The organism is Nocardia sp. NPDC004260, assembly GCF_053603155.1.
Genome location: NZ_JBSGEZ010000041.1, coordinates 1 through 57,671, shown reverse-complemented (window position 1 = coordinate 57,671; position 57,671 = coordinate 1). Strand labels below are relative to the sequence as shown.

Here is a 57,671-nt window from a genome sequence, read left to right as displayed (position 1 = left end):
AATGACTAACAGCCCTGGTCGACACCCCTTGATCATCGGCTGATGGCCTGCCGCTCCGGCTGATAGTGTGAGACCTGACTTGATCAATTGTTCATATCGGATCCGACAGGAGTAACGCATGGCTCGCATCCCCTCCGCCGAACGTCGCGCCGACCTGGTGGCCGCTGCCGTGCGCATGATCGCCGCTCATGGGGTGGACGGCGCGACCACCCGCCGCATCGCGCAGGAGGCGAACGCCCCGCTGGCCACGCTGCACTACTGCTTCGCCACGAAGGAGGCGCTGTTCGCGGCCGTCTTCGAGTACGTCGCCGGGCAGTATCGGGAAGTGTTGATGCGCAACGACGTCCGCGGCGACGTACAGACCAGCGCGCGCGCTCTGTTACGCGGTGTGCTGCAGTGGTACCTGGCGAACCCTGACCTGGGCGCGGCGATCATCGAGCTGATCAGCTGGGCCCGGCGCCAAGAGGACAAGCAGGGCGAGATGGTCTACAACGAGGCGTTCGCGACCGTGCGGATGATCCTCGAGGCCGCCTCGACCAAGGCCGGCCAGGCGATCCGCCCGGACACTGTCGACGCGCTGACCTACATGGTGTCCACCTTGTCCGACGGATTCGCACTCAACTGGTTGGTGTTCACCGACCGCACCGCGGCCCAGCGGCAGGCCGAACTCACCCTGGGTGCGCTCGACGCCTGGATGGCCGTCAACCTCGGCTCCGGACCCATGGACCAGGCCCCAGAAGCCGCGCCCGAGGAAAACCTTCGTTCCCTTATGTCCTGGGTGAGCGGGAATTGATCTCGCACCGACCGGAACAACTGTGGGTCGCCACCTTCGATGGCGGCCCACAGTCTTTTCCCGGATCAGATCCGCCTGCTCCCCTCGGCGACGATCCAGCTCAATGCCGGATCCTCGCGCTCCATCCACTCCGGATGCCACTGGACACCGAGCACCGGCATTCCTGGCAGCTCGACCGCTTCCACCACGCCGTCGGCCGTGCGCCCCGTGACGATCAGGCCGGTGCCGCAGCGATCGACCGCCTGGTGGTGCCACGAGTTGGTCACCGCGCTCGTGCCGAAGATCCGTTCCGCGATCGAACCGGGCTCGAACGTCACCTTGTGGTCGTCGGCGCCGTCTGTGAGCGGGGGCGACGACGACAAATGCTCGACGGAATCGGGCGGCAGATGCGGGATCAGGGTGCCGCCCAGCGCGACGTTGAGGACCTGCAGACCGCGGCACACCCCGAGCACGGGGATCTTCCGGTCGAGCGCGGTGCGCACGAGCGCGATCTCGAACCGGTCGCGTTCGGCGTCGTGGACCATCGGATCATCTCGCGGATCCGCGTCACGGACCACCGACAGATCGCCGCCCCAGCACGCGGGATGAACGTCCTGCCCGCCGGTGACGACCACACCGGACAGCCAGTGGCACAGCGCATCCGGATCGGCATCGTAAGGCAGGTTCACCGGAACTCCGCCTGCCCTGGCGATTCGTTCCGAGAAGTCGGACATGAAGGTGTCGGTGAACAGATGACCGTAACGGTGGTCCATTCCCTCGACCAGTCGCAACCGAACCCGGCGGCCGGTGGTGCCGATCATCGGCCGGACGGTACCCGGCGTCGCGGCCCCCACCGTCACGGAAACTCGAAGTATCGGGCCGACTCCCATTCGGAGAGCTCGGCTGACGGATCACCACCCGTGGTGTGGAACTGCATCCACTCCCACCGCCGCGTGCCGACCCAGTAGTCGACGAACTCGTCACCGAGCTGCTCGCGCAGGATCGGATCGGTCTCGAGCGCGGCGGCCGCCTTGGTGATCGTGTCCGGCAGTCGCTCCAGATCAGGCACACACCAGGCCAGGTCGCTGACCGGTTCGGGGGGCTCCAGCGCGCCGTCGAGGCCGGCGATCACCCCGGCGAGAATGGCCGCGACCGCGAGGTACAGGTTCGCGTCGGCGCCGGGAAGGCGGTACTCGAGCCGGGAGTAGGCCGAGTGTCCGCACACCGCGCGCACCGCGGTGCTCTTGTTGGCGATGCCCCACGTGACCGTCGTCGGCGGGCCGCTCAGGTCTACCAGGCGACGGTAGGAGGTGATCTGCGGGAGCATGACCGATGTCGCGCCCCGCATCGTCGCGAGGAGGCCGCCGACCGCGTGGCGCATCGTCAGCGACGGCCCGTCCGGGGCGTGGAACGCGTTGATCCCGTCGCGTTGCAGGGACAGGTTGACGTGCGAGGCCTGGCCGTAACCTGCGGTCGGCTTGGCCATGAAGGTCACGGTGTGACCGAGCTCGAAGGCCACTTCGCGCATCACCTGCCGGGCGCGAGCCCAGTTGTCGCAAACCGAGATCGGGTCGCCGGGAACCAGATTGAGTTCGACCTGACCTGCCGCGTCTTCGTCGCTCCACGCTTCCCACTCGATGCCGATCTCGTCGAGACGCCGAGCGACCGCGGACATGTAGTCGACCCAGTCCTTCGACTTCGCAAGGTGGTACGCGGTTCCGGCGGAACCGCCGAGCGGAGTCAGATCGCGATATCCCTTGGCGCGGGCCTCGTGGATGGACTCCTGGAACAGGGTCGCCTCGATCTCGACCGCGATGGTGGCAGTGAATCCGCGCGTTGTGAGTCGGTCGACCAACTTCCGGGCCAGATTGCGCGGACAAATCCCGATCGGAGTGCCGTCGGCCTGCCAGTAGTCACCGATCACGGACTGCAGACCTGGCCGCCACTGCACGAGCGTCGACATGTCGGGCCGGAACTGCACATCGGACACATGTCCACGCCAGTCGGGGAAGGGGAAGCCAAAGGTCGGCGCGTTGCCCAGGTCGAGGCCGAACAGTAGATCGGCCATCGCGAAGCCCGAGGCCGCGCTCGCGGCGAACTTCTTGGGCGCGACGTTCTTGCCGAGGAAGCAACCCTCGTGATTGGTGGCCTCGAGCCGGACCGTGTGCACGGCGGCCGTGGTATCCCCAGGGGCGGCGGTGATCTCAGACATCGTAACGAACCTTCCAGGATGCGGCGACCAGCACCGACAGCTGAGAAAGCGTGCCGCGCACGCCGATCTGACCGCTGGACATGGCGGCGATCAGGTCGTCGGCGCCCGCGAAGATGCCCGCCAGCAATTCCGATGGGCCTGCGATCACGTAGTGGGTTTCGCCGTCGCCGACGACATGCTCCGCCAACCCGTCGGGGCCCGCCGCGATCGCGACGAGCACGTCAGGGATGCCCGGCACCGACCGGGCCGCGGCCCAGAACCGCTCCGCGGCGACCCGCCATTCCGGCAGTGGTGGCGACAGCAGAGCAAGCGCCGCCGCGGCGAGATCTCCGGCGCCGACGGGCTCGCCGACCAGGGCGAACCGCGCGTTCAGGTCGACGGTCAGGGTGAGATCTGGCTCTACGAACACACCGCTCGACACCGCGAGGGCACCGTCGGAGATGGTGATCGTCGCGGCCTGCGGGGTGTCGTGGGAGCGGACGGCAACCGTGCCTTCCCTCGCCCCGGAGATGAAGTCCGCACCGTTGGCGCGGACGGAATCGGCGATGGTGCGACCGATCAACCGGACGATCGGACTCGCGTCGTCCTCGATCCGAATGTCGACCCCGCCGACCGCGTCAGCCCCGCGCGCAGCGGGGCCGATCGTCGTTTCGGTCATCCTTGTTGTCCTTTCTATTTCGACGAGATCCTGTGCGCGGTGCACCGCCGACAGCGGATCCCCGAATAGAACGTGAATTGATAGTCAAATGTCTGAGTCAGATGACTATGATGGTGAGGTACAGATCACTTCTTGTCAACGAGTTGCGAGGTCTTCCCATGAACAACGACGCGTCCGCCTGGTGGAATCTGCTCGACGACCAGGCCGCAGCCGTGGCCCGGATGATCAGGCAGGCCCTGCCGAAACCCATCCGCGAGCTCGGGCCGGTGCACGCTCGGGCGCTGATGAACACGGCCCCGCCCGCCGAGCCGATCACGCCGCTGGACCACGTCGAACAATTGACCGTGCCGACGCGTGCGGGTGCGATCGGGGCTCGCCTATACCGCGCCGACAGCGCCACGTCGAGCCGCGCCGCACCCGCCCTGGTCTACCTGCACGGCGGCGGTTTCGTCCTGGGAACCTTGGACGGGGCCGATGAGCTGTGCCGCGCGATCGCCGCCGGCTCCGGCTGGACGGTCGTATCCCTCGACTACCGCCTGGCTCCGGAGAACCCGTACCCGGCAGCGCTGGAAGACTGCGTCGACGCCTTTGCGTGGCTGACCCTGGCAGCGCCGGAGCTCGGCATCGACCCGGACCGGATCGCGGTCGGCGGCGACTCCGCGGGTGGCAATCTCGCCGCCGCCCTGTGCCTGCACCGACGCGGCAGCGCCCTTCCTGTGGCGCAAGTGCTCGCCTACCCCGCCGTCGACGACACATTCACCGCGCCGTCGTGGTCGGAATTCGCCGACGCGCCGCTGCTCAGCGCCGCGGACGCGCGCTGGTGCTGGGAGCAGTACGTCGGCGCGGAGCACCCGGGGGGCGATCACCTCGCGGCACCCATGCGCGCCGAGTCGCTGCGCGGCTTGCCGCCCACGCTGTTCGTGACCGCGGAGGTCGACCCGATCCGTGACGACGCCGAGGCGTACGCGGCACGGCTCCGGGGCGAAGGCGTCCCTGTCTCGCTGACCAGGTTCACCGGCGTCTTCCACGGCTTCGTCACCGAAGTCGGCGTGTTCGCGCAAGCGAAACAGGCGATCGATGAGGTGTGCCTGTATCTGCGCGAGATCGCGCGGGCATAGCTCCGCACGCGGGGGTTTCCAAGGCGCCCTGTTGACGTCTGCGAAGGTCCCGCGACACCTCGCGGGTCAATTGACATAGTGATCGAAAATGAACCGCGAAGAGACCGAGTACGGCGATGACCAACCAGCCACACCGGCGCTCCGAAGCCTGCGGTGACGACAGTTCCCCACAGCACGAAGACCGTCGTCACCGCGAAGTGCCGGGGCGGCATCAATGCCACAACTTCGAAAACAACCGTGCTGTCACGGTCTACACAGTCCTCATCGGCCGCTCTGCCCTCGACGTCGACGAAATCTGCTCCTAGACAACGCATTCAGTCGCGACGCAGTAGTGTCACGCTATAGACTTCCTGTCATGCTGAAGTATCTGATCAGTGGGGCGATGATCGCGGCCTTCTCCTTTGGCGAGGCTGGTACGGCGGCGGCTGATGAAACCGTTGACTACTACTCCACTCAAGGAGCTTGTGTCGCGAATGGGGTGGCTAAATTCGGTCAAGAAGGGCTGGGTAAGACCTGGTTCTGCCGTCAAAGTGGTAACCAGTTCGCACTGTTTCGCCGCTAAGGGGATACAGGATCGGGTGGTTCCGCGCCCGCGACGAGATCGATGCCGCCGCACCGCCCGGAGGCCGATGGATCTCTCGGTGACCGACTGCCAGCTGGTAGCTGTTTCAGACGCTGCAAAGTGCTGACGGGGTTCGCTATTTCGCCGAATCGACAACCCATACGCGTGGTGTCGTGGAACGAGTGTCGGCGCAGTTCCGACTCAGCCCGTGCCAGCGCTGCCGCACCCTCCCTCAACGGGAAGGCGGCACCGCTCAAGTGCCCAGCCGCCCCTGATCCGTCCGAATCCACTCCGAGGTTCCGTCCGGGTGTCGATGGAACTCCCAGGCGGTATAGTCGCCGTCCTTCTCCACCACCTTGACGTGATCGGCGAAGCCGTCGTGATCGACGTCGGTCCACACCTGCATGGCATCGTCGCCGGTGATGGTCACGCTGTCGAGCAGACCGTCTTGGTCGATGTCCTGGGTGGGATGGTGCAGCTCGACGGCGCCGAGGCCGCCCAATTCGGCGTGCGCGTCGATATGCGGTAGATCCAGTCCCGGAAGATCACCCGACGTGACCATGACCCCCGCTTTCTGGCACCACGCCTTCGAAGAACTCGGCCAGCATGGGCCCAGAGTATCGAGGTCTTGGCCGCCATTCAATACCTTGTACCACTGGTCGCCGAATTCGAAGCCAACCTGGGGCACCTGCGCACCCGCGAAGGACCGCGCCAAGGGCCGCCTCGAGGCAAACAACCGAAACTGCCACTCGCAGTACGCAAAACGATCCATCGCCGCACCACGACCCCGACGACGCGAGCCTGGCCGGCCTCGCCGCAGAGTCCAGCGTCGGCCGCTCCAGCATCCACCGCATCATCGGCAGCACCACCCCGCCCCGGACCTGACGCTCGCGCCCGTTGCGACCGGACTGTTCTCGCGAGAACTATCGTGTGGGCTGTGGTGTCGTCTGTGGATGTCGAGCAGTGCCATTTCAGTTCCGGTACCTGGGTGGCGCCCCTGCCGAGGTCAATTGGTCGCGGTGGCTGTGCACCCAGTAATGGCGGCGCGGATTTCCTCGAGGTTCCAGTGTCGCGTAGTGCGGTCACGGCGGCGCGGGACTCGATTCCGCGCCAGCAGCGCTCCTGCCACCAGAGAATGGTGTCGACGACGGCGTGATGGTCTGGGCGACGTCGGCCATGTTCGGTCCGAGGTTCAGATGCTGCATGAGGACGCGCCGAAGCATCGCTTCACGTATCAGCCCCTCTCTGAGGCGGCTCACCTCCTGGATCATGAGTCGGCCCACCGATCTACCCGCCGGTCGATAAGGCGGAGATGCTGTGAGGCTCAGTCGGAGAAGGCTGACCAGCAGATGCTGTTGCGCCGGGCCTGGTCTTCGAGGACCAGGGCGCGGATGGGGTCGGTGAGCTGGTCTCGCTGCCAGTCACGCTCGATCCGGCCGGCCTGGGGATTGCCGGGGTGCGCGCTTCGAGCGGCTTTGATCGCGTAGGCGGCGGCACCGAGGTCGTGTTCGGCGACGTGTCCAACGCATGCGGCTTGCCCGGCGGCGTAGGCGGCGAATCGAGCCGCGCCGGTCAGCGGGCGGGCGGCGCCCATCGCGTGTCCGCCTGCTGCCCGGGCCCGCATCATCGGCATGTCGCCTCGCGCCCACGCTCTGGCGGCGGCGATGGCGTCTCGTGGGCGCGGATCGTGGGGCCGTTCGTGCTCGAAATGGCTGAGAACGTGCTCGGCGCATGCCGCCGCCCACAGCGCGAGCAACTGATGGTCGGCATCGGTCAGGCGGCCACCCCGACGGATCGTCACCATCCGGGGGTCTCGGACCTTGGGCAGGATCATCGCCGCTCCGACCCTCGCTCGTGCCGCGGTGACGGGGTGCGCCCATCTCGCAGGCGGTTGTCGAGCTGGTGCACGAGCTGGCTGACCCGGTTCGTGCCGGCGCCGATCCTCGGATAACGACGGAGGACGTCGATCAACAGTGGCGTGGCGAGGTCGGCGATGCGCTCGACCGAGTCGCCGTATTCCTCGCTGGGGCACAGCTCGAACACTCGGATGGTGTGCGCAGACGCGCGCAGGATGTGGTTGACCTGAACGGCATCCGCCAACGGATGCAAGTACGCCGACGCGGCGGCATCGCCTGCGGCCATCGCGGCGTGAAACGCCACGGGCGCCGCCGCTTCTCGCCCAGCACGGTGGGCGGCAGGTGCCGTCACACGCTGGGCGTGAGAGCGGTGGTCTCCGTGGACGAATGCGGCTGCGGCGGCGAGTGCGTCGCGGGGTCTGCTGTCATCGGGGTGACATGCCTCGAACAGCGGGAGTACCTGCTCTGCCGACGTCATGGCAAAAGCCGTCACCGCCCTGATCTCGTCCATGGTCAACACGAAGTCTGCGGTGCGTTGGTTGCGCTGGAGGGGAGGCTCTGACCGTAGGTTCACACTCTACGATCGTAGCTTTGAACGTTCGATTGAATGTTGTGGTGACGTAACCAGGGAATGTGACCGAAAACCCTCAAAGCGATGCCGCGCGGCGCACAGTCCGGCAATCCGCTGCCCGGTGACGCCGCCGCAGCTCAGACGGCGGCATCAAGGCCGCACACCGAGGCCACCCGCAGATGACACACTCCTATGCCGCATACCGCGCGAGCTGGCTCGGTGCCCGCCGCGTCGACCACGATCTGATCGGCGGCGGGTGGAAGCGGCTGGTCTATCGCGACCCTCGCCCACCGGAGACGGTCGACCGGGCCGCGTACACGCTGTGCCTGCTCGAGCAGTTCCATCGGCACCTCGAGCACCGCAACATCTTCGCCCCGCACTCGACGCGACGGCGTGACCCGCGCGCCCGGTGACGATCACCTTCGCCCCCAACTCGTCCGCTATCGGATCGCAACTTCCACCTTGCGCGCGCCGGAACGGTGGCAGATGCAGATCCGCGTATTCGTGCGAGAGCTCCAATGGACGGCTACCAGCGTCCCTCGTGACCGCGCGGACCGGCCTCCCGTCGGCGGGCGAGCGTCAAATCCTGGGCAGGCAGGTTATTCGCCCGCATGTGTGGTGGATCGTCTAGACTCCTATACACAGCTACCGGTCCGGGATGTTCTGTCCCCGATGCGGACGCGGCGTGTGAATTCGCGTCACCGCTTTCTCCTCTCTGTTTCGGATGAAACCCATACGGTAAGGAGCGGTACATGACTGCACAATCCACGACGATCAATGAGCCGTCTCTGCAAGACAAGATCACATATCAGCTGTGCGAGTACGCGAATCTGGTCAACAGCATCAGCAAAGAAGACGGCGACCTGGAGGACACCCTCTCTCAGAAGATCCAGCAGTATCTCGACACCAACCGGGACGTCATCGGAGGGTGGGAGATCGTCTGGGGTCCGGGAGTCGCGCTGTTCGACACCGACTTGTACGCGGTCAACGCCTTGTACATGGTGCGAAGCACCGAGGATCGCTCCCGGTACGTGATCGCGATGGCCGGCAGCACCGACGCACTGGTGTTCGACTGGCTCGTCGAGGACTCCTTCATTCTCCAGACGCCGTGGTTCGCGAATAATGCCGCGTGGCATACGATCGGCACCGCCATCGGGGTGAAAACCCTCCTCGGTATCAAACCCTCAGGCCAGCGTCCCGGCGCCGGTCACACGTTGCCCGAGTTCCTGAGCTCGCTCGGCGACAAGGCGATCGACCTGACCGTCACCGGCCACAGCCTCGGCGGTGCCCTGTCACTCACGTTCGCGCTGTTCCTGCGCGACACCCAGTGGCTTTGGGACAATTCCGAAAAAGCCAGGATCAGTGTGCTCTCGACCGCCGGACCGAGTTTCTGCAATCAGGAATTCGTCAACTACACCACCCAACGCCTGCAACGAGTACGGCGCTACGCCAACGACCTCGACGTCGTCCCGCACATGTGGAACCCGCCCGATATCGATGGCGCCAAGGCTCTCTACTCCAAGAACAACCAGCCTGCTCCCGGTGGTATGCAGGTTCTGTTCGAAGTGCTCAAGATACAGGCATCCGTATCAGGCCAATACGCACACTTCGACCCCACCAGCGGCGTCTTCCACGGCACGTTCAACAATGAGATCAATCAAACGCAAGGCTCGACGCCGGATGATTTGTACTTTGCACAGGTCGGGTACCAGCACATAGGCGGCTACCACGAGTTCTTCGAACTCGGAGGCGTGCAATGGCCGCAGGGCGTCGTAGCCCTCCCGCCGGTCGGCACCGACGCCGTGATGAACCGCGTCTCCGCCTTGGCCGGTCTACCGCTCGGCGACGGTGCCGGAAAGGTACTGGCGAACCATCGGCCGGCGACCGTCCCGCTCAACGGACAGCCCGTGGAGTTGCCCACCGACCACGACAGCCCCGAAGCCAAGAACTTCGTGGACCGCGTCACCGCCGAGTTCAACCCCACCCCCGCATGAACTGATGCCCCGTGCCTCGCACTCGGTGGCACGCGAGCTTCGATCCGGTACAGCGCGAAAGCGCTGCAACGGGGCAGGGCGTGGCGGTCGATTCCGGGCAGGCAGTCTCGGCGACTACAGGATGCTGTCAGTCGCCGAGGTCCAGCGTCTGCCTCGGCAGTCGGCCGCCACGACTAGCTTGGGTCTCCCAATGATTCGAGCCATTCGACGATCAGGGCCAGGACGAATCCGTTTGCGATCGGCGACCTGGTCGCATTGGGGAATCACAGTTCGACTATGTCTGCGGTACAGGAGAGTTCGATCCGACACTGCGGCACGAGCGCGGTCGGCGTCCACCACTTCGGGATTGCGTCGGGGTGGCCACCGTCGAATTGTGTTGTACGTCAGCGATACGGAACGACCGAACTAGACGTACAGCGGTTCGGCGGAACCGCACGCACCAGGCACGGCGCCGACGTGGCGGCCGTGGTGACCACCAAACATGCCTTCACCGAGCAACCACACGCATATGCGGCCAAGGTCGGTATCCCGTCCGTCCCAGCAAGAACACTCGCAGCCTGGGATCACGGACCGGGTCGACTCCCTGGGACTGAGCCCGAGGAATCGGCGTCGAAAAGCTGTGAACTTTTTGAACCCGCAAACTCCTGCAAACTCTCGGCGTCTGAGAACGAATGTTCTCCAGACTGGAGGTGTTGGGTCTGGCGGATGGCTGGCCGACACCACCCGCCAGGCCCAACCCCGCGACACACCACGACACGTGTGAACGCCGTTTCAGGAACATACGAGTAGGTCGGATCTACCATGCCTGCCGTCTCCAGACCTGCTGCGAGGCTCGCGATAGCGCAGAGGACAGCTACGCACGCTGGGGTCGCCACCTCCCTCCTGGGCGGGCCCAGCGTAAGGTTCGCTTGCACAACAACATATTCCAGCTCACCGACACCTTCTTGCCCCCGGCTGGGCGCGCGGAGGTCGGATGCTCGGCAAGTGGACCGTGGGTGTCGGCGTGGGTGCGATCTTCGATCGCCGTCCGGTCACTGCTCCTCGCGTGGACTACTGAGCCGTCGTGAGGCATGCGGCCGCCCACTCCCGGAGTGCCGCCGCCCTGTTCGTGAAATCGTTGTGCACCTCGTTCGCACGCCCTGGTCGAGCTCTCGCCGACATCTCAGTCCTTCGGCGCGGAGTTGATCGTGTCGCCGTACCAGCTCAGATCCGACTGCTCGGCGACCTCGAAGGCCTCGAAACGGTCGTCGGCCACAACCGCGTCGATCAGAGCCCGTGAGCCGGCGACGATCGTGGAGTCGAAGTCGATCTCGCTGGCCACGACCCATGCGTGGTCGGCGGGCCAGAGCAGCTGTGGCGTCACTCCGGGGAAGTCGGTCGTCCACCCCAGGCCCGCCGCATGCACCCAGCTGGGGTCGGCGAGTTCGGAGAGACTGGTGTCGAACAGCATGAAGTCGCGTCCCGGCCACTGTAGGAAAGGCCCTGTCCGGACCGCTCGTCTGACCTGTGGCGCGACAGAGGCTGCCAGCTCGTCGTCGATTCGAGCTCGCTCGCGCTCGAGGTTCTGTGGATCGCCGTCGGTGGACGCGACGAATACCGTACCCGAGGATGCGTTCAGCTCGCCGAATCCATTCCACACTCCAGCCGTCACCTCTTCCGGTGCCTCGGTGGCTGCGCGAAGGTGGACTGTGAGCGCGGCCAGCAGGCTCGGGTCGAACCACCCCTCGACGGTCTGGCCGACTTTCCAGCCGTCATCGAACGACATCGCCGCTTCGTCCTCATTGTCGGTGAGGTTGCGCCACTGCACCAGCGGATGCATCACTCTCCCGTTGCGCACGGCGACCTCGGCCCACGGCCACATCGCCTCTTCCACGATCTCGGGATTACCCCACTCGTCGGTGACCGTGGCATCGCGGCGGGTCGCCTCGACCGGGTGCAGGATCCGCGCATAAGCCTCGAAGCCGGTACCAGCGACGCCGCCGACCCCGTGTTCGCCGACGCGCGCCAGCAGCCACCCACCACGCTCGAAATCTGTTGTGAACTCCACCCAGCCAGCCTAATGAGCCACGCCTGCCGGGCAGCTCCGTCTCTGGACGCTGAGTAACACGCCAAGGGGACGCGCGTAACCGACACGGCCGTGATCCGAATCTTAAGATCACCGAGATATCCATTGGGGCACCGTGAGCGGAGGAACGATGGGTGCCGGAATACAGCACAGTCAGGGGAACAACCGCAGCTTGATCCACCGCCGGAACCGGACACATTATCGATGGCGCCTTGTGGCTACGGGCCCGAGCCAGAGGCGGATCCGAGGCCCGCGCCGGAGGTCGCGACCCGTAGCGGACGGTAGCCAGCTGGCCGCATCCGAGGCGGCAAGGGAGAGCCGCCAAAAGCTGTACCGCGAATTCCGCCGCCTGAATCCGTTAATAGGCTGGCAGGGGTTCGGCAGTTAGTGACGCCTTCGGGCGGTTGTGATCGTCCTCGATTGGCGTGTCGGGACACACCGCCACGTCACCCCGTTACCGTTCGGGAATCGACCACGAAGGACTGCCCGGCGGTTGGCGGGTAAGAGTGGAGCCCGGTATTGGCATAGCCCGATCGAGAGGACCTGGACTTGAGTGATCTTTCTCGCCGTGACCTGCTCAGGACGTCGACAGCCGCTGGCGTAGGAGCAGTCGTTGTTTCGGGCCTCACAGCCGCAGATACGGATACTGCAAACGCAAGCGCCCCGCGAAAACGCCCGGGATGCCCGCCCGCGACGTTGACCGGCCACATCGTCCGACCCGGTGACGTGTCGTATACGGAGGATCGACTCGGCTGGGACCAGCTCTTTTCCCACTATCCGCTGGTCATCGTCTTCGCGCAGGACACCCAGGACGTGGTGAACGCCCTGACGTGGGCGCGGCAGCACAACATCGCGTTGCGGGTACGCAGCGGCCGCCACGCCCTCGAGGGCTGGTCGAACGTCGACAACGGCATCGTGATCGACGTCAGCCGGCTGAAGTCCGTCCGGATCGACCCTGGCGCTTGTCTCGCGACGGTCGGCGCCGGGCTGAACCAGTTGGAAGCGGTGACGACGCTCGCGAAGCAGAATTTTGCGATCACAACCGGAAGCGAGGGCAGCGTAAGCGCGTGCGGTGCGACGCTCGGCGGTGGCCTCGGGCCGCTCAACCGCTGGCTCGGCATGGCCTGCGACAGCCTGATGGCGGCCGAGGTCGTCGTCGCGTCGGGTGACGACTGCGCCGAGGTGATCAACGCGGACTCGCAGAACCACTCGGACCTGCTCTGGGCGCTTCGCGGCGCGGGCAACGGCAACTTCGGGATCGTCACCCAACTCACCTACAAGGTGTATCCGCTCGAACGTCTGGCCAATGTGCAGGCGACATGGGATGGACTCGGGGACCTCTACGGGGTCTTCGAGGCGTGGCAGCGAACGTTACCGTCCGCCGACAGCCGTCTGGGATCCGAGCTCGAAGTCCACAAGTCCCAGATCCTGCTGTCCGCGTGGCTTGTGGAGGGGGCGGCGGCACAGGCCACAGAGATGCTGGCTGCGATCCTGTCGGTCGGCACGCCCGATGTCACGGTGCAGGTCGGCAACTGGGGCGATATTTTCGCGGGAGCCCAGGTCCCGCTCCCGCAAGAGCCCGCGAACTGGAAGTTCTTCTCGCAGTTCGTCAAAGAGCCGTTCCCGAAGAAGGCGGTCGACATCATCGGCGACTTCATGCGAAACGCTCCGACAGAGGAGAGCAACTACTTCGTCGATGCCTTCGGTGGGGCGATCAAGACAGAACCCCCCGGCGGCACGGCGTTCGCGCATCGCGACGCGCTCTTCTACGGTGAGATCGGCGCGGGCTGGGGGACTCGTTCAATACAACCAGGCGTCAGCGACCCGCTGACCTCGCAGGCCCAGGCCTGGACCGCTGAGTTCAGCCAGGCGCTGCGGCCCTACGCGGACGGCGCCTACGTCAACGTCCCGAACGTCGGAATGCAAGAGTGGGGAACCGCCTACTGGGGCAGAGAGCACTTCGAGCGGCTGCGCAGGATCAAAGCGAAGTACGACCCTCACAACGTTTTCCAGTACGAGCAGAGCATCCCGCCTGCGTCACACTGATCGACAGTCAGTCATGGCTGTTCCGCGGACCCGGACCTACACGACATCTCGGCAGGCTTCGACCTCACCCAACCTGTCTCCGCGAGCTGCCGTGACATGCCGGCCTGTCCTGGTGGTTCATCTTCGACCGGCAAAATGCTCGTCGAGTACGCGCGCGATGATCGGCAACACGTGGCGCGCGGTCAGTTCGTCGTGGGTGACTCCGATATCGTGATCGACGATCTCGCCGGTCACGTAGGGTTGCCATCCACCGGGGCCCGAGCTGTCGGGAGCGTCGACGGTCGCACTGAAATACACTGCGTCCCCGTCGAATACGGGACGCTGATATCCGGTTCTGATGTGTGCCACTATGTTGTACCACCGCGTCAGACGCTCGATCGTCTCCGCGTCGATCGGCGAAACACCGCCCAGCTGGGTACGAATCAGATCGGCGGCATCTTCCGCGGACGCATCGGCGGGCACACCACGAATACCCAACATCGGGCCGAAAGTACTGACGAAGCCGCCAGCAGAAAGCTGCTCGATGCTGTCACCATCGATGTCCGCGGAGTCCGTGTCGAGTAGCGCAAGAAGTCCTACATGCTCACCGGCGTTCCTCAACTTCGCGGCGATCGCGTGCGCGACGAGCCCGCCGAACGACCACCCGAGCAGGTGGTAGGGACCCGTCGGCTGCAGGATACGGATTTCGTGGATGTACCGGTCGACCAACTCTTCGATCGATCGCGCCAGCGCTTCGCCGCCGCCCAGGCCCGGTGCCTGTAGCCCATAGATCGGCCTGCCCTGCGACAGCACATCCGCGAATCCCGAGTAGGGCCAGGCGACTCCGGAGGACGGGGACACGCAGAACAGCGCGGGTTCGCTGCCGTCGAGCCGGATCGGCCACACGACGTCCAGCATAGCTCCGGCGTCGACTGGCGGCAGCTCATCGGCCATGCGCCCGGCGGCCGCGGCCAATGCGGCGATGGTGCGGTGCTGGAACACCTGAAACGGCGTGCAGTGGACGCCCCGCCGCTCGGCCCTGGATACCAGCTGGAGAGCGAGGATACTGTCGCCGCCGAGAACGAAGAAGGAATCGTCGGCGCCGACTTTGTCGACACCGAGCAGCTCCGCGCAGATGTCGGCGAGAATTGCTTCGGTCGGTGTCGAGGGTGGTCGGTACTCGGTCTGCCCGTCCGTGAATTCAGGTGTCGGCAAGGCATTCCGATCGAGCTTGCCCACCGCGTTGAGCGGAATCGTATCGAGCACGACGAATACGGAAGGGACCATGTACGCGGGCAGGGCAGCGGTCGCGACCATACGCAGGTGCGCGACGTCGACCGCGATACCATCGGCAGGCAGCACATACGACACCAATACGGTCGCCCCCGTCGGCCCGGCTCGGCCCATCGTCACCGCGTACTCGACCTGTTCATCGCGGCACAGCACGGAATCGATCTCGCCGAGTTCGATCCGTAGGCCGTGAATCTTCACCTGGAAGTCGTTGCGGCCCAAGAACTCCAGCTCGTATGTATGGTCGGTCCCGATGACCCATCGCGCCATGTCTCCGGTGCGGTACATCCGCTCCCCCGGCTGGCCGTAGGGATCGGCGACGAAGTGTGTCGCGGTCGACTCGAAACGGCCGAAATAGCCGCGGGCGAGCGCGGGACCGGCCAGGTACAGTTCACCGGCGACGCCGACCGGCACCGGACGCAACCAGGTGTCGAGCACCATGGTCGCGGCGCCGCGGATCGGCCCGCCGATGGTGATCGGGGCTGCCGCGGCGAGATCGCGGTGACAGGTCGCCCAAGTGCTGAACTCTGTCGGACCGTACAGGTTCACCATCCGACGCTCGGTCGACCACCGCTCGATCAGTTCAGCCCCCGCGGGCTCGCCCCCCACAGCGAGCACCCGCAGGTCATCGAGTCCGTCAGGATCCATCGTGGCCAGTACCGACGGCGTGATCGACGCATGGGTGACCCGTTCGGCGCGCAGCAGTCGATCCAGCTCTCCGCCCGCACATACGTCAGGCGGCGCGATCACGAGTTCGCCGCCCGCGCCATGTGCTGTCAGCAGTTCGAAGATCGACGCGTCGAAGCTCGGTGACGCCACATGCAGCACGCCGGCCGCCGGATCCAACTCCAGTGAGTCGGTCAAGGCGGCCACCAGATTCGCGAGCCCGCGATGGCTGACCAGCACAGCCTTGGGTTCGCCGGTGGAACCCGAGGTGTAGATCAGGTACGCCGCGTGGTCGATGCGAATGGGACTCCCGCGCTCCGCGTCGGTGATCGGTGCTGCGGAGACCATCTCGACGCGGCGGCGCGTATCGAAATCATCGAGCAGCAGCCAGTCGATGGTTCCCGGCAGCGTCTCGTGGGTCACCGTCACGCCGATCGCCGCCTTCGAGTCGGCCAGGATGTGCTCGATCCGCTCGATCGGATAGCAAGGATCGAGCGATACGAACGCCGCGCCGGTCTTGGCGACGGCCCACACCGCCACCACCGATTCCAGCGATCGACCGAGAGCAAGCACGACGCACATTTCCGGCCGCACGCCTCGGCGCAGTAGGACGCGGGCAAGACGATTGGACGAGGCGTCGAGCTCACCATAGGACATCGTTATCTCGCCCGCGCGAACAGCGATGGCACTGTGGTCGATCCCTGCTCCGGCACAGAGAATTTCGGGCAGTGTTCGCGGCGGCATCGACGCCGGTCCACGCACCGGCAGCAGCGCGGCGCGCTCCGCGTCGTCGCAGCACTGTAGCTCGGACACTACTGCCTGTAGGTCGCCTACGAGTTGAGTCAGGAGCCGGACCAAGCGATCCAATAGTAGGCGCGCTGTCTCCGGCGCGAACTGGTCGGCGTGGTACTTCACGCTGATGCGCAGCATGGCCTGCCCGTCGCTGCCGGGCAGCGGAACCACCATGAGATTCAACGGATACGGCGTGGCATCGGTGCCCTCGATGTCGACTACCCGCATGCCCGCGATGTCCGGCAGCATCGACAACGCGCCTCGGTCGAGCGGGTACGACTCGAAAACGGTGAGCGTATCGAACAATTCGGCCAAGCCCACCGTCTTGTGAATCGCAGCGAGCCCGACTTGCTGATGATCCATCAGCCGTGCCTGTTCACTCTGCATGCGAGCCAGTAGGTCGGCGACCCGCTCCGCGGGATCGAACCGTACGCGCACCGGCAGCGTATTGATGAAAAGACCGACCGATTCTTCGACACCGGCCAGCTCCGGTGGCCTGCCCGACACCGTCGCACCGAATACCACGTCGGATCGGCCGGTCAGCACGGCTAGCAGCATCGCCCAACCAGCCTGCACTATCGTGTTCGCCGTGGTGCCCGAATCGCGCGCGGCCATTTGCAGACGTGCGACCATGTCCTGGGACAGGTCGGCGGACACCGTCCCGGTCCCTGTCGCCTCCGTACCGGTCGATATCGAGACCGCCCGTGTCGGGATGTCGATACCTGCCAAGTACTGTGCCCACGCGGCGGTCGAGGCAGCATGATCCTGCTGGCGCAGCCAGGAGAGGAATTCGCGGTAGGAGTGCGCGGGCGGCAGCGCGGAGGTGTCGCCCGCAGTGGCATAGAGCATGAGTAATTCCCGCAGCAGCAGCGCCGTCGACCAGCCGTCCAGCACAAGGTGATGGTTGGTCAGCACGAACCGGTACTGCGCGGGAGCGGTACGCACGAGCGTGCAGCGCACGAGCGGCGGGCGGGTCAATTCGAACCGGCTGCCCGCGTCCAGGGCGATCACCCGGTCGAGTTCTCGCTGTCGTTGCTCGGCTTCGGCGATTCCGGTCAGGTCGATCTCCCGCCAGCAGATGTCGGCGTCGGTGACGAGGAGTTGGCGGGGCCCTTCATCGGTCTCCACGAACGCGACCCGCAGGATGTCGTGCCGTGCGACCAGCGTCTGCGCAGCGCAGCGTAGTCGCGCGGTGTCGACGGTGCCGGTCAGCGTGAGTAGCGACTGCACCGTATAGACGTCGGCGCCTTCGGGATCGTACAGCGCATGGAAGAGCAGGCCATGTTGCAGTGGTGACAGCGGCCAGACATCGGTGAGCGTCGGATAGGTGCGATCCCAGGCGTCGATCTGTGCCTGCGTCACCGCGACGAGGTCGAAGTCGCAAGGAGTGTGTCCTCCGGCTCCTGGGCTGCCGCTGTGATCGACCAGTGCCCGCAGCGCGGCTGCCCAGAGATCGGCGAACTCTTCGACGTCTACGGCCTCGAGCAGCCGAGCTGCGTATGCCCACGTCACTTCCAGCCCGGCGTCGGTCAGGGCGGCATTGATATCGACGACTGCGGCCAGCGGCGCTCGCTCGTCCCGCGTTGCCGCGAAGCGTTGCGGCAACCAGGCCCCGGCCTCGCTGTCGGTCGGCACCCGGCCCAAATAGTTGAAGCTGATCTGCGGGGTCGGCGCGTCCACGAGCGCATTCTTGGTGTCGGCGTTCAGATACCGGAGCATGCCGAAGCCGACACCCTTGTCGGGCACCGCGCGTAACTGTTGCTTCGTGTTCTTGATCGCGGCGCCCGCCGCGGGGCCACCGGTGAAAGCGTCTGCGAGGTCGATGCCCGTCAGATCGATGGCGATCGGATGGACCGTGGTGAACCAGCCCACGGTGCGCGCGACATCGGCGCCGGGCAGAACGGCCTCCGTGCGTCCGTGGCCCTCCATGCTGAGAAGCAATGACCTTCGATCACGCCAGCGGCATGCCGCCATCGCGAGGGCGGTCAGCAGCACATCGTCGGCACCGCAGTGGAAAAGGTCCGGCACCGTGGTGAGTACCGAGTTCGCGACGTCCGCAACGACGGTGGTCCGGAAAGTCCCCGCCGTGGCGGCGATGTCGAGCGCCGGGTCCCACGCACCCGTGCCGATCGGCGGATCGGGCGTCGCCAAAATGTTCTGCCAGACCGACAGTTCGGCGCTCCGGCCTGCCGCATGCTCGAGTTGTCCGTGCGCCCAACGCCGAAACGAGGTACCAACCGGAGCCAGGGCGAGGCCCATGGCCGCGGTCGCCAGATCCGGCAGCAGGGTGCGCCACGACACCGCGTCGATCACCAGGTGATGCAGCACGATCCAGCACAAGGAAGGAGCATCCGCTCGTTCGATCAGCACGAAGCGCGCGACGACTCCGGTCTCCGGATCGAGCAGGTCCGCGGCAGCTTGCAATTCGTCATCGAACGTCGGATCGCCATCGCGATCGGCGCTCACGATGTCCACCAAGGTGCCTGCCTCGACCGCACCGGCTGGCGCGACAACCCATTCCCAGCCGTGATCGGTGTTTCGCATCGAGGAGCGCAGTAGATCGTGATGGTCGAGAAGCACTTGCACGGCCTCGACCAATCGTGTGTGGTCCACGTCGGCCGGTAGACCGACCAAGACCGCCTGGCCGAGCCTGCGCCAGGTCTGTCCTTGGTCGAGCATCGCGTGCACGATCGGTGTGAGGTCGACGGCGCCGACGCCACCGCCGGGCAGCTCGCGTGCCACCGGAGTGTGCGCCTCGGTGGCCACCGTTGCGAGAGCGGCAACGGTCTTGCGCTCGAATACATCTCGTGCGCTGAAGCCGATTCCGGCGGACTTCGCCTTCGAGACCAGTTGAATGGCCGAGATACTGTCGCCACCGAGTGCGAAGAAGCTCGCGTCGACGGCCACCGAATCCATCCCGAGAACCTCGGCGAACAGCGCGGCCAGCGCCTGCTCCCGTGGCGTCGAAGGTGGTCTGCCCACAGGCGCGTCCGAGCCGAACTCTGGTTCTGGCAGTGCCGTGCGATCCACCTTGCCCAGCGGTGTCAGCGGAAGACTGTCCAGTATTACCACCGCGGCGGGCACCATGTAGGCCGGAAGCGCCTTGTCCGCAGCCGCTTTCAACGCGTCCACAGAGACCTCGACACCCGGTTCGGGCAGCACGTACGACACCAGCGCGGTGGAACCCGAGTCGGTCTCCTTGCCGAGGGTAACCACGAAGTCGACGCCGGGGTGCTGTCGCAGAACGGCGTCGATTTCGCCGAGCTCGATACGGAAGCCGCGCACCTTCACCTGAAAGTCGCTGCGACCCTGATGATCCAGCTCCAATCTCCCGGAACTCTTGGTCCAGCGAGCCAAGTCTCCGGTGCGGTACATCCGCTCGCCGCACGCGTAAGGGTTCGCTACGAATCGGCAGGCAGTGAGGCCGCTACGCTGATGATAGCCGCGCGCCACACCCGCCCCGGCGAGGTAGAGCTCCCCGATCGTCCCGGGAGCCACCGGCCGCAACCAGGAATCGAGCACGACCGCTGAGAAACCGCGAGCCGGACTTCCGATCGTGACCGGCCCAGCGGGTCTCAACGCGTCGCTCAACGTCGCCGTGACCGTGGTCTCGGTGGGCCCGTACCCATTGAGCACAGCACGACCGGACCACCTGGACACCAACTCGCCTGGGCAGCTCTCACCACCGACAACGACAGTGCGCAGGCTGGGTAGTGTCGCCGGGTCGAGGGTTCCCACGACCGCCGGTGTGGCGTCCAGGTGGGACACCCCTTCCGCGCGCAGAACCGCCGCCATCTCTTCACCGCCGTACGCCGATGGCGGAACAACGACGAGCGTCGCACCGGCGGCGAAGCTGACCAGGATCTCTTCGACCGAAATATCGAAGCTCGGCGAAATAACATGTGCCATCACGGAATCCGCGGCGACACCGAAACCCTGCGCGGAGTTTGCGACCAGGTTCGCCAAGCCCCGGTGTGTGACCATCACGCCTTTGGGCAATCCGGTCGACCCCGACGTGTAGATCATGTAGGCGACCTGATCCAAGAGCACCGCAGCGTGCCGCACCGTATCGTCGACCGCAGCCGCACTTTGCTCCGCGATGTCCCGGCCGGTCTCGTCCTCGTCGAGGATCAGCCAGGTCACCCGATTCGGAAGCAGACTTCGCGCGGTCGTTACGGTAAGGCCGATGCCGACGCCGCTGTCGTCGACCATGTGCTCGATCCGGTCGGAAGGGTAGGTCGGGTCGATCGGCACGAATGCGGCGCCTGTCTTGGCCACGGCGAGCATCGCGAGCACGGAATCGATCGAGCGCGGAATCGAGATCGCCACACCGCGTTCCGGCCCGACACCGCCGGCGATCAAAATGCGTGCCAGCCGGTTGGTGTATTCGTCCACCTGGCGGTAGGTCAGCCGAGCCGACCCGCTGTGGACAGCGATCGCTTCGGGGTCGATTCCCGCACCCGCGGCGAGAATTTCGGGGAGCGTGCGCGGCGCGACGCCCGTCGGTCCGCGTGCCGGTGCGAGTTCGGCGAGCTCGTTATCGGGTACGACGGGAATCGTGGACAGTGCCGCGTCCGGTCCAGCGGTGAGGAACCTGCGCAGGAACCGCAGAAATCGGCTGTGGTGAGTGATCAATTCGGTATCGCTGTACAGGTTCGCGTTGCCCTGGAAGTCGATGTGGGTGCTCTCGCCCCCAACGCCCGGATACAGATTGACGTAAAGGTCGTCGATCAGCCCGGCCGTCAGCACATGCGCTCGTCCGGTGACCGCACCGAGTTGAACCCTGGTGTCCAGCATCATCAAATTCACCGACGGACCGAAGGTCGCTACCTCGTCCATCGGCCAACCGAGGTCGCGGAAGATGTCCTCTTGGCGGTAGCGCTGCCGCCGCAGCGCGCCGGTCAGCTCAGCCTGTGCTGCCCGGATCAGTTCACCGACGGTCGTGGTCGGCTGCAAGCTCAGTCGCACCGGGACGACGTTGGCGATCATGCCGCCGGAGCGCCGCATCGTCGCCGTCGTGCGCGCAGAGACCGGCAGGCTCAAGACCACCTCTGGAGCGCCGGTGATCGCAGCCAGATAGGCGCCGAAGGTTGCGACCACCGTAGGCGCCACACCGGACGACGCCGCCTTCGCGACCATCGCCAGCAACGCAGCCGTTTCCTGCGTCAGCGCCGCCTCCACACGTCTGGGATGCGCGTCCACTTCGGCGGTACGGCCCGCCAGACTCACCGGGTCGGCGATCCCGTCCAGGTGCCGAAGCCAATACTCGCGGTCGGCCGCGAAACGGTCGGAGCTGCGGTACTCCTGATCGGCATCGACGATCTTCCTCAGGTCCTCGGCCTGTGCGGCAGGGGGCGGCCTCCCCTCGATCGCCGCGGTGTAGAGCTCGCCGGTGCGTCGCGCCATGGCCGAGACCCCCATGCCGTCCAGCGCGATGTGATGCATCCGCCAGTAGCAGAACCAGCGGTCGTCGGCGATCCGCAGCATGACGACACAGGCCAGCCGATCGTTCATCAGATCGAGGGGCGCCGAATATTCGCGGCGCATCCAGGCATGAGCTGCGCCCGCGGGATCGCGCTCACCTCGGAAGTCGACAACGCGTGCACTATCGTCGAGCGTGGTGTCGACGCACTGGAACGGATAACCGTCGCTTTCTATCAGGCGCAGATACCCGGTGCCGAACTCGCGCCCGGCTTGGCGCGCTGCCGGGGCGAGCAGGTCGAGCTCGATAGCTCCCACCAGGTCGACGTACTGGGCAATAGAGATCGGGACATCGCCTGCCACGTGCTGGGCGAACCAAATTCCGCGTTGCGCCGCCGAAAGCGGGAAGGCTCCGTCGGGCAGCCCATTGCCGGTAGCGATCGGTCGAGCGAAAGACTGTTGCATGACAAGACCTTTATTCTGACCGGTGTAGCCGCTCGGGCAATTCGTCACGATCAAGTACTACGGATGTCGTATTCCTTGCATCTCCGTTGACACGGCGCACGCCAGGGCTGAATCGGCACCCCTCCGCAAACTGAACGAGATCGCGCGTTTATCGCACAGCGGCACCCGATCTGAGCCAGGCTCAGGACGGCGTCCGCGCCGACAGAGGTTCCGTCGGCGCATCGGCCGCAGTCCGCGATGTAAGACGGCGAACGCCGACCGCTCATTTCGGAAAGCCATAGACGCGGCGACTTGCTGGGTACCGCCGGATCGGCGGCAAATGTGAACAGCCCCCGCATCATGGCGCACTGGCAGACCACTCACGATCGACTCGTTACCCACGATGAAGCTCAACACGAGAGAGTTGGCATCGGCCCCTGCTAGCCGGACCAGCGCGGTCGCATCGACCGCCGCGACAGGCTTCGCGAGCGGCGGCATGCAGAGGTTGTCGGCGAGCGACGCGGTCGGTGCGTGCATGTCGTATCCCAAGGCCACAGCCAGGAGGCCTATTGTGCACCCCGACCATGGCCTCCAGCAGGGACTTCAACGATAACTCCGAACCGAGCGCCGGTGCAGGCTTTCGATAGACAGAACTCACCACTTTCTCGCCCTGCCTCGACGCCTGCACGTGGTTCCACGCCGTCACGTGCTCAGCTGCCGATGACCGACGACCAAGCCCACGGTCACCTGGACCGCCGTGACCGCCTTGCAGCGGGTCGTGGTCGCCTGGTCGGCAGAGCACCCTCGAGTCATCCGGACCGCCTTAGGTCTGCCTTGCAGCTGTCCACGTCGCCCGCTTCGACCGCGACCGCGAGGTCGACTTCACCGTGGACCCGATCGTGGGTCTGGTCAGCGCACGCGTCGGTGGCGTCGACGCTTCGGCAAACAGCCAGAACAACTCCGAAAGGTCCGCCTAGTTGGGGAAGAGCCCACACCTTGTCGATGAACGGGGCCGGAACCCCCGCATGTCCGTCATGTCGATCAGTTTTCCCCAACTACGTGTTCGCTCCGAGGACACGGTGGGTCACCTAGCGTCTGGGCCCCGAAAGGCCGGGCCGCCCAGCAGGCAGCGGATCTCCTGGTCCGGGTACGGGGTGCTCCGGCTCTCCTGCTGGAACGCGCGCATGAATGCGGACATCGCCGCGGCGATCGGCGCGTGCCGAGTGATGACCGCGGCGGCCCCGCAGGGATGCCCTCCGGCGGCTTGCCCTCGGCGAAGACGCCCACCATCGCGGCGCGCGCCTCCCGGTCCTCCCGCCGGAGCCCGTACAGGGCGGTGACCAGCCAGTTCACCAAGTAGGTGGCGGTATAGCCGCGGTCGTAACTCTGGTTCTGGTCGAAGAACGCGGCATCCTCCGGTGAGAGGTCGAACCCGCAGCACAGCGCGAGGCCGTAGTCGCCGGAGTAGAGGCGTCGACCGTCGGTCAGGATGTTCTCGAAGTGCGCGTCGAGGTGCAGCAGACCGCGGCTGTTCATGAACGCGGTGCCGGCGGCCAGTTCCCGCTCGACCATGGCGCAGGCCCGGTCGGCGGGCTCCTCGCCCGCCTCGATCTGGGTGTTCAGCCACTCGTGCAGGTTCTGCGGGATGTATTCCAGGAACAGCGCGATGCTCGCCGAAGAGTTCTGGAGGGCCTCGATCCGGTGGCGTACCTGCGGTCGGCCGACCCAGTAGGCGACGGCACGGTCGATGTCGGCGAGTTCCCCCGGCAGCGGCGTCGTGTCCGGCAGCACCCGCCAGTGGTACATCAGCGGGAAGCCCTCGTGTTCGGCGGCGAGCACCCAGTTCGTCGTCATGGTGTGCACGGCGAGCTCGCGCCAGGCTCCGAAGCCCGGCCCGCCGATGAGGCCGACGCCGTAATGGCTCTACGTCACGACCTCCACGCACGCGTCAAGCGACGGTCTGAGGCCACGGGGCCGCTGGCTTTCGGCATGTCGCCGATCCGCAGCACGGCCACGGATCATACGGTTGTCCGACTGCGCTCGGAGATACGCACAGCGCCTGTCGCGCCGCATGCCGCCGCGCTGGTCCGGCATGCAGACTCCCCCTGACCGGGAACCTCGCCCTCGGGCGGACGTGCCTCCGTGCCAAGATGACGCGATGAGCACCGTGTTCAGGCGGCCGATCAGCGAGCAAACCGTGCATCTGTTCATGGATTACGGGCAGTTCCGCATCGACGGCGGCGTCGAGAGCCCGGTCGAGGAACTCGAACTGCTCGACCGCGCGCAGGCGGCGCATCCGTTCGCCTCCGATGGGCTGGCGGTGGTGGTGTTGAGCCCGCACCAGAACAACTTCCATATGTCAGTAACGGTTGAGGTATGGGACGAGCGGCCGCCCGGGGATCGCGGCGAATGGCAGCAAGTGTGTGAGACGAGGTTACGAGTCGGACCGGAGGGCACACTGTTCCTGTCGTCGCCCACCGACGGCGCGGTCGACTGCCCGGTTCCGGAGGGCCAATACCTGATCGAGATCAGCGGCCGTGGATTCGTCAACTACGGCTGGCCCGGGTCGACCGAACCCGGCGATGTGTGGCGCATCCGGCTCTGGCCGGACGACGGCAGCGAACCGCTACCGGCCATGCAGTGGCACATGCCCGGATACGGTGTGCCCGAGAATGTTCCGCTGCCCGAGGTAACCGCGTCGGTCGACGTGGAGGAATGGGTCGTCGTTGTCGACGACAAAGGCTCTCGCCGCCTGCACATCGACGATCTGCCTGCGCAGGCGGCCGCTTTCCAGCGGCAGCGTTGGGGCGGGGAGCCGATACCCCGGCTGGAAGATCACCCGGGCGCGGAAGACCTGGCACGCCATGACCGCGCGATCGCCGAGGCGATCGCCACGATGGGTGATCCCGAGTTGCGGCGCCTGGCGCGTTGGTCGGCGGCCCAAGCCTGCGCGAAAGCAGGCCTCAGCGACCGGCCGTGGGTGCGGCCCGCCTTGGCGGCGCTGCGGGACGGCCGACCGCTACCGCCCCCGTTCGACGACGTAGACGCGGCCATGACCTGGCTGCACGACGAGGACTTCGGCCCGCCGAAAGGTGAGCACGTCGGCACCATCGAAGCGACGATGGTTCTCGGTTCGGCCGGTGCGACGGCGAGCCCTTTCGATCTGGGCCCGATCCACCGTCCGTCCTTCGCGCTGCCCACCATCATCGACGCGAACGGACCCGACGCCCTCGATGCCGCGATGACGACCCTGTACGCCACGGGATTGGTCTTCGGCCCCGAGGTGGACACGCTGTTCGCCGCGCTCAGAGCGGAATTCGGGATCGGTTGAGCCGAACGGCGAGGGCGGATCCGTATGGTGGGATCCGCAGCAGTGACTGCTCCGGCACGTCGACGGCTTCGCCTGTGCGAAGCGGTGATAGGCCTTGTATCCATTGCCACTGCGGGGATTTCATGTTTGCGAGTCGCCGAGCGACGGGTTAAGGATGGCTACATGTCGCATCCCACGCTGTCTCTGCGTGATCTCCCTAGGCTTCGCACCCGCCACATCGCGCAGATCGGTGGACTGATGCGCCCCGGCACGCACCGTTCCCCCTTGCTGGAATTCGGCGAACGGTTCGTCGTCTCGCCGCCAGGATTTCCGACCATGCTGGTCACTTACGACATGGACGATGTGCGAGGACTGTTCGCCAACCACGACGACTTCTCGGTCGGGCAGGTGCTGAGCCGCTTCTCCAGCCACGACATGATGTTCGGCAAGCAGACGTTGATCTTCCTCGACGGTGACGAACATCGCCGCGAACGTAAGCTGTTCGCACCGCCGTTCCAGAGCAAGGCACTCCGGTCCTACGAGGACCTCATGGTGGAGGTGGTCCAGCGCGAACTGCCGACTTGGCCTGTCGGTGAACCGTTCGAATTTCTGAAGGTCGGCTACGACCTGGCCATCGGCGTGCTGCTCGGCGTCGTCTTCGGCGACGTGGCCGCGCCCCGCAAGGACCGGCTGAAACAGGCGGTGAGCCGGTGGTTCGGGGAAATAGAAAGTCGCGGATTTCTCGCGGTCACCTTGCTCACCCCGCTTGTCGGTGGCTACACGTTGCCCTACCCGCCGCTCAGCCGCCGCCAGTCGGAGGTCGACGCCCTCATCATCGAGGAAATCGCCGCGCGCCGGTCCACGCCCGGTGACAGAAACGGCCGGAAAGACGTGCTGTCGCGGTATGTCGGCACCGAACTGGATCAGCACGACGATGCCGCATTGGCCCGCAATATGCGTGGCATCCTGCTCGGCGCCTACGAGACCACCGCGATCACGCTCGGCTGGATCGCCGCCATGCTGGCCGTCCACCCGGCAGCCATGGCCGAACTCGATGCGGCGGTCGACGCAGGCGACTCCGCCCGGCTCGACGCATATCTCGACGCCGTGGTCGCCGAAACAATGCGAATCCGCCCGGTGTCACCGTTCACTGGGCGGCGCGCACTGCGCGACACCGTGGTCAACGGAGTCCACGTCCCCAAGGGGGCCATCGTCATAGTCCCGATTCTCCTCATTCACGAATCACCACGGCATTACCCGGACCCGATGGCCTTCCGCCCTGAACGCTTCCTCGACGAGCCGCCGAACGGCCGCACCTGGCTGACCTTCGGCGCCGGCGCGCATCGCTGTCTGGGTGCCCAATTCGCCTTGGCGGAAGCGCGCATCCTCTTCCGCACCATCCTCGAGCATCGCCGCATCGGCGCGGCCACCGGTCCCGTCGAGCCCCCACGTCGCTATCACACCGGCCTCAGCCCCGCCTACAACGCCCGGATAACGTTGCATCCCCGTTGATCAGACCCGTACCGCGGCAGGCTGATTCGCCGTCGCCGGAGTCTTCGAGCACCTGGAGTCGAGCAGGTGCCAGCGCGGCCGCGTCATCACCGGAGCACGCTCAGAGGAGAGGTCCTGCTGGTGGTCGACGATCACGAACGATCTGCGGGCCGAAAGACAGCGTAGAAGGTGAACGTCGCCTGCCAGCGCGCCGAGTGAACGTCGATCCAGGTACCGGCGGCGGTCTCGCGCAGCGTGACCTCCTGGAACAACTCCCGCCGTAAATCGGTCATCGCTCGATGCGTGGCACACCCTCCCGATGTCCGGTCGAGCTGCACCGCATCTGCGGATCCGGCCTCAATTTCGGCCGATACCAACATCTTCCGCAGCAACATGGTGTCTCATTGCCATTGATCGGCGGTGTTCTGGATACCGATGCAACCAGTCAGGAGAGTGCCCGCATGCCCCGCGAAAAGGATTCGGCTGTCTTCCCCCATCTGGATGCGGATCTGGACCGGGTCCGTGACGTTCTCGGACCCGTTCGGCTGGAGGGTAGGCCTGAACTGGCCGCGCTCACAGAGGAAGGGCCGGACACCTCGCGCCGCCTGGTCCGTCCCACATTGACCCTACTGTCGTACTACCTGCTCACCGATCCCGCGGCCCCGGCCGACGACCGAGCGGTGCGCGCCGCCGCTGCCGTGGAGTTGCTGCATCTGGGCTCGCTCTACCACGACGACGTCATCGATCACGCATACGAGCGTCGAGGCCGTCCCAGTGCCAATGTGGTGTGGGGTTCGCATATGGCCGTGTTGGGTGGGGACTCCGTGATGCTCACAAGCGTGCGCATGCTGGCCGAACTCGGCGGGCGCGAAGTCCTGTCGGGGGCAATTGCCGGTGAGCAGATGTGCGCGGGCATGGTGATCGAGGCCGCCGACCTCTACGTGGCCTCCCGCAGCGAGCAGTCCTACCTGGACGCGATCGACGGCAAGACGGCGGCGGTGCTCTCGCTGGCATGCCGGGTGGGCGCGATGCAGGCCGGCAGGCCCGACGATCAGCAAGAGGCGTCGGCCCAGTTCGGCCGGTACTTCGGGCTGGCCTACCAGCTGTATGACGACATCCTCGATCTGACCTCCACCGCCGAAGAACTGGGCAAGCCCGTCAACGCGGATCTGTCCGCGGGCATTTACACACTGCCCGTGATCCGCGCGGCCGCCCGCGACAGAAGCCTTGCTCGCCTGTTGCAGAGCAGAATGACGCTCGAGCAAGCCGCGCGCGCCCGCGAGATCGTCATCGCCTGCGGCGCCGTGGACGAAGCACGAACGGTGGCTGATGAGTTCATGGACCGGGCCGCCGGTCAGCTCGCCACCCTGCCCGTCGATCCGGGCGCTCGCCACGCGATCACCGCCTACGCCAGGTCCATACTTGACCGGCGAACTCCTGGTCCCGCGGTCCCCCGGCGGTCGACGCAGCCACCTCGAACCCGCGGCGATGGGCTTCCGCCGCAGCTCGGGCGATGGTTGCGGAACTGGCTGGTGGACACCGGCCTTGCCGTCTCCTCTGCCGAGGCGGACTACCACCGGTGGACGGGGGCGATCCAGATCCCGGCGCGAACATTGGCCCCAGCAGCGAGTGCGGCCCGTGAACAGACCGCCTACGGCATGGCCGTGCTGGTCCTCGCCTGGGATGACCTTTTCGAGGATCCGCAGCTGAAGGACCCGGAAGCCGTGACCGCGTTGCGACGTGGCATGGTGGCGACGCTGCGCCAGGACCCGGAGAAACCGTGGCGGCCCGGCGCGATTCCGACGGCTTGGGCGAGCATATGGCCGCGCCTGCGCGAGGGCCGGACCATCCGCTGGCAGAAGCGGTTCCTCGACGGCCTCGAGGAGTGGTTCGAAGCCGCCGAACGCGAAGCCCATCATCGCATCAGTGGCTACGTCCCTTCCACGGCCGACTACCTACCGATGCGGATGTCGACCAGTGGGATCGAAACCGCCATCGCCTGCATGGAGGTGTACCACGACCGGGAACTGCCATCGACGCTGCGCGAACACCCCGTGATCCGCCGTCTCGAGGAACTCGCCTTTTGGGTCACCTTCGTGGAGAACGACCTGGTGGGACTGGATCAGGACGAGGCAGACCGAGTTCCGTACAACCTGGTGCGGGCGGTCCGTCACGAAACCGGCTGCACTCGCGACGAAGCCGTGGACCGAGTGCGGCGCCAAGTGGCGGACCAGCGTGCCCAGCTCGAGGCGGTAATCCACTACGTCCCCGCGCTCCTGCGCGTTCTTCCCGGCTTGGCCGGTCAGGGGAAGGACTACGCGGAGATGTATGTGAACATCACGAGCGTGGGGCTCTGGGGGCGTGAAAGCAATCGGTACACGCAAACCTCCGCTATCGCAGCGCCGGATCTCGAACGCTTGCGCCGTGAGGTCTACCTCCCGGCCGACGAACCGGCTCCCACGCCGTCATAAGCTCCACAGCCGGGCAAAAGCAGAGTCACGTCCCGCACCTCCACCGTGTGGTCGCGCGGAATGCCTCCTCAGTGCATCACCGACTGTCCGGACCCCTTCGGGCTCCAGATGCGCATCCACATCGTAGGTCCAAGAGAGGAACGGGTGCGCCGATGGAAAGCGATCAGACCGACGAGGGCGCTCGCGACGAACCAGGCTAGTTGTACGGCGAATCCCGTCAATGGCGCGGCGTCGGAGAAACCCGCTGTGGTCGAAGCCTGCATGGCCCCATAGGAGGGCAGCCAGCGCACGAAATCGCTATCCGCCCCGGCACTGGCGATGGGGTTTTGTACGGCCATGTCGAAGCAGCTGACCATCGCGATGGCGAACATCCCCTCCACCTCTCGGCGCAGCAGCGCGCCGAGAGCCACACCCAGCGCCCCGTACGTCATCGCCGCGCCGAAAAGCGCCGCGGCGAGCAGGACAGGCTGCCGCGGCGACCAGTAGCAGCAGATGACCGCCGTGGCGTACACGCAAACAACCACCGAGGCCACCACCAGGCAGGCGATCTTCGCCAAACCCGAAGCGACCCGGGGGTACCCCGCCATGGAGAGGCGCCGGTCGAATGCGCCGCTGCTGAAAGTGGCAGCGAACATCATGAACCCTATGATCAGCGAGACCGCCATCAGAGCGCCGCTGACCTGAGCGAGCTCGTTACCGTTGGCGCGCAGAACCAGACCGGTGTCTCGAAGCCGGAACGGCACCTCGAGGTCTGTGACGGCCACGCGGACCAGGGTGATCAATATGGGAAGGAAGAAGGCCACCAACAGCATGGCGAAACGGTTACGCGCGTGCTCGATGAGACCGTAGCGCGTGGCGATCACGAACAAGCGCACACCATCACTCATCCGGCATTCTCCTGTCCGCCTCGTAAGACGCCGTCGCGCAACCGCCACACCTGGTCCAGCTTGTCGGTGTCGTGAGCCAGATGCGAGACCACCAAGACCGACCGGTCGGTGTCACGAAACTCCGCGACCAGATCCCAGAAACGCAGATACGTCTCCCAATCGAAACCCTGATACGGCTCATCCAGCAGCAAGACCTGCGGATCATGCATCACCGCCAGCGTCAGGTTGAGCTTTTGCCGCGTACCGCCGCTGAGCGTCCCGACCCGCTCACCGGCGTACTCCGCGAAACGCAAGATCTCCATGGTCTCCTCCGCGCGGCGCAGGTCGGGGATCGCATAGGCCTCGGCGAAGAAATTCAGGTGCTGACGCACCGTGAAGGCGTCGTTGAGGATCACCTGCTGAGGGCAGTAACCGAACCGCCCACGGTGGCGGACCCTCCCCCGGTCCGGTCGCAGCTCTCCGGACAAAATCTTCAGCAGCGTCGACTTACCCGCCCCGTTCTCACCGACGATGCCCACCAGCGTCCCCGGAGGCAACACCATGTCGATGCCACGCAGCACCGACCGTCTGCCGTACGAGTGGTGGACGTCCTCCACCTCCATCAGCCGCCCCCGATTCAGTGGCCCGACAACGGCCTCGAATGCTACCAATCGGCCACGAAACACGTTGGCGGAACGGCATTTTCGCGACAGGCAACCCTCAGCGATCGACCGCCTCTGCCACGCCGTCCCACCCTTCCCCACCATCAACGAGGTGTGGCTGCGCCTGCTGGATACCTATCGCGACCAGCGACGCTGACCCCTTCGCCGCAACCATCAGCCGCGGTACGTCCGTGGCGGATGGTCGCCCGCCGCGGTTACAGCTCGGATGAGAGCGACAGTCACGTTGCCGCTCGAGTTGGCATTGCCACGATCGTGCACACTTGAGCTACTCGGCCGAGTCGCCACAGAGGGGGAATTCGAATGGACCCGGCCACCTTGGTCGCCACCGCGGTCGCGGTCGGCGCCGCCGCCGGCCTCACCGATACCGCCAAGCAATCCGTGACCGACGCGTATGCGGCGTTGAAGGGTCTACTCACCCGCCGCTATCGCGATGTGGATCTCGCACAGGTGGAGGCGGACCCGGACGCCGCCGCCGAACGGGAAGCCCTCGCGGGATCCCGTTGCTGGAGGCCAACGTCTCCGCCAGCGCGCGAGAACTCGGTCTCGACCACCCCGACACGTTGACCTACCGGTACAATCTCGCCGTCTATCACGCGGCAGGCCGCATCGATGACGCCCTCACCAACCACCGAACCACCTTGACCGACCGACTGCGCATCCTCGGACCAGACCACCACGCCACCCTCGCCTCGCGCGACAGCCTCGCGGCCGCGTACCGCTCAGCCGGTCACCTCGACACCGCGATCGACTTGTTCAAGACGAATCTCGCGGAGTACCACCGCGCTCTTCCCGGCCATCCGCGGCTCCGGAGCACTCGCAACGCGCTTGCCGACACACTTCGAGCCGCAGGCCGATTCGCGGAAGCCATTCCCCTGTACGAGGCGAACATCAACCCGCAGGAGTTCGGCCCCGACGACTCCCTCACCGGGCGTTCGGTCAACGGACTCGCGCTCGCCTATCAAGCGGCAGGCCGATTCGAGGACGCCGTGAAACTCTTCGAGACAATGTTCGACCAGACGAAGCGAGCCCTCGGCAGCGACCATCCACTGGCTGGCGTGGTGCGCGACCAGCTTGCCGCGGCCGAGCAGGTAGCCGAGACCCATAGGCGCCACCCTACGAACCCGCCGGCCTCAGGCTTGATTCAGCCACATACCCTGCGGCGCAGCAGCAGGTCACCCCAGGAAACGATGCAACTCCAAGCTCACTCCGTCTGATCAGGCATCAAGTGGACAGCACCCCGATCAGCCGTTACCGACTTTTCTTACCGGCAGACTCCTGATAGATGTCGGCGTAGGTCCGCGAGTCCTTTATCAGGTCATCACAGAAAGCTGCGACATCGTCACCGATCACCTCCATGACGCCTTTCCCGGCTGCGATGCCTTCCTCGAAGAAATCGAGAAGTCCCGGTAACAGGCTCCCGTCGGCCAGTTCGACCGGACCGACCTTGAACAAGTATTTCTGCATTTCCTTGTAAACGATTCGGTAATCAAGTGGGAGCGCCTTGACCCGCGCCATATGCGCCCGCCACTCTTTCTTACCTTCGATGATGTCGCGGATTCCCATCTCAGTCTCCCAGCCTGCCCAGTTTCTTTGCGACATTCTTGTTCAGCTGTTCACGCCATCTGTCGCGATAGGTCTTGGCGCCTTCTTCGCCGGCGATAGCCGCACAGAACCCTTTGATGTCGTCGCCAAGCACCTCATGGACACTCTGGCCATCGGTCGCCGCTTCCTCGAGCAGCCCCAGGGCGCCATCGAGGATCGGCATCAGATTGCGGCCCGTGCCGCCCGAGTAGGGGAACAGGTGGACCTTGATCTCTTCCCACGCCGCTCGATACTCGGCCGGAAGCGCACCGGCCCGCGCCTCGAAGTGTTCGTATTCCCTGGTGAGATCGCTTCCCGTGATTGTCTCCCAGAAGTTCATTTCCCGCTTTCCTTGAGCTCGTTGATGCGTGCTGAAACGTATTCCCATTTAGCCCAGAATTTCGCGAGCTCTTCGCGTCCAGCATCGTTCAGTGCGAAGAATTTGCGCGCCGGACCGACTTCCGACGGTCGCTTCGATACCGCGACCAGCCCGTTTTTCTCCAGCCGGAGCAAGATGGCGTAGATCGTCCCTTCGACGACATCGGTGAAACCGAGTTCGTTCAGCCGGCGAGTGATGGCGTATCCGTATGTTTCCTCCGTGCCGATGATTTCGAGGACACAGCCCTCCAGAGTTCCTTTCAGCATCTCCGTCAAGTTGTCCGTAGCAGGCTCCTTCGATCACGGCGCGCTACTCAGCGCTACTGACTACCACTAGACTGTAACACAGAGTAGTAGTCATCTGAAGGCAGCCGTGCCACCCGGGAGAGGTCGCCTCGGAGCGACCGTAGATCGGGCGTCGTGGCCGTAGCGATGGGCGGAAGCTCGGCGGCTACGATCTCGATCACGCCCGGATATGGGGTCAGGTGCCGCCCTCGGCGAGCGCTTCGACGTCGCGAACCCCACGCGGCCGTCCGGCCTTGACCCACATCAGATGCAAACCTGCGGCGAGGAGCAGGGCCACGAGCAGACTGAACACCGGCTCGCCGCGGGCCAGGTTCACCACCAAGGTGAATCCGACGACGACAACGCCCACGATGTTGAGCATCAGGGAGCGGAACCGGCCCTCGCGGTGGGAGAACACTGCCATGGCCACCAGCCCGGCCAGGAAACTGAGAAACACCGCCACCGCGTAGAACAGGACCAGCCGCTGGTCGTAGCCGCCCGCCGCCACGGTGACAGCCGCGGCGATCCCGGTGAACAACGCCACGCCCCAATACGGCGTGTGGTGGGTGTTCGTGCGGGCGAGCATCGAGGGCAGGATTCCGGTGCTGCGTCCAGCAGCATCGGTGTGCCGAGCCAGAGCCTTCAGCAGACCCGGACCGGCCTGGAAAGACGAACTCGCCGCCGACAGCAACAATAAGGCCGTCACGAGTTGGAACGCGGCGAACAACGGACCGGGTGCCGCGATCCGAGCCAGCTCGGCGATCTGCGTGGTGCCCTCGGGCGGGACACCGACGCGGAGGTCATGGGCTTCCAGAGTCAGTCCCAAAGTGATGGCGCCGACGATGGCGAGCGTCAGCCACAGCGTGACCTTCCCGAAGTACCTGCGGCCCCGATCATCGAGTTGACCGAGCTGGGCGATCGCCGAAGACGGTGCCTCCACACCCGTCGCCAGTGCCATGGCGACAGGGAAGGCCAACACAACCGCCAGCACGGACCGGTGACCGGAAGTGGTGGTGATGGTGCCGATCGGTTGGGGGTTCGCACCGAGCCCAAACGCCAGGACCGCCACGGAAACGGCGATGAAGGCGATGGTCATCACACCGAACACCATCCGTCCCGAATGGCCGAACCACGTTGCCGCTCCCACGAGGACAACCAGCGCCAGGGCCAGGACGCTGCGCTCGGGCGCCAGCGCAGGGATGTAGGCGATCATCGCCGAGGCGCCGGCGGAGACGCTGATCGCAATCGTGAGGACGAAATCCACGATCAAGGCCGCGATCGGCACGAACGCCCAACCCTCACCGAAAGCTTCCCCTGTGGCAGCCGATGCCCCACCGCCCCGCGGATACCGGGCGATGAGCTGCTGATAGTTCACGATCACCAACGCGATGACCGCTACCACCAGCGTCATCGCCGGTAGCAACAGACCCAGATCACCATCGAGAGCGCGCAATGCGGCCTCGATCGCATAGGCCACCGACGACACCGGATCGGCCATCACCGCGAAGGCGAATGCGAGTAGCAGGACCGGGCGCGCGTTGAGCGCCACGGCCACTCGGCCTCGGGCAATGCCAGGCTGCGATGTCTCGGGCACGAGATCACTTCCGTCGATCGACGAATACGTATGCCGACCAGACTTCCCGGCGCTCCTGCATCAAGATTCCGTCAAGTCAGCCTGCGAAGCAAGTCACGCCGACGACCACCGCCGCGAACGAATCGGGCCGATAGTCCTGTGGCGCTGGATCGACAAGGCGCGCAACGGCCGCAACACCGCGCTCGGTGCCGCACGACGGTATCGGCTGCCGGCGGATCGTCCGAACCGCCCATGTTCGCGACCCGTGAATGGCGACCATTCGCAAGGCGCCCGCCAGCGCAGCCGCGCTTCAGCAAACCGCGCTGATCGCGGCAAAGGCGCAGATAACACGGACTTGAAGAATCCTCGCGGAGGGCTGGGCAATTCTTTACGGAATACATACGGTTTACGCGATGCGGGATCGAGGTCAGTCGCCTTAGGCTCGCTCATCGTGGTTTCACCGATCGACATCGCCAAGCGAGTTGTGCTCGGACGCCCGTTTCGCAGCGATCGGCTCGGTGAGACGTTGCTGCCGAAGCGACTGGCGCTACCGATTTTCGCCAGCGACCCGCTGTCCTCGGTCGCGTATGCGACGCAGGAGATCCTGCTCATCCTCACTCTCGGTGGGCTCAGCTACCTCTATCTCACACCGTGGGTCGCGGGTGGTGTCGTCGTCCTGCTCGCGGTCGTCACCCTGTCCTACCGCCAAGTGGTGCAGGCCTATCCCTCCGGTGGCGGCTCCTACGAGGTGGTCGCCGAGAACCTGGGGCCGCTTCCCGGGCTGGTCGTGGCGGCGGCACTGCTGGTCGACTACGTGATGACCGTGGCGGTGTCGGTCGCCGCCGGCGTCGACAACGTCATCTCCGCGATCCCCGACCTGAACGCGCATCGCGTGCTGATCAATATCGGGTTCATCGCGTTCCTGACCGCGATGAACCTGCGCGGCGTGCGCGAATCGGGACGCGCGTTCGCCATCCCGACCTACGGATTCGTCATCGGTGTACTGGTGATGATCGTGATAGGTCTGGGTCAGGCGCTGCTCGGACATGCACCGGTAGCCGAGAGTGCGCACTACGAAATCCGCGCCGAGCACGTCGGTCTCAGCGCCACGGCGATCGCATTCCTGGCCCTGCGAGCGTTCTCGTCCGGCTGTACGGCGTTGACGGGTGCCGAGGCGATCTCCAACGGTGTGCCCGCGTTCCGGAAACCGAAAGCGCTCAACGCGGCCCGCACCATGTCCGCCATGGGCCTGATCGCCATCACCATGTTCTCGGGCGTGACCGTCCTCGCCATGATCTCCCACACCCGCGTCACCGAGAACACCTGCGATCTGATCGGGTTCCAGGGCAACTGCGAGACCGACGCCCAGAAGACCGTGATCGCACAAATCGCGGCCGCGGTGTTCGGTGGCCACAGCCTCCCGTTCTACTACCTGATGGTGACGACGGCGCTCATCCTCATTCTGGCCGCCAACACCGCCTACAATGGCTTCCCGCTCCTGAACTCGATTCTGGCCCAGCATCGATACATGCCGCGGCAGTTGCATACGCGCGGTGATCGGCTGGCATTCTCCAACGGCATCATCCTGCTCGCGGTGGTCGCGGGCGGCCTCATCTACGCTTTCGATGCCGAGACGACCCGCCTGATCCAGCTCTACATCGTCGGTGTCTTCACCTCGTTCACACTCTGCCAGGCAGGCATGGTGCGGCATTGGAATCGCGAACTCGCGACTGCGACGACAAATGCCGACAAGCGCCGCATCCACCAGGGCCGGCTGATCAACGCGTTCGGCGCGGTCTTCACCGGGGTCGTCTTGGTGGTCGTCATGGTCACCAAGTTCGCCCATGGCGCCTATCTCGTGGTTTTCGCCATGCCCGTGCTGGTACTGATCATGTGGCTGATCAACCGCCACTACAACACCGTTCGCACCGAACTGGCTGTCGACGAGGACAGCATCGAGACCCTGCCCAGCCGGGTGCACGCCCTGGTGTTGGTCTCCGGCTGGCACAAGCCGACCCAGCGCGCCGTCCAATTCGCACGGGCCACCCGCCCGGACACGCTCACCGCCATCACCGTCAACGTCGATGACACCGATACCCGCCTGTTGCATCAAGACTGGGACAAACACAACGTCAGCATCCCGCTCAAGGTGATCGAGTCGCCGTATCGGGAGATCACCCGCCCCGTCCTCGACTACATCAAACGACTACGCAAGGACCATCCCCGCGACGTCGTCGCCGTCTATATTCCCGAATACGTGGTCGGTCACTGGTGGGAGAATTTCCTGCACAACCAGAGCTCGCTACGTCTGAAGGCACGCTTGCTCTTCGAACCCGGGGTGATGGTCACCAGCGTCCCGTGGCAGCTGCGCTCCTCACGCTCGCGTGACCTATCGAAGATCGAACACTCCCCCGGCGAAATTCGGCGAGGCATCACGCACGTCCCATGACGAGGGGCGACCCGCGATCACGTGCATCTGGTCCTGTCGCGCGATAGCCACGGTCTCTCCACTACGCCCCATTCCTGCAGACGGGGAAGGTGACTCCGGTCAGTTCCTCCGAGACCGTCCACAAGCGTTCCTGAATCGCCATGTCGTGGGATCGGGCGCTCGATCCGACGATCTTCGGGTAGCCGCGGGTCTCCAGGAATCCGCCCGGCCCGTAGTACTGACCGCCCAGCACGCCGGGATCGGTGGCCGCCCGGAGGACCGGCAAGGCTCCCATCGCTGGGGTCTGCGTGACGATGGGCGCGATGACAGGCACGAGCGCGCGCAGCGCGGCAGGCATGTTGCGCATCAAGTCGGTATTCGCCGCACCGGGGTGAGCCGCGACCGCGATCGTCTTGCCGTTACCGGACAGGCGACGTTGCAGTTCGTAGGTGAACATCAGGTTCGCCAGCTTGGACCGGCCGTAGGCCGCCACCCGGTTGTAGGACCGCTCGCCTTGCAGATCGTCGAAGTCGATCCGCGCCCGGATCCGATGTCCGACACTGCTGACCGTGACCACCCGCGAGCCCGGCACCGGCAGCATCCGGTCGAGCAGCAGCCCGGTGAGTGCGAAGTGTCCCAGATGATTTGTCCCAAATTGCAGCTCGAAGCCGTCGCTCGTGGTCTGTCTCGGCGGGTACATCACCCCGGCGTTGTTGATCAGAAGGTCGATCGTCGCGTGAGCGGATTTCAGCTGTTCGGCAGCAGTGCGCACGGATACCAGCGACGTCAGGTCCAGCTGTTGGATGGTGGTGTCCGCACCCGGCACCGCAGCGGCGATCCGGTCGGCGGCATGTTTGCCCTTGTCCACATCCCGTACCGCCAACACCACCGACGCGCCGTGCGCAGCGAGCGCTCGGGCCGTCTCGAACCCCAGCCCGCTGTTGGCGCCGGTGACGACCGCTAGTCGTCCCTTCTGGGCTGGTATGTCTTGCTCGGTCCACCTGTTCGCCATCTTTCCTCCCAACGATCGGTCGGTCCGTCGGGTCCTCCGACGAACCCGGCGGGGGTGGGACTCACACTCACACCGTCGCGCTCCGGGCGCGGTTGCGCAAGAGGGCGTAGGCCGGTCGGCGTAGCCCTGGAATGAGCCGGGGTTGCCGCCGGCCCGCGTGAACATCGAACCGGCGATCCCCGTGATCGACAAGTTCGGCGATCTCGTCCTTGCCGTTGCCCGCGAGTTGGCGCGGCGGCAACACATCGATCGGGACGTCCTGCGTGGCCGACGACGGTGATGAAGGCACCATAGGTATAGAACGCAATCCGCAACTATGGTGTCGCGGGTGTGCGACGCCTGAAAGGTCTGCCGGATGCGATCACCACCGTGTGGCAGGGCGGTCGTGCTCGCGGCGGCCCGGGCCTGGCTCCGGTGCCCAGCGGGGTTACCTATTAAGGGAGAATACGGACGTGAGCGACGCACCGGAATCCTTGCCAGGGCCCAGCCGGAAGGGGTACGACGAGCTGGAACGGTCGCGCAGGAAACAGGAAGAAGGGATGAAGGCTGTGGAGACTCCCGGAGCGGGAGACGGCACGTCGAAAGTCACCCGACTACCACGTCGCCCGCGGCGCGTGGCAGAAGAGGCCGGCGAACGTCTCCAAAAGACTCGGCGCTCGGACGGTGGCTCCGTCTACGATCCTGCACCGACCAAGCCCGTACTGCGATCGGAACTGCAGCGGGAGACAGGGTGGTGGCCGGTCGACCCCGGCGCGGCGCGGCACCCCGCTCCGAAGGATGATCCGGGCAGTGCCGAGCCTGATGCGAGTGTCATCGATCTCGACGCGTTGCGGCGGAAACGAGCTGGTGACGATGCTCCGGCCGCCGGTATTCGGCGCATGGTCAAACCGCGCCGAGTTGGAAAAAGTGCAAGCGAGAGAGCAGGTGCCGAAGGCCGGCCCGACAGTGGTCGCAACGGTGAACCCGACCAGGTGGACGGACCTGCTGGCCCACGCTGAACTCTTCGCTAGGCCGTCACCGCACCCAGCGCCCACATATCCGTTGGAAATCCACATTGCGTGAACTGGTGCGGGAAGCTCATACCGTTGGGGGTGACTCTGGCGGCACAGACAGCAACGCCACCGGTCCGCCGACGTCGACTATGAGCAGCCGGTAGAAATCGTATCCGCGCAGTCCTCAGGCACAAACTCGGTCGTTGCCGACGACTGCGAACTCGCTCGCCGCCGTTCCCACCTGACAGCCAGGTTCAGCAAGTGCCCGGGACCAGCCCCGGGCGGCGCCGCTCGCACCGGCCGCGTCCGACGCGTCACGACGAGTGCCGGACCATCAACGAACCACGACCGGGGAAATTCTGTGCGTTGACGACGACGTTGTGATGCCCACGACCACCTGACCAGCTACCGCGCCGCCGACCTGGACGCGGTAAACGGAATCGGACTCCCCGTCATGGTCCCGTCGTCGGCGCGACACCGTTGTGGATGGCTTGCGCGACAGCTGGATGGGCAAGGTACTCAGCGATGCTGTGGGCCCGTTCCTTCGGATTGTCGACGGGAATCTCCCGCAGTTGTCCCTTCCAGACATCGCGCAGCGGGCATCCGATGGTGATCGGATCCACCACGGACCAGGCATTCAGCCAGTCGCCGACACGCTCCGGCCGGTGCGGTCCCCGGACCAGGAGTTTGTTGTGGACCGCGTCCAGCCCCAGGGGACTGCCGAGAGTGAGCAGCACGGCGACGTCGAGCTGGGGCTGGAGCCGGGTGAGCAGATCCATCGCGACCACGGTGCCGAGGCTGTGGCTGACGAGGGTGAGCCGTCCCGATGCGGGAACGGTCTCGAGGACACAGTCGAGTACCGCCTGCCGGATCTGCTCGTCGGCGAGGTACGAGGCGACGTCCCGGAAGACTTGGGCGATGATGAGCTCGTCCAGGTCGGTACGGGCGGCCAGCCAGCTGAGCTGCCGCTGCAGCCTGCTCACGATCGCGCTGCCGATCGAACCGAGTCCTTCCGCTTCGACCCGGTCGGCCGGTTGCCCGTCCTCGGCGGGCATGCCCGCGTCCACGGCCGCGTTCTGCAAAATCTGTTCGTACAGCCGGCGAGCCGGCGGCGTGGTCGGCGCCATTGCCAGCGCATGATCGACGGCCATGGTCTCGGGCGCGAGTGCCGTTTCCTCCGTGGGCTGCAGCAGGGCTGCCAAGCGGTCGCCGTAGAACGGGAAGAAGGCATCCGCGGGATCGAGCGTGCTGAGCCCGGCGAGGGTGAGGCCCTTGTTGAGGCCGGCGGTCCACTCGCGGCGCAGAAGTTCGGGATCCCGGCCATGCTGGCTGCGGCCATGCAGGAACAGCAGGTGACGTGTGCCGCCGAAGGCGCCTGCTCGGGCGGCGACGCCGTGGCGGAGTTCCGTGCTTTCATGCGGCGCCGAAGCCGGACCTATCGGTTCGTTGCGGGCCTCGGCAGGTGCGAGGCGGGGACGGATCGCCGAAGGTCCGCCGACCGGCCCGGCGTTGGGACCGAGTTCGGCGAGAAACTCCTGGTCGCGCGCCGAGCGCTGCAGTCCGGCCAGGTGCGTGAGGATCGCACTGACGCGCACTCCCTCGTTCGCTCTCCAGGCAATCGCGTCGTCACCGTCGCCTTCGTGCCACACTGTGCCGTCGCGGCGCAGAATCCGCCCTTGCTCGTCGGTGCGCGGAACGCCGGAGTGGTGCAACGCGACGACCTCCCATTGGTCGTTGAAGACCGGCGAGCCGGAGTTCCCCGGTTCGGTGTCGGTCGAGTAGTGCAGGAAGTCATCGAGCTGCAAGTCGAGCTGGTTCCGGCGGATGCCGATCTCCTTGAGTCTGCCCATCGGGTGCCCCACGATGTTCATCGCCTCACCGATGACGATCTTTCCCTGGTCCATGATCAACCGGTTCCACCAGCCGACGGCGTCGCCGGGCGGCTTGCCGTCGGCGCCGGGACGAACCGGCACCAAAGTGAAATCCAGGTGCTCATCGGTGACGAAGAAGTCGGGGTCGAGACGGAACCGCGCGGGAAGGCGAGGGTCGTTGTCGATCGTCGTCTCGGCGCCGAACTCGATCACGACCTGCCGGGCGGTGTCCTGATCGGGAAGTACGTGATTGTTGGTCAGGAGCAGCCGGGGCGACACCAGGAACCCGGTGCCCAGCGGTACTTCTCGGCCGTTGCGGGTCAGCGATATCCGCGCGATCGACGCCGCCGTACGAGCACCGCGGGAAAGGAAGTTGGCCGGTTGGAGTTCATTGCTGGCGCCGATGATCCGCTCGAGCGTCGTGATCCGGTCGGAGGGCTCGATCCGGCCGGCTTCGATCATGGCCTCGACCGGCATCTCGCCGCTGGTCGCGAGCCGCTGCGCCCGAGCGCTGATCTGTTCCGGAGAGTCGACAACCGGACTGTCCTTCATTTTGCGACGTTGCTCGATGTCTTCGCGCTTGGTCTCGGTCGCAACGTAACGTTCTGCGGCGGCCCCGATCTGCTTCAACCACGCCGCTTGGACTTGTTCACGAGAATTCATGGTGCAACCGCCTGGAACAGAGGTTGATGTGGTCATGTCCGCTACTGGCGGAGTGTTCCTCAGACGCGTCACACCACCGTCACCTCAGCGTTTCACCCAACGCGGCAGTGCCCGACAGCGTTCGTCGCCTATCGTCACCTCGCCCGCGCGACTCGTGTCAGCAGTTCGGGAGCGACTCGACCGTGGGGGCATCACACTTCTGGACGCGAAGGAGGAGTTCGTCGAATTCCGGCGACGGCTCGGTGTCGAACTCGGCCCACAGCAGGTCTCGGTATCGCCGGTATTCCCGAAGCGCGTCGATCTTGTTGCCCTGCGCGAGATGGATTCGCATCAGAATCCTGCGGGAGCTTTCCCGGAGCGGCTCTGCCGCCGCCACCGCCGACGCGGCCATCAGGGCGGCGCCGACCTGCCGACGCTCCAGCAAGGCTTCGGCCGCCGCTTCCAGCGCCGCGACCCAGGCCAATCGGTACCGTTCCCGGTCGACGACCACCCACTCCTCGTCCCAGTCTGCCAGCAGCGCTGCGCGATCCAGCAGCAGCGGGACGCGCGCGAGATCCTCCGAGCACGGCTGGTGAACCAGTTTCTGCGCCAATTCGGTCAGATACGCCAGATCGACGACCACATCCGGATGGAGGCGAAGACGGTCGCCGTTGATCTCCACGACCGCGTCCTGGATACGGCGCAAGCGCCACAGGGCGGTTCGCAGACGCTGCGCCGCGCAGTGATCAGCGCACTCCGGCCACAGCGCGCCCGCGAGGCGGCCACGAGAGACCGGCCGGTTCAGCAGTGCCAGATAGGTCAGCACCCGCTCTGCCGCGTGCGGAATGGAAAGTCGGCGGTCGCCGCTGTGCAGGGCGAATTCTTCGATCAACGTGAGCTGGCAATACGTCGCATGCGTGGCATTATGAATGAGCACCATTTCACTACTCGATCGCGGCGTCGGTCTTCATTTCGCAGGCGTACGTCGACCGGTCGACCTCGGCTATCGCACACCGGCCATCTTGCCCAGGTCATGAACTGTCGGCGCGAGTAGCCGACTACGCGATCGCGAGACAACGAACGGCGACGAATTACGTTCGTCGCCACGCCCAGAACGAACCGCCGCGTAGCGGACTACTCGCATGCGGTATCACGGAGTGACACCCACGAACTCGCACTATCGAAGCAAAAACCAGCGGTCGTCGCCCCACCGCAGCCGGGTGGCTCAGCCCAGCATCCGGCGCTGAGCCCTTACGGCAGCGGTCCGGAGAATCTTCGCGGACAGCGATGAGTTCTCCGCCGGCGCTCCGTCCTATCCGGTGAACGCGCTACCAACCCGGCGCACCAACCAGAAGGACCAGGAATGACCACCGCCAACCCCACCACCAACCTCTCCAGCGACGTCACCGACCGTCCCGGCAAGGTCCGCAACCGCGTCCTGTGGACCCTGCAGATCCTGCTCGGCCTGTTCTTCATCATCGCCTCCGGCGGGCCGAAACTCGTTGTGCCGAGCGCCCTGACGGACAACGCTCCCGAGAATCTGACCATCCCCCTCGGGTTGCTCGTCTTCATCGGAGTTGCGGAGGTGGCGGGCGGTATCGGCCTGATGGTGCCACGGCTCAGTGCCCTGGCTGCCGCAGGTCTGTCCGTTCTCACCGTGCTCGCCGCAGCGACGCAGGCTTTCATCGCCGACAAGCCCTTGATGGGGATCTTCCCGTTGGTGCTTGCCGCGATCTTCGCCTGGATCGCCTACGAGCGCCGCGCCACCATCACGGATCTGCGCAACTCGCTCTCGCGATGACGAATCAATAAGTACGACCGGGCGTTGGAGGCAGGCCCAGAGCCTGAAGCCTGCCTTATCCGATGAGTGCCGATGAGTTTCGAGCGTGTAGGAGGTCTACCCCGTCATGAGGAAACTGATCTACGGGTTCAGCGTGTCCCTGGACGGCTACATCAACGACCGCGACGGCAGCATCGACTGGACCAACCCCGACGAGGAGCTACACCAGTTTCACAACGACCGTTACCGCGAGATCGAGGTCTCGCTGCACGGCCGCCGCCTCTACGAACTGATGGCCGAGTACTGGCCTCATGTGCCCGCGGACGCGCCGCACATCGAGCGGGAGTTCAGCAGGCTCTGGACGGAGAAGCCCAAGGTCGTCTTCTCCCGAACGCTCACAGAGGTCCACTGGAACAGCACGTTGATCAGCGAGAACGCGGTCGAGGAGATCCGCAGGCTCAAGGCGGGAGGCGATGGCGTCATGGAGATCGGTGGCGCCAGCCTCGCGGCTTCGCTGATACCACACGGGCTCATCGACGAGTATCAACTGTTCGTCTTGCCCGTGGTGCTCGGCGGCGGCACACCGCTGTTCCCGTCGTTGGACAAGCGCATCCTGCTCCGATTGGTCGAGACGAGGCACTTCAACACCGCAGTGATGCTGCGCTATCGCGCCGACTGAGATCCGTTCGACCGCAGCACCCTCGTCACCGGACACTGCCGACACCTTAAGCGAGTGGCTCCGCGGCATCGGCCCCGGAGCCTCCGCAAAACCTGTTGGTGGACCGCGGCGACCACTGCTAGCCTTCCGGAAGCCGTGCCAGTGAACGAGGAGGTGGTACCCGTGAACGCAGTATCAACATGGGTGCTCCCCTCTGGGGTCACGGTCGGGCGATAGATCGTCCGGGAGCGCCGTTCAAGAGCACTCCCGAAAGGCACTACCGTGCAATTTTCTGAACAGCGCCTCGATGACGGCATCCTCGAGCGCGAATTCACCCTCGGCGAGATCCCCGGCATCCTGTGGACGCCCGGATCAGCATCCGCACCGGCGCCGCTGATCCTCATCGGCCACCCAGGCGGACTGGACAAGATGTACCCCCGACTGGTTGCCCGGGCCCGGCACTCCGCGGCGGAGGGCTTCGCCGCGGCCACCATCGAGCTCCCCGGCAGCGGTGACCGGCCCCGTTCGGCTGCCGCCGAGCAGGCCCGCGCCGACCTGCACCGGGTGCTACAGGCCGGCGAGCCGGTCACCGACGACATCGTCGACCGGCTCGTCCTCCCGCTGGTCGACCAGGCGGTCCCAGAATGGCGGGCCGCCCTGGACGCCCTTCTCGCGCTGCCCGAGATCGGCGGGCCGGTCGGGTATTCAGGCGGGGTGATCTCCATCGGCACCCGGCTGGCGGTAGTCGAGCCGCGGATCGCGGCCGCCGTTCTGTTCGCCGGGAGTTTCGTGCCGCGCGCCATATTCGAGGAGGCCCGGCAGGTCAATATTCCCCTGCATGTCCTGCTGCAGTGGGACGACGAGAGAAACGACCGGCAGATGGCCCTGGACCTGTTCGACGCCTTCGGCTCCAAGGAGAAGACGCTGCACGCCAATATGGGCGGGCACACCGGCGTCCCGCAGTTCGCGGGAGAGGAGGCAAACCGGTTCTTCGCCCGGCACTTGAAGTGAAGCCGGCCCGACAGAGGCGGATAGCGGCCAACTCGTCGAATCCGCGCATTCTCGGGTGACGGCTTCTTCAGACTGAAGTGTTGGGCCCGGCGATGATCAAGTGCATCTCCGGGCCCGACTCAGCTCCCCACTCGCCGCCCGAAACTTCCTCAGATAGCACCCTGAGCTTTTGTGGCGCCGCAGTTCTCGACGCCTGCCTGCGTCCTCGTGGGATTTCCAGCGGCCGCTCATGCTGAACCAGACAGTGACGCGCGGTCGGTGTACCTCGCGATGGGCGACTCGTTCTCCGCAAGTGTCGGCATCGCGCCGACACTCAATTCCGCACTGCCCGGGTTCTGCCCCCGGTTCGGAGGTCAACTACCCAGCCCTAGTCGCCCATGCGCTCCTACCTGGGAAATCGGGTGCCGGTCAGTGTTGAGGTGTTCCACGGGGGGCGGCGTTGAGTTGCTCGCGGACCTGAGCGTTCACTGCGGGATGCGCGTCATCGCTGTCCGCGTCCAGCCCCGCGAGCAGACGCAGCCCGTCCTCGGCGGGGCTGCCGGGGAGCGCGGACAGCACCAGCAGCTCCATGCCCGTCTCGTCCGGTAGTGCGAAGTTCTCCTGATGCAGTTCCAGCAATCCGACCAGCGGGTGTCGGTACGCCTTGCGTCCATGCGTGCGGGCGCGCACGTCTGCGCGGGCCCAGAGGCGGCGGAAGCGCTCACTGCCCATCGCCAGCTCACCGATAAGCGAGGCCAGGCGGGGGTCATCGGGGTATTTGCCTGCGGCCAGGCGCAGGTGCCCGACCACGTCGAGGGTGCAATTCTCCCAGTCGGCGTAGAGGCCGCGCTCGGCCTCCTCGAGGAAGATGTGCCGGGCGGTGTTCAGGCCCGGCATCGACCGGCCGTAGAGAAGGCCGGCGAGGCGATTTCCGGCGAGCACATCCATGCGGTGGTCCATGATCAGCGCGGGTGCGTCGGCGACCAGGTCGAGGACGCGTAACAGCTCCGGTCGGACCCGTCCGCTCGGCGCCTTCGCGCGGCGGCGGCGCTGCCGGGCGAGCCGGTAGAGGTGCCCGCGTTCGGTCTCATCGAGACCCAGGACGCGAGCGAGCGCGTCGAGGACCTGCTCGGAAGGCTGGGTCGCGCGACCCTGCTCCAGGCGCACGTAATAGTCGACGCTGACCCCGGCTGACGTTTTATTAGTGCATACTACATGGCCAGTGGAAACAACCCGATTGGGCTGTTTCCACTATGTTGGCTTCTTGAGGATCCGGGTCCAGTTCCAATCTGGACCGGACCCTGGAGTGGCTTGTTTCAGGGTGCGACCCATCCCCACGGCCGTTGCCCCTGGTACCCGTGCAGGCAGGCCAGTCGGTAGTCGGCTTGGTGGCGGGCGTGGTCGGAGACGGCGGCGTGGCGTAGTGCGAATAGGCACAGCTCGAAGGATCGGACGTCGCGGACTACCGGGTAGCCCTGCCACTCGGTGACGTCGGTGCCGTAGGCGTCGGCGAACTGCTTCCACCGCGCTGGTGGGTCCGAGAGGGTGTCGGACTGGAAGGCGACGGTGGCCTGGTCCCATTGCGGCGGGCCGATGCAGCAGCGTTCCAGGTCCACGACGTGCCCACCGGTGGATGCGGCCATGGTGTTGGCTGGGGACGGGTCGCCGTGGATGACACACCACGGGCTTGGCCACTCCAGCGCGTCCCATCGTGCCGCGAGGTTTTCGGCGTATTCACGCAGCCACTCCTTCTCGACGTCGCTGGTGAGGCATTGGTCGATGCGGCCGGAGAAGTCGGGCAGGGTGAAGCGGGGAAGCCCGAGATGACTGGGCACCCGCAGCGAGTGCAGCCGCGCGAGCATCACTCCGGTTTCAGCGGCCTCGGCTGGCCCGCCGGATCCGAGGTCTTCCCAGAAGGTGACCGGCCGCTCGGCCACCACAACCGGGTCAGGCACCAGTGGTTCGGGCGCGCGAACGCGGTGGGATCGAAGCCAGTCCGCCGCGCGCAGCTCGCGGACCGCAGTGGCCAGTTCCCCGCGCTGATGCACGCGGATGATTGTGGCGGAGTCAGTGCGCAGCATGGCGTTGTCGCGCAACCGGATCGGGTCGATCCGGGCAGCGGGGACCTCAGCCTGGGTGCAGGCCGCTCGGGCCAGAGCCACGATGTCTTTGCTTCTCATAGTGTTTCGTTTCTTCTGGTCAATGGCCGGTGGCGAGTGCTGCGGCGGTCTCGAACAGGCCAGCGGAGTTCGCGCCCTTGATCAGGACGACATCATGCCCGCGCAGACCCTCGTTGATCAGCGCGAGCACCTGGTCTTTGGTCTCGACGTGGGTGACCTGCGCGGAGCCTGCCTCGCGCGCGGCGGTGGCCATCAGTTCGGCATGGTAGCCACCGACCGTGATCAGAGTGCTGATGCCGAGGTCGGCGATGCGACGCCCGATCCGGGCGTGCAGGGCCGGTGCGGTGGTGCCGAGTTCACGCATCTCTCCGAGTACTGCGACGGTGGGCCGTGTCGCGGCGGCGATGGTGGCCAGTGACCGGAGTGCGGCGTCGACGCTTTCCGGTGAGGCGTTGAACGCGTCGTTGATCACGGTCACCCCGTCGGGGCGTTCGGTGACCTCCATCCGGCTTCCCGACACCAGCGACGCGCCGTTGAGTCCTTTGGCGACGGTGGCGAATCCGATACCGGCGCTCAACGCCAGCGCAGCCGCGGCGAGGGCGTTGGTCACATGGTGCTCGCCCACCACGCCGAGGGTGACCGGTGCGGCGTCGTCACCGTGGCGCAGGATGAACTGCGCGCGGGCGCTGGCGTCGAGGGTGATGTCGCTGGCGCGCACATCGGCTTCCGGGCTGGTGCCGAATCGCAGGACCTGGGCACGGGTGTGTCCTGCCATGGCCGAGACCAGTGGGTCGTCGGCGTTGAGGACCGCGACACCCGCAGTGTCGAGAGCTTCGACGAGTTCGCGTTTGGCGACCGCGATCGCCTCGCGGCTGCCGAACTCGCCGAGGTGGGCCGAGCCGATGCCCAGGACCGCGCCGATCTGCGGGCGGGCGGTGGCGGCCAGGTGGGCGATGTGGCCACGTCCGCGTGCACCCATTTCCAGCACGAGGTAGTCGGTGTCGGTTTGGACCCGCAGCACGGTGTGCGGGAACCCGATCTCGTTGTTGAACGACCGCTGGGTAGCCACGACACGGCCCTCGCGGGACAGGATCTGAGTGAGCAGGTCCTTGGTGGAGGTCTTGCCCGCCGACCCGGTGATCGCCAGCACCCGGCCGGTGTAGCGGGTGGCTACAGCGTGGGCGAGATCGCTCATCGCAGTCACCACGTTCTCAACGATGACTGCTGGGGTGCCGGTCGGGCGCGAGGCGAGGACCGCGATCGCGCCTGCCTCGATCGCTGCGGTGGCGAAGTCGTGGCCGTCGACGCGGTTGCCGGGCAGCGCGGCGAACAGGCCGCCGTGCTCGACTTGGCGCGAATCGAACGCAGTCGGGGCGGTGACGGTCACCCGGCCATCATCAACACCGTCGAGCCGACCGCGAACCGCGCGGGCGACCTCGGCGAGGGTCATAGGGATCATGGATTCCAACCTTTCAATTTCAGTACCACTGGAAGTCTCAGCCGGGCGAGACCCTGCGCGGGAGGCGAGAACGGTTGTGCGTCACGATCATGCTCGCCGTCGGGTCCGGGACGAACGCCCGGACGACCGCACGGGGTCGAACTCCAACAACGAGGGACAGCTGGTCCGGCGGCTTCGCCATGGCTTCCCCCGAAGACGAGTTCTGGGGAAAATCTTGGCCCGCAAGCAGCATCGGCAGGAACCGCACAGTGGTGGCGTACCGTAGGCGTACCGTCGGCATTTCCCAGGTCAGGCGCTGGAAAGTAGGGCGCGGCATGATATGAGCGCCGGAACGGACCGGCGTCGAAGCTGCCGCGCTGCAACAGGCGATGAGAAAGTCGGCCCGGCCGCGCAGACACCACACGCTGTGTCCCCGCTCATCTCCTAGCCCGCGTACACGCCGAAAACGGCCGGTGCGGGCCAGCGCATCAGGGGACGCCCGACGCGTCGGTCAGCGTTCGCCGAACTGTTCTCATCCGGCGATCGTCTGGGCGATCAGCTTTGAAAGCCGTTCGTGTGAGTCGTGACTGAGGTGTACGCCGTCGATTCCCGGGTGCGCGACTGCCGCTGCGTCGGCGAACAAGGCTCCGCGCCTGCCAGCGACGCGGCGTATGGCATCACCGAGTTCGCGCGATTTGCGCACGGAGTCGGCGTCGTATTCGGAACTCTGCTCTGCAAACGCAGGCTGGCTTGCATCAAGATGGATCGGGCTGACCAGCAGTACCGCAGGAACTCCGCCGGTGCGGGTCCACGCTGTGCACTCGATGTTGTCGATATAGCCCTCAAGTGCTGTAGCGACATCATCTATTTCTCTACCAAATTTCGTTTTTAGATCATTGTTCCCAAGCATGATGACCACCATGTCCAGGGGTGAGTGGCTGCGCAGGCATGGTTGAAAGTATTTACGGCCGTTACGGTCGTCGCGATCGGGGTCGTTCAAGTCGGTGGTGCGACCACCTAAACCTTCCTCGATAATGGCGTATCCAGTACCGAGAAGTTGTTGTAGCCGCCCCGTCCATCGCACATCGGCTGGCAACCGGCCGCGCCCTTCGTCGGGCTGTCCGAAGGTGTTGGAGTCGCCAAAGCAGAGGATAGTAAAGGCGGTGGGGTTGACAATCAAGGTTGGATTCCTACGGGTTGGATGGATGCACCGAGATATTTGACAACATCGACAAGCCCGTCCAGTCGCTGTCGACCGTGGCGGGTCAATAGCTCATGGGTCAGCGTGTGAAATAGGGGAATGTGACCAACGAATTCCGGTGCCACCGAGTACGCGTCGCGGAGTGTTTCAATAGCTTCCGCATCGTCTCGATTGTGGATCTGCGCTTGGGCAACGTTGATGAGCCTGCGGCTTTGTAGCGTGGGCGGAATTCCGGTACCGCCACCACTGACAACAGCCGCGAGTTTCAGGGCTTCACGCGGCCGACTGGCCACGGTCTCGTTGATAACGCCAAAGCTAGCGGCCGAGGTGGGACCGAACACGTTAGATACCTCGGGCCTACCTAGATACTCGTCATCCAACTGCGTACCGGCTGCGTCGCATAGGCGCAGATACTTTTGCGCTTCGCGGTAGTCCCCCGATCGAGAGGCGGCGAAGGCGGCATAGCACAGCAGTTCTCCCCAGATGGCGACCTGGCGTGGTGTAGCCGTGGACAAACGCGGTTCTATTTCGGCAGCCGCATTTTCGGCGTATGCCGCCGCATCGTCGTACATGCTATTTTTCGCCAAAAGCCATGACTGCGAACCTTTGATCGCTGCTCGGGTCAGTTCATCGCCGCTCTCCGCTGCAAGCATATCGGCGCGGAGAAGTGCCAACGATGCCAGGTCCGTCTGTCCCGCGTAGCCCAAGAGATTGGATGAAGCATGCAATAATTGAGCAAGCGAAATGCTGGCCTGCCGCCGTAACTCGCCCCCAGTGTCTTCAATGGTGTTGTATGCGCTCGCTAGGACGGTCGGGAGCGTTCGCTCCATTTCGCTGAACTGGGCCGAAAAGAACAGATCCCACACGTGCATTACCGAGGAGGTGAACTCTGCCTTGGTGCCCGGTGGTGTATTCGGAATGCATCCCATGAGTACCCGCCGCAAATGAAACATATTGTCCTCATGTGCTGCGTTATCCGAGCTATCCGAACTCGAGTCGCCGGGGTCGTTAATCACCGCAGCTGGTTTTCGGGTTTGTGGCTGGTGTCGTTTCCGCCACGCCGCCTCTCCTTCGGACACGATCTGCTCGAATCGCGCCTTATCATCCGGCGTAGCCCGTAGATCAAAGGTCGTGTCGAGTATGGCCTGCGTGTTTGAGCGCGGCCTGACCGAACTCAGGCCCGCTCGCCAGTTTGTAACCGTGGTGGATTCCACCCCGAGTAGGGCTGCGAAGTCCCGGACAGACTTTCGCATCGCTTCCTGAAGAACTGCCGCTTCGAACCCGGTCCATGCCCGCCCTCTGACCATGCCTCTACCTCACCATTAGCCGCCTGACCTTGGTAATGACGCGCGTTACCCCGACACTACCCGACCGGTACGCGATCACGCGCACCAACGGCAACCGTGCACCACTTAAATCACCGCACACACAACGCGACTCGGGGGGTACCGCTGGCCTCGCCTATTCGGCCCTCGCCGGCTGGTGCGGTTGGTCACGGGTGCTACCTCTCGAGGTACAGGCGCTCGTTCGGAAGGCGCGGGAACCCGCGCTTGTTGAGATCGACGGTCACCGCGTCGACGTAGTGGCGGGCCTGGTGCTCCTGGACGAAGATCAACGCGGCGGTCAGGCAGGCGACGAAATCCATGCGCTGCCCATGCAGGAACACACTCAGGTGCACATCGGGTTCGGCAGGCAACGGCGACCCGGCCGGGGTCGGCGCGCTGGTGCTCATAGCGCGGGCTGGCGGGTCGGGGCCAGGCAGGCGTGCACCGCATACAGCACCGCACGCCCGGAAGGCCGGAACACCGAGTGCGCGGCGGTGATCCACACCCGATGCTCCGAACCCCGATCGGCCGGGGACGGTAGCGCCACGTGATCGCCGTTGCCCAAGATGGTGATTCGGCGAGCATGGAACAACGCCGCCTCGGCAGCGATCATCGTGGCCGGAATGTCCGAGCGCACGAGGAAAGTCCACGTGTGGGAGCGAGGGTGGGTCACGATCGGCCCACCACCTTGTTTGTGGCGCTCGAGGTGGACCTTGACCATCTGCCCCAACTCCGCAGGCATCGCTATCGCCCACACCACGCCAGCGGTGAAACCGATACGGCCGGTGTTTGGTTGGAGTACGGCGGGCAGATGGCACACGCTGCGGTAGTAGTCCACCCGCGAACGTGGCGTATCAGCTACCACCGGCGCGGGCGGCGGGGTGTTCATGACCGCCCCCGTGCGGATGGTCGCGGGTTCAGCTCGTCGGAATGTCTCATGCGCGGGCCTCCCTGGTGACGCTTCCAACAACGAGGGGCATCCGGCGGCTTTGCCACGGATTCCCCCGAAAACGGGTTCTTGGTTTCAAATCGTGGCCGCCAACAGCATCGGCAGGAACCGCACAGAGATGGGGTGCCGTAGGCGTACCGTAGGTATTTCCCAGGTCAGGCACTGGAAAGTAGGGGCGGCGATGAAACGAGGACCTGGGTCGAGGCGGTTCCGGCCGCTGTGGCGAGGCCGTTCGGTGGGGTTGGTGAGCCCCGCTCCGCAACTGTGTTAGCGGTCTTGTTGCTGCGAGGGTGGGGTGTTGGTTTCGGGCCGTGGTCAATACGTGGGGTTATATGTGGGGAAATACGGGGGGAAGTACGTGGGGTCATCAAAAGGCCCCACTCTATCCAGGGGTATCCGCAGCTCGCACTGTGTATCCGCGTGTGGGTGTCATCCAGGATTGTCTATTCATACATAGTGAATAGACATCCGTGCTCGGCGCTCGCTGGTGTCTGCCGGAGTTCTCGCTGATCGCGTGCTCGGTGCTCGCTACCCTGTCTCGCCTGTCATGGCGGTGCCCCGTGCCACCGTGGCGGATGCTGTTCGGTGGGGGCAGCGGCGGACCGCTTGGTCGTCGCCGATAGTGGGCGAAGGGGTGGGTGCGGCGATGAGATCTTTTCCGTGGCACCTTCGATGGTGAGGTTGCGTGCCCTATTCGGTGAGGGGGTTAAAACGACCCACCCGCGTCCGGTGTATCCGCTGGTCACCGCTGGTATATCCGCGCGGATATCACCGTGGATTGTCTATACACATTTGCTGTATAGACATCCGTGCACGTCCACTCCTACGCGTGGTGTCTCGCATTCCACCTGATCGGGAGCGGCTCGCCTCGGCCTCCTGCCGCCTGTAGTCCGTGCTCGGCGTTCGCGCCTCGCTGTCCCGCTGGTCCGGGGGCGGCTCGCGCGTTGGGCCGCGTCCCATACCGCTGACGCAGCCCGCCGCTGCCGTGCTCGCGCTCGTTGCCGACAGCGGCGGGCTGCCTCGCCGGGGCGCGCTCGGCCCGGTGTGACGAATTACCTACCGGGCCGGTGTCCCGAAATGGCGATTTCGGCGGAAGTAGATGAATGCACCCCGTCGTCTCGCGACCGTCAGGAGCCACCCACCATGACCGGAAACCCCGCCGAACCCGAACCGCCCTCGCCCGACCCTGACCGGCCCGTGGTGGTGCCGCTGGACCCGGAACGGATCGACTACTGGCGCGAGGTCGTCGCCGACTGGGAACCCCTCGACCGTGCCCAACTCGACGGCATCGCCGCCATCCTCGACCGCGTTCGGGCACGGAAACGGGCCGCCACCACCACCAGTAGCGACCCGCGCCAGTACCCGAACGCCGCCTGACGGCCCCCGTCAGGCCGCAGAAATCCCGTCCCCGGCCCCGGTGCCGACGTCGCCCCCGACGCCCGCCCCGGGGCCGTCCTGTACCCCGGGGCGGGCGGGGTTCTTGTCCACAATCCGGATCCGGGACGCATCGAAGACCGGCCCCGCCGTGGTGGCCGGGCCGACCACGAGGCGCTTGCCGCGCAGCGCACGTTTGATCATGGCCCGTTTGTCGGCCGTGCCCGCATCCTCCCAGTGGGTTTTCCATGCCTGCACGGATTCGGTCCGCGCGCTCGGAGAGTCATCGACATCGTATTCGGCGTCGAGGGCATCGAGTTCGCCCTCGAGTTTGGCGATGCGGGCATCGACCCCGGCCATCACCGTGTCGTAGCGGTCCAGGCTGATCTCCCCGTTACCCAACCGCGCCGACATCACTGTCGCCGTTTCACGCGCCTCGGCCAACGCGTCCGCGATCGGGCGACGCCGCCGGGCGAGATCATTCGCGGCGGCAACCAGGGCATCGCCGTGGCGGGGATCGGACAAGATCGCCACCACCAGCGCACCCACTTCCCGGTCCAGGGTCCGCACATCGACCGAGACGCGGTTGCAGCCGCCTCCGGTCTGCCGCTTCTGGCAGTGGTAGCGGCGACGCACCTCGCCATCGGGGTAGTTGCGCCCGTACTGGGGGCGGCCGGTCAAACCCCGCCCGCACAACCCGCAATGCACCAGCCCCGAGCACACGTAATCCGCTGTCGCGGGCCGACCCACCCGGGTCGTGTCCCGCAGCAGGCACAAACGCTCCCACTGCTCAGGTGTGATCAGCGGATTCGCGCTCGTCATCGCAGTGACGATCTGCCCGTGATGGGTCACGAACCCGGCATAACGCGGGTTGAACACCACCCGTTTGACCTTCTCCCCGCTCCACGCGCTCCCGGTGCGGGTCGTGATCCCGCGCCGGTTCAAATCCGCCGCGATCGTCTTGTAGCCGACCGCGTCTGCTTTCGCGTCCACTTTCGTGTCCTCGTCCGCCGCTTCGGTTTCGGCCTTGTTCGCCGCGTGCTTGTCCAGCACCCGGGCCACCATCTCCCGCACGATCGCCGCTTCGGACTCGCGAACGGTGATCCCGTCCTTCTCGTACCCGAACGGGCGGTGCGAATGATTCGACTCCCCGCGTGCCACTTTCACCCGTTTGCCGCGTTTCACTCGCGAGGACAGGCGGTCCGATTCGTAGGCCGCCGCGTTGAGCTGGTCACGGAAAGTCTTGCGGCCGTTCGCTGTTTCCAGGTCGTATTCGCCCTCGCTGTCCAGCACGACCAGACCCCGTTCGGCGGCCAGGATCAACCGCTCGCCCTCGATCGGGCGACGGGAGAACCGGGCCATGTCGAACACCACCACCCCGCCCGTCTCCCCGGACTCGAGGCGCGCCATCAGCCGATCCCACGAGGGCCGCTTCACATTTGGGTTCCATGCCGATCGCCCGTCGTCGACATGGACCTCTCCCACGGTCGCGCCCAGGTCCTGGACCCGCACCGTGCAGTCATCGACCTGCCCACCGGTCGACCGCTGCCGCTCATCACCCACCCGCGACACCCGCGCATAGATATCCAACACCAACGAGGAACCGGCCGTAACCTGCGGTTTCACCATGGCAATCACTCCCAAACGGGTAGGGGCCACTAATCACATGCTAGCCCCGGACAGGTGCGCGACCTCCTCGCGGCGAAGCCCTTCGACCCGGCGGCGCCTGTCGATGGGAATGCCGGCGGTCGCCGGGTCGACCCGGGAACGCCGGGTCCGCAGGTAGCCCGCAAGATCGTCCACGTCCCCAGTATGGCCTCGGTGGTGCTCGTGAAGGTGGTCCTGCCGTTACCAGGAAGTCCCGTCCGACGGAAGAAGCGTCTCTGAACACCGGGCGCCGCGGTGCTCAGGATCGAAGGCACCTGATCCGAAGGAGTTCCCATGAAGGCGCTGATCGTCTACGCCCACCCCGAGCCGAAGTCGCTCAACAGCTCGCTGAAGGACCTCGCTGTGTCCACATTGGAGACAGCCGGGCACGAGGTACGAGTGAGCGATCTGTACGCGATGAACTGGAAGGCGGTTGTGGACGCCGCGGACTACGGGCCCCACGCCTCGAGTCCGCTGAAGGTCGCCCTGGACTCCGGCCGAGCCTTCGACGCCGGGACGCTCACCCCGGACGTCTTGGCCGAGCAGGAGAAACTGCTGTGGGCCGACACGATCATCTTCCAATTCCCGCTGTGGTGGTACACGATGCCCGCGATCCTCAAAGGCTGGGTGGACCGCGTGTTCACCTACCACTTCGCATACGGCGTCGGCGAGCACAACGACACGAAGTACGGTGAGCGCTTCGGCGAAGGCACACTCGCGGGCAGGAAAGCTCTACTGTCGGTGACCGCCGGCGGCCCGGAGTCGCATTACGCCGCCCGCGGCATCAACGGCCCGATCGAGGATCTACTGTTCCCGATCCACCACGGCATCCTGTACTACCCGGGCATCGAAGTGCTGCCGCCGTTCGTGCTGTACGGGACCGACCGGATGACCGGCGAGGACTACCCGGATGTCGCCAAGGCTTGGGAGCAACGCCTGCTCACCCTGGAGTCGACCGAGCCGATCGCGTTCCGGCGGCAGAACTTCGGTGATTATGAGATCCCCTCGCTGCAGCTGAAGGAAGGGCTGGAGCCCTCGGGCCGCACGGGTTTCGGGCTGCACGTGCGAGGCTGACCGCAGGGGGTGACTCGCGCCGCGCGTGCTCGAGGGCTGGTAACAGGAGGAGCCCGGCGCTCGATTCAGCCACCGAGGCTATATTCGTGACCGAAACTGATTCCAGAGAACGGCTTCGCGATGATTCGAGTCGATCACCACATCGTCGTGGGCAGCCCTCCTCGCCGGTGCGGCGCTGATGTCCCCCGCTCCAGCGCAGGCCCAGGGCCCCGTCGGGCTAGGTGATCGACGACTGCGGGATCTCCAGCGGTCCTGCCGGTCTGAACCACTGGTTCCGCGGCACGATCTGGTGCCCTTGTCTGCTTCTGACCGTCCCAGCGCGCAGACCCACTCTCGGAGGCCTACTTCGGGGGCTGAAGAGTCGAATATCGGCGAGTCGTTCTGCTCGCCAAACGCTTCGCAGGAAAGGGAGTTCGGCGAATGTCTGGTAGAGCGAAGCCGATAAGCGCCATGGTCGTTGCCATTGGTGCTGTAGTGCTGCTCGCGGGATGTGAAAGCAGTTCCAGCAGCACGAAGCGCCGAGGGCCGGTCGATGCCTGACGCGCCTACGGATGACCTCGTGGCCCGGGCCTTCGACGAGGAGTGCACCGCCTGGGCACGGGCCACCGCCACACTGACGGCACACCAGTTCACACTGCCCACCCCTTGCCCACCATGGACAGTCGCCGAACTCATCGCGCACGTCACAGCCGCGATCGCTCGCGTCCCCGACGGCTTGGCCGCTCCCCCGCCCGCCCGCGCGAACCTCGATGCCGCCGGCTACTACCATCCGCGCATCTTCGACGCGACCGCCAACGCCGAACGCGTGTCGGCGGCCCAGGACGCCGCAGCCGCACATCCGAATCCAGCGGCGCTCGTCGCCGCCTTCGACCATCAACGCCGCCGCGCTCTGCGCGCCATCGCCGGACAACCGCCCGAGCGGCTCCTCGTGACCCGGTGGGGCGACGGCATGGCACTGCGAGAATTCCTGCTCACCCGCGTCGTGGAACTGGGCGGTTCCCCCCGGGGTGTGGACACCTTGAGTAGCTGGACCGTAGGGTCCGGAGTTCGAGGAGTTGATAGTGGGGACCAGGCCCTATCCGAAGG

General features: G+C 65.6%; 46 protein-coding genes and 1 pseudogene. 19 read left to right on the top strand and 28 right to left on the bottom strand.

All coding sequences use genetic code 11. The features are described from left to right. The first annotated feature begins 118 nt into the window (after positions 1–118). Positions 119–793 carry a TetR/AcrR family transcriptional regulator gene (locus ACWEO7_RS23310; protein ID WP_452426078.1) on the top strand — a complete coding sequence of 225 codons (675 nt, stop codon included), beginning with the start codon at positions 119–121 and terminating at the stop codon, positions 791–793. A 65-nt stretch (positions 794–858) separates the two neighbouring features. Here ACWEO7_RS23310 and ACWEO7_RS23305 read toward each other — a convergent pair whose 3' ends face one another. The 3 genes from ACWEO7_RS23305 to ACWEO7_RS23295 are packed head-to-tail and all read right to left on the bottom strand — an operon-like array spanning position 859 to position 3,642. After that, entirely contained in the window at positions 859–1,593 is a 735-nt protein-coding gene (locus tag ACWEO7_RS23305) for a gamma-glutamyl-gamma-aminobutyrate hydrolase family protein (RefSeq protein ID WP_452426077.1), read from the bottom strand. Between the two features lie 35 nt (positions 1,594–1,628). Next, positions 1,629–2,984 (bottom strand): glutamine synthetase family protein, encoded by a 1,356-nt coding sequence (locus ACWEO7_RS23300; RefSeq protein WP_452426075.1) that lies wholly within the window; start codon positions 2,982–2,984, stop codon positions 1,629–1,631. Beyond that, on the bottom strand, positions 2,977–3,642 hold the full coding sequence (locus ACWEO7_RS23295; RefSeq protein WP_452426073.1) for a hypothetical protein: 666 nt from the start codon (positions 3,640–3,642) through the stop codon (positions 2,977–2,979). Before ACWEO7_RS23295 ends, ACWEO7_RS23300 begins: the two co-directional genes overlap by 8 nt. A gap of 158 nt (positions 3,643–3,800) precedes the next feature. Here ACWEO7_RS23295 and ACWEO7_RS23290 point away from each other — a divergent pair, with 158 nt between their 5' ends. Beyond that, entirely contained in the window at positions 3,801–4,760 is a 960-nt protein-coding gene (locus ACWEO7_RS23290) for an alpha/beta hydrolase (protein WP_452426071.1), read from the top strand. A gap of 355 nt (positions 4,761–5,115) precedes the next feature. After that, on the top strand, positions 5,116–5,322 hold the full coding sequence (locus ACWEO7_RS23285; protein WP_452426069.1) for a hypothetical protein: 207 nt from the start codon (positions 5,116–5,118) through the stop codon (positions 5,320–5,322). Positions 5,323–5,575: 253 nt separating this feature from the next. Here ACWEO7_RS23285 and ACWEO7_RS23280 read toward each other — a convergent pair whose 3' ends face one another. The 3 genes from ACWEO7_RS23280 to ACWEO7_RS23270 all read right to left on the bottom strand — a co-directional run bounded on the left by ACWEO7_RS23280 (position 5,576) and on the right by ACWEO7_RS23270 (position 7,689). Continuing rightward, on the bottom strand, positions 5,576–5,884 hold the full coding sequence (locus ACWEO7_RS23280; RefSeq protein WP_450020956.1) for a DUF6802 family protein: 309 nt from the start codon (positions 5,882–5,884) through the stop codon (positions 5,576–5,578). Positions 5,885–6,646: 762 nt separating this feature from the next. Then, the gene (locus ACWEO7_RS23275) at positions 6,647–7,156 is read right to left on the bottom strand and encodes a putative immunity protein (RefSeq protein WP_452426067.1); all 510 of its coding nucleotides are present in this window, start codon (positions 7,154–7,156) and stop codon (positions 6,647–6,649) included. Continuing rightward, entirely contained in the window at positions 7,153–7,689 is a 537-nt protein-coding gene (locus ACWEO7_RS23270; protein WP_452426065.1) for a putative immunity protein, read from the bottom strand. The genes ACWEO7_RS23275 and ACWEO7_RS23270 overlap by 4 nt, the downstream gene beginning before the upstream one ends. A 239-nt stretch (positions 7,690–7,928) precedes the next feature. Here ACWEO7_RS23270 and ACWEO7_RS23265 point away from each other — a divergent pair, with 239 nt between their 5' ends. After that, entirely contained in the window at positions 7,929–8,162 is a 234-nt protein-coding gene (locus ACWEO7_RS23265) for a hypothetical protein (RefSeq protein WP_452426063.1), read from the top strand. Positions 8,163–8,501: 339 nt separating this feature from the next. Beyond that, entirely contained in the window at positions 8,502–9,743 is a 1,242-nt protein-coding gene (locus ACWEO7_RS23260) for a lipase family protein (RefSeq protein ID WP_452426061.1), read from the top strand. Positions 9,744–10,905: 1,162 nt separating this feature from the next. Here the strand turns inward: ACWEO7_RS23260 and ACWEO7_RS23255 are convergent. After that, entirely contained in the window at positions 10,906–11,790 is an 885-nt protein-coding gene (locus ACWEO7_RS23255) for a hypothetical protein (RefSeq protein WP_452426059.1), read from the bottom strand. Between the two features lie 714 nt (positions 11,791–12,504). Here ACWEO7_RS23255 and ACWEO7_RS23250 point away from each other — a divergent pair. Continuing rightward, the gene (locus tag ACWEO7_RS23250) at positions 12,505–13,854 is read left to right on the top strand and encodes an FAD-binding oxidoreductase (RefSeq protein WP_452426058.1); all 1,350 of its coding nucleotides are present in this window, start codon (positions 12,505–12,507) and stop codon (positions 13,852–13,854) included. 117 nt (positions 13,855–13,971) lie between these two features. Here the strand turns inward: ACWEO7_RS23250 and ACWEO7_RS23245 are convergent, their stop codons facing one another. Then, positions 13,972–22,467 carry an amino acid adenylation domain-containing protein gene (locus ACWEO7_RS23245; protein WP_452426056.1) on the bottom strand — a complete coding sequence of 2,832 codons (8,496 nt, stop codon included), beginning with the start codon at positions 22,465–22,467 and terminating at the stop codon, positions 13,972–13,974. Between the two features lie 1,020 nt (positions 22,468–23,487). Further along, positions 23,488–24,300, bottom strand: a complete 813-nt coding sequence (locus ACWEO7_RS23240; RefSeq protein ID WP_452426055.1) for a hypothetical protein — start codon at positions 24,298–24,300, stop codon at positions 23,488–23,490. A gap of 304 nt (positions 24,301–24,604) precedes the next feature. Here ACWEO7_RS23240 and ACWEO7_RS23235 point away from each other — a divergent pair, with 304 nt between their 5' ends. Beyond that, the gene (locus ACWEO7_RS23235; RefSeq protein ID WP_452426053.1) at positions 24,605–25,777 is read left to right on the top strand and encodes a hypothetical protein; all 1,173 of its coding nucleotides are present in this window, start codon (positions 24,605–24,607) and stop codon (positions 25,775–25,777) included. A 162-nt stretch (positions 25,778–25,939) separates the two neighbouring features. Further along, positions 25,940–27,268, top strand: coding sequence for a cytochrome P450 (locus tag ACWEO7_RS23230; RefSeq protein WP_450020932.1), 1,329 nt, complete (start codon positions 25,940–25,942; stop codon positions 27,266–27,268). Between the two features lie 131 nt (positions 27,269–27,399). Here the strand turns inward: ACWEO7_RS23230 and ACWEO7_RS23225 are convergent, their stop codons facing one another. After that, positions 27,400–27,642 (bottom strand): hypothetical protein, encoded by a 243-nt coding sequence (locus ACWEO7_RS23225; protein WP_452426052.1) that lies wholly within the window; start codon positions 27,640–27,642, stop codon positions 27,400–27,402. Positions 27,643–27,708: 66 nt separating this feature from the next. Between ACWEO7_RS23225 and ACWEO7_RS23220 the strand changes: the two genes are divergently transcribed. Next, on the top strand, positions 27,709–29,718 hold the full coding sequence (locus ACWEO7_RS23220; RefSeq protein WP_452426050.1) for a polyprenyl synthetase family protein: 2,010 nt from the start codon (positions 27,709–27,711) through the stop codon (positions 29,716–29,718). Between the two features lie 68 nt (positions 29,719–29,786). On the opposite strand, the gene ACWEO7_RS23215 is transcribed toward ACWEO7_RS23220, so the two are convergent. Further along, on the bottom strand, positions 29,787–30,605 hold the full coding sequence (locus tag ACWEO7_RS23215) for a hypothetical protein (RefSeq protein ID WP_452426048.1): 819 nt from the start codon (positions 30,603–30,605) through the stop codon (positions 29,787–29,789). Further along, entirely contained in the window at positions 30,602–31,255 is a 654-nt protein-coding gene (locus tag ACWEO7_RS23210) for an ABC transporter ATP-binding protein (protein WP_452426046.1), read from the bottom strand. The genes ACWEO7_RS23215 and ACWEO7_RS23210 overlap by 4 nt, the downstream gene beginning before the upstream one ends. Before the next feature lie 312 nt (positions 31,256–31,567). On the opposite strand from ACWEO7_RS23210, the gene ACWEO7_RS23205 reads away from it, so the two are divergent. Beyond that, complete coding sequence (locus tag ACWEO7_RS23205) at positions 31,568–31,831, top strand: hypothetical protein (protein WP_452426044.1); 264 nt, start codon at positions 31,568–31,570, stop codon at positions 31,829–31,831. After that, positions 31,768–32,481 (top strand): tetratricopeptide repeat protein, encoded by a 714-nt coding sequence (locus ACWEO7_RS23200; RefSeq protein WP_452426042.1) that lies wholly within the window; start codon positions 31,768–31,770, stop codon positions 32,479–32,481. The genes ACWEO7_RS23205 and ACWEO7_RS23200 overlap by 64 nt, the downstream gene beginning before the upstream one ends. A gap of 34 nt (positions 32,482–32,515) precedes the next feature. On the opposite strand, the gene ACWEO7_RS23195 is transcribed toward ACWEO7_RS23200, so the two are convergent. The 4 genes from ACWEO7_RS23195 to ACWEO7_RS23180 form a co-directional block, all read right to left on the bottom strand. Continuing rightward, positions 32,516–32,830 carry a DUF1048 domain-containing protein gene (locus ACWEO7_RS23195; RefSeq protein ID WP_452426040.1) on the bottom strand — a complete coding sequence of 105 codons (315 nt, stop codon included), beginning with the start codon at positions 32,828–32,830 and terminating at the stop codon, positions 32,516–32,518. Between the two features lies 1 nt (position 32,831). Then, on the bottom strand, positions 32,832–33,188 hold the full coding sequence (locus tag ACWEO7_RS23190) for a DUF1048 domain-containing protein (RefSeq protein WP_452426039.1): 357 nt from the start codon (positions 33,186–33,188) through the stop codon (positions 32,832–32,834). Further along, the gene (locus tag ACWEO7_RS23185) at positions 33,185–33,493 is read right to left on the bottom strand and encodes a PadR family transcriptional regulator (protein ID WP_452426038.1); all 309 of its coding nucleotides are present in this window, start codon (positions 33,491–33,493) and stop codon (positions 33,185–33,187) included. The genes ACWEO7_RS23190 and ACWEO7_RS23185 overlap by 4 nt, the downstream gene beginning before the upstream one ends. Positions 33,494–33,707: 214 nt before the next feature. Continuing rightward, complete coding sequence (locus ACWEO7_RS23180; protein WP_452426037.1) at positions 33,708–35,105, bottom strand: amino acid permease; 1,398 nt, start codon at positions 35,103–35,105, stop codon at positions 33,708–33,710. 430 nt (positions 35,106–35,535) lie between these two features. On the opposite strand from ACWEO7_RS23180, the gene ACWEO7_RS23175 reads away from it, so the two are divergent. Then, positions 35,536–37,533 carry an APC family permease gene (locus ACWEO7_RS23175; RefSeq protein ID WP_452426035.1) on the top strand — a complete coding sequence of 666 codons (1,998 nt, stop codon included), beginning with the start codon at positions 35,536–35,538 and terminating at the stop codon, positions 37,531–37,533. Positions 37,534–37,594: 61 nt separating this feature from the next. On the opposite strand, the gene ACWEO7_RS23170 is transcribed toward ACWEO7_RS23175, so the two are convergent. Next, positions 37,595–38,524: an SDR family NAD(P)-dependent oxidoreductase gene (locus ACWEO7_RS23170; RefSeq protein ID WP_452426033.1), complete on the bottom strand. Its 930-nt coding sequence runs from the start codon at positions 38,522–38,524 to the stop codon at positions 37,595–37,597. A 157-nt stretch (positions 38,525–38,681) separates the two neighbouring features. Here ACWEO7_RS23170 and ACWEO7_RS23165 point away from each other — a divergent pair, with 157 nt between their 5' ends. After that, on the top strand, positions 38,682–38,804 hold the full coding sequence (locus tag ACWEO7_RS23165; RefSeq protein WP_452426032.1) for a hypothetical protein: 123 nt from the start codon (positions 38,682–38,684) through the stop codon (positions 38,802–38,804). Between the two features lie 1,164 nt (positions 38,805–39,968). On the opposite strand, the gene ACWEO7_RS23160 is transcribed toward ACWEO7_RS23165, so the two are convergent. Beyond that, on the bottom strand, positions 39,969–42,050 hold the full coding sequence (locus ACWEO7_RS23160) for a trypsin-like peptidase domain-containing protein (RefSeq protein ID WP_452426031.1): 2,082 nt from the start codon (positions 42,048–42,050) through the stop codon (positions 39,969–39,971). A 157-nt stretch (positions 42,051–42,207) separates the two neighbouring features. Then, positions 42,208–42,969 (bottom strand): AfsR/SARP family transcriptional regulator, encoded by a 762-nt coding sequence (locus ACWEO7_RS23155; protein ID WP_452426029.1) that lies wholly within the window; start codon positions 42,967–42,969, stop codon positions 42,208–42,210. A gap of 423 nt (positions 42,970–43,392) precedes the next feature. On the opposite strand from ACWEO7_RS23155, the gene ACWEO7_RS23150 reads away from it, so the two are divergent. The 3 genes from ACWEO7_RS23150 to ACWEO7_RS23140 all read left to right on the top strand — a co-directional run bounded on the left by ACWEO7_RS23150 (position 43,393) and on the right by ACWEO7_RS23140 (position 45,478). Then, complete coding sequence (locus tag ACWEO7_RS23150) at positions 43,393–43,830, top strand: DoxX family protein (RefSeq protein ID WP_452426027.1); 438 nt, start codon at positions 43,393–43,395, stop codon at positions 43,828–43,830. A 106-nt stretch (positions 43,831–43,936) separates the two neighbouring features. Continuing rightward, positions 43,937–44,488: a dihydrofolate reductase family protein gene (locus ACWEO7_RS23145; protein ID WP_452426026.1), complete on the top strand. Its 552-nt coding sequence runs from the start codon at positions 43,937–43,939 to the stop codon at positions 44,486–44,488. A 261-nt stretch (positions 44,489–44,749) separates the two neighbouring features. Beyond that, positions 44,750–45,478 carry an alpha/beta hydrolase gene (locus ACWEO7_RS23140; RefSeq protein WP_452426024.1) on the top strand — a complete coding sequence of 243 codons (729 nt, stop codon included), beginning with the start codon at positions 44,750–44,752 and terminating at the stop codon, positions 45,476–45,478. Positions 45,479–45,886: 408 nt separating this feature from the next. Here ACWEO7_RS23140 and ACWEO7_RS23135 read toward each other — a convergent pair whose 3' ends face one another. The 8 genes and pseudogenes from ACWEO7_RS23135 to ACWEO7_RS23100 form a co-directional block, all read right to left on the bottom strand. Further along, positions 45,887–46,462: an MmyB family transcriptional regulator gene (locus ACWEO7_RS23135; protein WP_452426099.1), complete on the bottom strand. Its 576-nt coding sequence runs from the start codon at positions 46,460–46,462 to the stop codon at positions 45,887–45,889. Between the two features lie 75 nt (positions 46,463–46,537). Then, positions 46,538–46,636 (bottom strand): annotated as a pseudogene (locus tag ACWEO7_RS23130) (helix-turn-helix domain-containing protein); the annotation flags it as partial. Positions 46,637–46,773: 137 nt separating this feature from the next. Further along, complete coding sequence (locus tag ACWEO7_RS23125; RefSeq protein ID WP_452426022.1) at positions 46,774–47,637, bottom strand: phosphotransferase enzyme family protein; 864 nt, start codon at positions 47,635–47,637, stop codon at positions 46,774–46,776. A gap of 19 nt (positions 47,638–47,656) precedes the next feature. Continuing rightward, positions 47,657–49,036 (bottom strand): UDP-N-acetylmuramoyl-tripeptide--D-alanyl-D-alanine ligase, encoded by a 1,380-nt coding sequence (locus ACWEO7_RS23120; protein WP_452426020.1) that lies wholly within the window; start codon positions 49,034–49,036, stop codon positions 47,657–47,659. A 511-nt stretch (positions 49,037–49,547) separates the two neighbouring features. Then, positions 49,548–50,195, bottom strand: coding sequence for a GDSL-type esterase/lipase family protein (locus tag ACWEO7_RS23115; RefSeq protein ID WP_452426019.1), 648 nt, complete (start codon positions 50,193–50,195; stop codon positions 49,548–49,550). Beyond that, complete coding sequence (locus ACWEO7_RS23110; RefSeq protein ID WP_452426018.1) at positions 50,192–51,523, bottom strand: hypothetical protein; 1,332 nt, start codon at positions 51,521–51,523, stop codon at positions 50,192–50,194. Before ACWEO7_RS23110 ends, ACWEO7_RS23115 begins: the two co-directional genes overlap by 4 nt. Before the next feature lie 194 nt (positions 51,524–51,717). Then, a complete protein-coding gene (locus ACWEO7_RS23105; protein WP_452426016.1) occupies positions 51,718–51,948 on the bottom strand; it encodes a hypothetical protein in 231 nt (76 codons plus the stop codon). After that, positions 51,945–52,430 (bottom strand): DNA-directed RNA polymerase subunit beta, encoded by a 486-nt coding sequence (locus ACWEO7_RS23100; RefSeq protein WP_452426014.1) that lies wholly within the window; start codon positions 52,428–52,430, stop codon positions 51,945–51,947. Before ACWEO7_RS23100 ends, ACWEO7_RS23105 begins: the two co-directional genes overlap by 4 nt. Positions 52,431–53,633: 1,203 nt before the next feature. On the opposite strand from ACWEO7_RS23100, the gene ACWEO7_RS23095 reads away from it, so the two are divergent. Next, positions 53,634–53,867, top strand: coding sequence for a hypothetical protein (locus ACWEO7_RS23095; protein ID WP_452426012.1), 234 nt, complete (start codon positions 53,634–53,636; stop codon positions 53,865–53,867). Positions 53,868–53,876: 9 nt separating this feature from the next. Here the strand turns inward: ACWEO7_RS23095 and ACWEO7_RS23090 are convergent, their stop codons facing one another. Further along, positions 53,877–55,493: a recombinase family protein gene (locus tag ACWEO7_RS23090; RefSeq protein ID WP_452426011.1), complete on the bottom strand. Its 1,617-nt coding sequence runs from the start codon at positions 55,491–55,493 to the stop codon at positions 53,877–53,879. A gap of 312 nt (positions 55,494–55,805) precedes the next feature. On the opposite strand from ACWEO7_RS23090, the gene ACWEO7_RS23085 reads away from it, so the two are divergent. Beyond that, positions 55,806–56,585 carry an NAD(P)H-dependent oxidoreductase gene (locus ACWEO7_RS23085; RefSeq protein ID WP_452426009.1) on the top strand — a complete coding sequence of 260 codons (780 nt, stop codon included), beginning with the start codon at positions 55,806–55,808 and terminating at the stop codon, positions 56,583–56,585. Between the two features lie 559 nt (positions 56,586–57,144). Continuing rightward, on the top strand, positions 57,145–57,671 hold a 527-nt coding region (locus tag ACWEO7_RS23080; protein WP_452426007.1), incomplete at its 3' end, for a maleylpyruvate isomerase N-terminal domain-containing protein.

What these genes read in the sequence shown, in the direction of transcription:
- ACWEO7_RS23220 (WP_452426050.1), top strand. Translation starts at nt 27,709, where the DNA reads ATGCCCCGCGAAAAGGATTCGGCTGTCTTCCCCCATCTGGATGCGGAT.
- ACWEO7_RS23280 (WP_450020956.1), bottom strand. Translation starts at nt 5,884, where the DNA reads ATGGTCACGTCGGGTGATCTTCCGGGACTGGATCTACCGCATATCGAC.
- ACWEO7_RS23185 (WP_452426038.1), bottom strand. Translation starts at nt 33,493, where the DNA reads ATGCTGAAAGGAACTCTGGAGGGCTGTGTCCTCGAAATCATCGGCACG.
- ACWEO7_RS23290 (WP_452426071.1), top strand. Translation starts at nt 3,801, where the DNA reads ATGAACAACGACGCGTCCGCCTGGTGGAATCTGCTCGACGACCAGGCC.
- ACWEO7_RS23170 (WP_452426033.1), bottom strand. Translation starts at nt 38,524, where the DNA reads ATGGCGAACAGGTGGACCGAGCAAGACATACCAGCCCAGAAGGGACGA.
- ACWEO7_RS23195 (WP_452426040.1), bottom strand. Translation starts at nt 32,830, where the DNA reads ATGGGAATCCGCGACATCATCGAAGGTAAGAAAGAGTGGCGGGCGCAT.
- ACWEO7_RS23150 (WP_452426027.1), top strand. Translation starts at nt 43,393, where the DNA reads ATGACCACCGCCAACCCCACCACCAACCTCTCCAGCGACGTCACCGAC.
- ACWEO7_RS23105 (WP_452426016.1), bottom strand. Translation starts at nt 51,948, where the DNA reads ATGAGCACCAGCGCGCCGACCCCGGCCGGGTCGCCGTTGCCTGCCGAA.
- ACWEO7_RS23295 (WP_452426073.1), bottom strand. Translation starts at nt 3,642, where the DNA reads ATGACCGAAACGACGATCGGCCCCGCTGCGCGCGGGGCTGACGCGGTC.
- ACWEO7_RS23160 (WP_452426031.1), bottom strand. Translation starts at nt 42,050, where the DNA reads ATGAATTCTCGTGAACAAGTCCAAGCGGCGTGGTTGAAGCAGATCGGG.
- ACWEO7_RS23305 (WP_452426077.1), bottom strand. Translation starts at nt 1,593, where the DNA reads ATGATCGGCACCACCGGCCGCCGGGTTCGGTTGCGACTGGTCGAGGGA.
- ACWEO7_RS23235 (WP_452426053.1), top strand. Translation starts at nt 24,605, where the DNA reads ATGAGCACCGTGTTCAGGCGGCCGATCAGCGAGCAAACCGTGCATCTG.
- ACWEO7_RS23145 (WP_452426026.1), top strand. Translation starts at nt 43,937, where the DNA reads ATGAGGAAACTGATCTACGGGTTCAGCGTGTCCCTGGACGGCTACATC.
- ACWEO7_RS23310 (WP_452426078.1), top strand. Translation starts at nt 119, where the DNA reads ATGGCTCGCATCCCCTCCGCCGAACGTCGCGCCGACCTGGTGGCCGCT.
- ACWEO7_RS23270 (WP_452426065.1), bottom strand. Translation starts at nt 7,689, where the DNA reads ATGGACGAGATCAGGGCGGTGACGGCTTTTGCCATGACGTCGGCAGAG.
- ACWEO7_RS23100 (WP_452426014.1), bottom strand. Translation starts at nt 52,430, where the DNA reads ATGAACACCCCGCCGCCCGCGCCGGTGGTAGCTGATACGCCACGTTCG.
- ACWEO7_RS23240 (WP_452426055.1), bottom strand. Translation starts at nt 24,300, where the DNA reads ATGACGACGAACTGGGTGCTCGCCGCCGAACACGAGGGCTTCCCGCTG.
- ACWEO7_RS23285 (WP_452426069.1), top strand. Translation starts at nt 5,116, where the DNA reads ATGCTGAAGTATCTGATCAGTGGGGCGATGATCGCGGCCTTCTCCTTT.
- ACWEO7_RS23260 (WP_452426061.1), top strand. Translation starts at nt 8,502, where the DNA reads ATGACTGCACAATCCACGACGATCAATGAGCCGTCTCTGCAAGACAAG.
- ACWEO7_RS23275 (WP_452426067.1), bottom strand. Translation starts at nt 7,156, where the DNA reads ATGATCCTGCCCAAGGTCCGAGACCCCCGGATGGTGACGATCCGTCGG.
- ACWEO7_RS23300 (WP_452426075.1), bottom strand. Translation starts at nt 2,984, where the DNA reads ATGTCTGAGATCACCGCCGCCCCTGGGGATACCACGGCCGCCGTGCAC.
- ACWEO7_RS23190 (WP_452426039.1), bottom strand. Translation starts at nt 33,188, where the DNA reads ATGAACTTCTGGGAGACAATCACGGGAAGCGATCTCACCAGGGAATAC.
- ACWEO7_RS23205 (WP_452426044.1), top strand. Translation starts at nt 31,568, where the DNA reads ATGGACCCGGCCACCTTGGTCGCCACCGCGGTCGCGGTCGGCGCCGCC.
- ACWEO7_RS23095 (WP_452426012.1), top strand. Translation starts at nt 53,634, where the DNA reads ATGACCGGAAACCCCGCCGAACCCGAACCGCCCTCGCCCGACCCTGAC.
- ACWEO7_RS23230 (WP_450020932.1), top strand. Translation starts at nt 25,940, where the DNA reads ATGTCGCATCCCACGCTGTCTCTGCGTGATCTCCCTAGGCTTCGCACC.
- ACWEO7_RS23110 (WP_452426018.1), bottom strand. Translation starts at nt 51,523, where the DNA reads ATGGTCAGAGGGCGGGCATGGACCGGGTTCGAAGCGGCAGTTCTTCAG.
- ACWEO7_RS23085 (WP_452426009.1), top strand. Translation starts at nt 55,806, where the DNA reads ATGAAGGCGCTGATCGTCTACGCCCACCCCGAGCCGAAGTCGCTCAAC.
- ACWEO7_RS23125 (WP_452426022.1), bottom strand. Translation starts at nt 47,637, where the DNA reads ATGAGAAGCAAAGACATCGTGGCTCTGGCCCGAGCGGCCTGCACCCAG.
- ACWEO7_RS23225 (WP_452426052.1), bottom strand. Translation starts at nt 27,642, where the DNA reads ATGTTGCTGCGGAAGATGTTGGTATCGGCCGAAATTGAGGCCGGATCC.
- ACWEO7_RS23265 (WP_452426063.1), top strand. Translation starts at nt 7,929, where the DNA reads ATGACACACTCCTATGCCGCATACCGCGCGAGCTGGCTCGGTGCCCGC.
- ACWEO7_RS23120 (WP_452426020.1), bottom strand. Translation starts at nt 49,036, where the DNA reads ATGATCCCTATGACCCTCGCCGAGGTCGCCCGCGCGGTTCGCGGTCGG.
- ACWEO7_RS23155 (WP_452426029.1), bottom strand. Translation starts at nt 42,969, where the DNA reads ATGGTGCTCATTCATAATGCCACGCATGCGACGTATTGCCAGCTCACG.
- ACWEO7_RS23245 (WP_452426056.1), bottom strand. Translation starts at nt 22,467, where the DNA reads ATGCAACAGTCTTTCGCTCGACCGATCGCTACCGGCAATGGGCTGCCC.
- ACWEO7_RS23090 (WP_452426011.1), bottom strand. Translation starts at nt 55,493, where the DNA reads ATGGTGAAACCGCAGGTTACGGCCGGTTCCTCGTTGGTGTTGGATATC.
- ACWEO7_RS23215 (WP_452426048.1), bottom strand. Translation starts at nt 30,605, where the DNA reads ATGAGTGATGGTGTGCGCTTGTTCGTGATCGCCACGCGCTACGGTCTC.